The organism is Mesorhizobium robiniae, from assembly GCF_040545535.1.
GTDB lineage: Bacteria > Pseudomonadota > Alphaproteobacteria > Rhizobiales > Rhizobiaceae > Mesorhizobium > Mesorhizobium robiniae.
The window spans coordinates 1-56,494 of record NZ_JBEPMC010000014.1; the positions used below are offsets into that span (position 1 = coordinate 1).

At 59.4% G+C, this 56,494-nt stretch carries 52 protein-coding genes and 3 pseudogenes (1 of these 55 cut by a window edge); 30 read left to right on the top strand and 25 right to left on the bottom strand.

Annotated features, from left to right (window positions below; all coding sequences use genetic code 11):
• Both ABID19_RS29185 and ABID19_RS29190 read right to left on the bottom strand, forming a co-directional pair.
• A pseudogene (locus ABID19_RS29185) lies at nt 1-4,271 on the bottom strand (hypothetical protein); the annotation flags it as partial.
• Nucleotides 4,272-5,099: 828 nt separating this feature from the next.
• Nucleotides 5,100-5,576, bottom strand: a complete 477-nt coding sequence (locus ABID19_RS29190; RefSeq protein ID WP_354494181.1) for a hypothetical protein — start codon at nt 5,574-5,576, stop codon at nt 5,100-5,102.
• Nucleotides 5,577-6,752: 1,176 nt separating this feature from the next.
• Here ABID19_RS29190 and ABID19_RS29195 point away from each other — a divergent pair.
• The 9 genes from ABID19_RS29195 to ABID19_RS29230 all read left to right on the top strand — a co-directional run bounded on the left by ABID19_RS29195 (nt 6,753) and on the right by ABID19_RS29230 (nt 13,502).
• Entirely contained in the window at nt 6,753-7,463 is a 711-nt protein-coding gene (locus tag ABID19_RS29195; protein ID WP_006205126.1) for a response regulator, read from the top strand.
• Nucleotides 7,460-8,929 (top strand): type II and III secretion system protein family protein, encoded by a 1,470-nt coding sequence (locus ABID19_RS29200; protein ID WP_263806541.1) that lies wholly within the window; start codon nt 7,460-7,462, stop codon nt 8,927-8,929. Before ABID19_RS29195 ends, ABID19_RS29200 begins: the two co-directional genes overlap by 4 nt.
• Before the next feature lie 13 nt (nt 8,930-8,942).
• The gene (locus ABID19_RS29205) at nt 8,943-9,533 is read left to right on the top strand and encodes a CpaD family pilus assembly lipoprotein (RefSeq protein WP_354494186.1); all 591 of its coding nucleotides are present in this window, start codon (nt 8,943-8,945) and stop codon (nt 9,531-9,533) included.
• A 365-nt stretch (nt 9,534-9,898) separates the two neighbouring features.
• The gene (locus ABID19_RS34385; RefSeq protein WP_006205123.1) at nt 9,899-10,027 is read left to right on the top strand and encodes a hypothetical protein; all 129 of its coding nucleotides are present in this window, start codon (nt 9,899-9,901) and stop codon (nt 10,025-10,027) included.
• Between the two features lie 695 nt (nt 10,028-10,722).
• Nucleotides 10,723-11,316 carry a DUF6088 family protein gene (locus ABID19_RS29215; RefSeq protein WP_040583658.1) on the top strand — a complete coding sequence of 198 codons (594 nt, stop codon included), beginning with the start codon at nt 10,723-10,725 and terminating at the stop codon, nt 11,314-11,316.
• On the top strand, nt 11,309-11,839 hold the full coding sequence (locus ABID19_RS34390; protein ID WP_412177294.1) for a nucleotidyl transferase AbiEii/AbiGii toxin family protein: 531 nt from the start codon (nt 11,309-11,311) through the stop codon (nt 11,837-11,839). Before ABID19_RS29215 ends, ABID19_RS34390 begins: the two co-directional genes overlap by 8 nt.
• Nucleotides 11,815-12,354 (top strand): nucleotidyl transferase AbiEii/AbiGii toxin family protein, encoded by a 540-nt coding sequence (locus tag ABID19_RS34395; protein ID WP_412177295.1) that lies wholly within the window; start codon nt 11,815-11,817, stop codon nt 12,352-12,354. Before ABID19_RS34390 ends, ABID19_RS34395 begins: the two co-directional genes overlap by 25 nt.
• A gap of 156 nt (nt 12,355-12,510) precedes the next feature.
• Nucleotides 12,511-12,999, top strand: coding sequence for a type II RES/Xre toxin-antitoxin system antitoxin (gene parS, locus ABID19_RS29225; RefSeq protein ID WP_263806542.1), 489 nt, complete (start codon nt 12,511-12,513; stop codon nt 12,997-12,999).
• The gene (locus ABID19_RS29230) at nt 12,996-13,502 is read left to right on the top strand and encodes an RES family NAD+ phosphorylase (RefSeq protein WP_263806543.1); all 507 of its coding nucleotides are present in this window, start codon (nt 12,996-12,998) and stop codon (nt 13,500-13,502) included. Before parS ends, ABID19_RS29230 begins: the two co-directional genes overlap by 4 nt.
• A gap of 650 nt (nt 13,503-14,152) precedes the next feature.
• Here ABID19_RS29230 and ABID19_RS29235 read toward each other — a convergent pair.
• The gene (locus tag ABID19_RS29235) at nt 14,153-15,190 is read right to left on the bottom strand and encodes an EscU/YscU/HrcU family type III secretion system export apparatus switch protein (RefSeq protein WP_263806544.1); all 1,038 of its coding nucleotides are present in this window, start codon (nt 15,188-15,190) and stop codon (nt 14,153-14,155) included.
• A 263-nt stretch (nt 15,191-15,453) separates the two neighbouring features.
• Here ABID19_RS29235 and ABID19_RS29240 point away from each other — a divergent pair, with 263 nt between their 5' ends.
• Nucleotides 15,454-16,386, top strand: a complete 933-nt coding sequence (locus ABID19_RS29240) for an IS110 family transposase (protein ID WP_263806545.1) — start codon at nt 15,454-15,456, stop codon at nt 16,384-16,386.
• A 232-nt stretch (nt 16,387-16,618) separates the two neighbouring features.
• On the opposite strand, the gene sctT is transcribed toward ABID19_RS29240, so the two are convergent.
• The 10 genes from sctT to ABID19_RS29290 are packed head-to-tail and all read right to left on the bottom strand — an operon-like array spanning nt 16,619 to nt 23,970.
• Entirely contained in the window at nt 16,619-17,440 is an 822-nt protein-coding gene (sctT, locus tag ABID19_RS29245; RefSeq protein ID WP_263806546.1) for a type III secretion system export apparatus subunit SctT, read from the bottom strand.
• A gap of 8 nt (nt 17,441-17,448) precedes the next feature.
• On the bottom strand, nt 17,449-17,724 hold the full coding sequence (locus tag ABID19_RS29250; RefSeq protein WP_006205112.1) for an EscS/YscS/HrcS family type III secretion system export apparatus protein: 276 nt from the start codon (nt 17,722-17,724) through the stop codon (nt 17,449-17,451).
• Nucleotides 17,725-17,726: 2 nt separating this feature from the next.
• Nucleotides 17,727-18,392: a type III secretion system export apparatus subunit SctR gene (sctR, locus tag ABID19_RS29255; protein WP_006205111.1), complete on the bottom strand. Its 666-nt coding sequence runs from the start codon at nt 18,390-18,392 to the stop codon at nt 17,727-17,729.
• Nucleotides 18,385-19,500 (bottom strand): type III secretion system cytoplasmic ring protein SctQ, encoded by a 1,116-nt coding sequence (gene sctQ, locus ABID19_RS29260; protein ID WP_412177298.1) that lies wholly within the window; start codon nt 19,498-19,500, stop codon nt 18,385-18,387. The genes sctR and sctQ overlap by 8 nt, the downstream gene beginning before the upstream one ends.
• The gene (locus ABID19_RS29265) at nt 19,500-20,033 is read right to left on the bottom strand and encodes a hypothetical protein (RefSeq protein ID WP_263806548.1); all 534 of its coding nucleotides are present in this window, start codon (nt 20,031-20,033) and stop codon (nt 19,500-19,502) included. Before ABID19_RS29265 ends, sctQ begins: the two co-directional genes overlap by 1 nt.
• On the bottom strand, nt 20,009-21,355 hold the full coding sequence (gene sctN, locus ABID19_RS29270; protein WP_193364574.1) for a type III secretion system ATPase SctN: 1,347 nt from the start codon (nt 21,353-21,355) through the stop codon (nt 20,009-20,011). Before sctN ends, ABID19_RS29265 begins: the two co-directional genes overlap by 25 nt.
• 8 nt (nt 21,356-21,363) lie before the next feature.
• The gene (sctL, locus tag ABID19_RS29275) at nt 21,364-21,987 is read right to left on the bottom strand and encodes a type III secretion system stator protein SctL (protein ID WP_263806549.1); all 624 of its coding nucleotides are present in this window, start codon (nt 21,985-21,987) and stop codon (nt 21,364-21,366) included.
• On the bottom strand, nt 21,984-22,592 hold the full coding sequence (locus ABID19_RS29280) for a nodulation protein NolU (protein WP_263806550.1): 609 nt from the start codon (nt 22,590-22,592) through the stop codon (nt 21,984-21,986). The genes sctL and ABID19_RS29280 overlap by 4 nt, the downstream gene beginning before the upstream one ends.
• Complete coding sequence (sctJ, locus tag ABID19_RS29285) at nt 22,585-23,445, bottom strand: type III secretion system inner membrane ring lipoprotein SctJ (RefSeq protein ID WP_263790871.1); 861 nt, start codon at nt 23,443-23,445, stop codon at nt 22,585-22,587. The genes ABID19_RS29280 and sctJ overlap by 8 nt, the downstream gene beginning before the upstream one ends.
• 9 nt (nt 23,446-23,454) lie before the next feature.
• Nucleotides 23,455-23,970: a nodulation protein NolB gene (locus ABID19_RS29290; RefSeq protein WP_263806551.1), complete on the bottom strand. Its 516-nt coding sequence runs from the start codon at nt 23,968-23,970 to the stop codon at nt 23,455-23,457.
• Between the two features lie 211 nt (nt 23,971-24,181).
• Between ABID19_RS29290 and ABID19_RS29295 the strand changes: the two genes are divergently transcribed.
• Both ABID19_RS29295 and ABID19_RS29300 read left to right on the top strand, forming a co-directional pair.
• Nucleotides 24,182-24,865 carry a secretin N-terminal domain-containing protein gene (locus ABID19_RS29295; protein ID WP_263806552.1) on the top strand — a complete coding sequence of 228 codons (684 nt, stop codon included), beginning with the start codon at nt 24,182-24,184 and terminating at the stop codon, nt 24,863-24,865.
• 629 nt (nt 24,866-25,494) lie between these two features.
• The gene (locus tag ABID19_RS29300; protein ID WP_318528296.1) at nt 25,495-27,351 is read left to right on the top strand and encodes an HrpF/NolX family T3SS translocon protein; all 1,857 of its coding nucleotides are present in this window, start codon (nt 25,495-25,497) and stop codon (nt 27,349-27,351) included.
• Nucleotides 27,352-27,661: 310 nt separating this feature from the next.
• Here the strand turns inward: ABID19_RS29300 and ABID19_RS29305 are convergent, their stop codons facing one another.
• A complete protein-coding gene (locus ABID19_RS29305) occupies nt 27,662-28,720 on the bottom strand; it encodes a hemin-degrading factor (protein ID WP_006205101.1) in 1,059 nt (352 codons plus the stop codon).
• On the opposite strand from ABID19_RS29305, the gene ABID19_RS29310 reads away from it, so the two are divergent.
• From ABID19_RS29310 to nifA, 11 genes are all read left to right on the top strand, one after another.
• Complete coding sequence (locus ABID19_RS29310; RefSeq protein WP_263806553.1) at nt 28,719-28,931, top strand: hypothetical protein; 213 nt, start codon at nt 28,719-28,721, stop codon at nt 28,929-28,931. The two genes, ABID19_RS29305 and ABID19_RS29310, sit on opposite strands and share 2 nt — an antisense overlap.
• 386 nt (nt 28,932-29,317) lie before the next feature.
• Nucleotides 29,318-29,638, top strand: a complete 321-nt coding sequence (locus ABID19_RS29315; RefSeq protein WP_263806554.1) for an iron-sulfur cluster assembly accessory protein — start codon at nt 29,318-29,320, stop codon at nt 29,636-29,638.
• Between the two features lie 27 nt (nt 29,639-29,665).
• A complete protein-coding gene (locus tag ABID19_RS29320; protein ID WP_263806555.1) occupies nt 29,666-30,067 on the top strand; it encodes a hypothetical protein in 402 nt (133 codons plus the stop codon).
• Between the two features lie 339 nt (nt 30,068-30,406).
• Entirely contained in the window at nt 30,407-31,624 is a 1,218-nt protein-coding gene (gene nifS, locus ABID19_RS29325; RefSeq protein ID WP_263806613.1) for a cysteine desulfurase NifS, read from the top strand.
• Nucleotides 31,621-32,829, top strand: coding sequence for a homocitrate synthase (nifV, locus tag ABID19_RS29330; RefSeq protein WP_263806556.1), 1,209 nt, complete (start codon nt 31,621-31,623; stop codon nt 32,827-32,829). The genes nifS and nifV overlap by 4 nt, the downstream gene beginning before the upstream one ends.
• Complete coding sequence (nifW, locus tag ABID19_RS29335) at nt 32,826-33,206, top strand: nitrogenase stabilizing/protective protein NifW (RefSeq protein ID WP_263806557.1); 381 nt, start codon at nt 32,826-32,828, stop codon at nt 33,204-33,206. The genes nifV and nifW overlap by 4 nt, the downstream gene beginning before the upstream one ends.
• Before the next feature lie 176 nt (nt 33,207-33,382).
• The gene (locus tag ABID19_RS29340) at nt 33,383-34,234 is read left to right on the top strand and encodes an electron transfer flavoprotein subunit beta/FixA family protein (RefSeq protein ID WP_263790860.1); all 852 of its coding nucleotides are present in this window, start codon (nt 33,383-33,385) and stop codon (nt 34,232-34,234) included.
• A 16-nt stretch (nt 34,235-34,250) separates the two neighbouring features.
• Nucleotides 34,251-35,360: an electron transfer flavoprotein subunit alpha/FixB family protein gene (locus ABID19_RS29345; RefSeq protein WP_263806614.1), complete on the top strand. Its 1,110-nt coding sequence runs from the start codon at nt 34,251-34,253 to the stop codon at nt 35,358-35,360.
• 10 nt (nt 35,361-35,370) lie between these two features.
• Nucleotides 35,371-36,678: an FAD-dependent oxidoreductase gene (locus tag ABID19_RS29350; protein WP_263806558.1), complete on the top strand. Its 1,308-nt coding sequence runs from the start codon at nt 35,371-35,373 to the stop codon at nt 36,676-36,678.
• A 14-nt stretch (nt 36,679-36,692) separates the two neighbouring features.
• On the top strand, nt 36,693-36,989 hold the full coding sequence (locus ABID19_RS29355; RefSeq protein WP_263790856.1) for a ferredoxin family protein: 297 nt from the start codon (nt 36,693-36,695) through the stop codon (nt 36,987-36,989).
• Between the two features lie 185 nt (nt 36,990-37,174).
• A complete protein-coding gene (gene nifA, locus ABID19_RS29360; RefSeq protein WP_412177296.1) occupies nt 37,175-38,941 on the top strand; it encodes a nif-specific transcriptional activator NifA in 1,767 nt (588 codons plus the stop codon).
• Between the two features lie 20 nt (nt 38,942-38,961).
• Here the strand turns inward: nifA and ABID19_RS29365 are convergent, their stop codons facing one another.
• Nucleotides 38,962-39,300, bottom strand: a complete 339-nt coding sequence (locus tag ABID19_RS29365) for a hypothetical protein (RefSeq protein ID WP_354494187.1) — start codon at nt 39,298-39,300, stop codon at nt 38,962-38,964.
• On the opposite strand from ABID19_RS29365, the gene nifB reads away from it, so the two are divergent.
• From nifB to ABID19_RS29400, 7 genes are all read left to right on the top strand, one after another.
• The gene (nifB, locus tag ABID19_RS29370; RefSeq protein WP_263806615.1) at nt 39,230-40,654 is read left to right on the top strand and encodes a nitrogenase cofactor biosynthesis protein NifB; all 1,425 of its coding nucleotides are present in this window, start codon (nt 39,230-39,232) and stop codon (nt 40,652-40,654) included. The two genes, ABID19_RS29365 and nifB, sit on opposite strands and share 71 nt — an antisense overlap.
• A 34-nt stretch (nt 40,655-40,688) precedes the next feature.
• On the top strand, nt 40,689-40,883 hold the full coding sequence (locus tag ABID19_RS29375; protein WP_006205089.1) for a 4Fe-4S dicluster domain-containing protein: 195 nt from the start codon (nt 40,689-40,691) through the stop codon (nt 40,881-40,883).
• Nucleotides 40,884-40,982: 99 nt separating this feature from the next.
• Nucleotides 40,983-41,309: a nitrogen fixation protein NifZ gene (locus ABID19_RS29380; protein WP_006205088.1), complete on the top strand. Its 327-nt coding sequence runs from the start codon at nt 40,983-40,985 to the stop codon at nt 41,307-41,309.
• Entirely contained in the window at nt 41,306-41,518 is a 213-nt protein-coding gene (nifT, locus tag ABID19_RS29385) for a putative nitrogen fixation protein NifT (RefSeq protein WP_006205087.1), read from the top strand. The genes ABID19_RS29380 and nifT overlap by 4 nt, the downstream gene beginning before the upstream one ends.
• 42 nt (nt 41,519-41,560) lie before the next feature.
• A complete protein-coding gene (locus ABID19_RS29390) occupies nt 41,561-42,445 on the top strand; it encodes an SIR2 family NAD-dependent protein deacylase (RefSeq protein ID WP_263806560.1) in 885 nt (294 codons plus the stop codon).
• Between the two features lie 118 nt (nt 42,446-42,563).
• Entirely contained in the window at nt 42,564-44,405 is a 1,842-nt protein-coding gene (locus ABID19_RS29395; protein ID WP_065518386.1) for an ABC transporter ATP-binding protein, read from the top strand.
• Complete coding sequence (locus ABID19_RS29400; RefSeq protein ID WP_006205084.1) at nt 44,405-46,312, top strand: ABC transporter ATP-binding protein; 1,908 nt, start codon at nt 44,405-44,407, stop codon at nt 46,310-46,312. Before ABID19_RS29395 ends, ABID19_RS29400 begins: the two co-directional genes overlap by 1 nt.
• A gap of 298 nt (nt 46,313-46,610) precedes the next feature.
• Here ABID19_RS29400 and ABID19_RS29405 read toward each other — a convergent pair whose 3' ends face one another.
• The 10 genes and pseudogenes from ABID19_RS29405 to nodB all read right to left on the bottom strand — a co-directional run.
• Nucleotides 46,611-47,915, bottom strand: a complete 1,305-nt coding sequence (locus ABID19_RS29405) for a dicarboxylate/amino acid:cation symporter (protein ID WP_263806561.1) — start codon at nt 47,913-47,915, stop codon at nt 46,611-46,613.
• A 649-nt stretch (nt 47,916-48,564) separates the two neighbouring features.
• Nucleotides 48,565-48,810: pseudogene (locus ABID19_RS29410) on the bottom strand (carbonic anhydrase family protein); the annotation flags it as partial.
• Nucleotides 48,811-48,946: 136 nt separating this feature from the next.
• Nucleotides 48,947-49,647: pseudogene (locus ABID19_RS29415) on the bottom strand (sulfotransferase domain-containing protein); the annotation flags it as partial.
• 259 nt (nt 49,648-49,906) lie between these two features.
• Entirely contained in the window at nt 49,907-50,959 is a 1,053-nt protein-coding gene (locus tag ABID19_RS29420) for an NADP(H)-dependent aldo-keto reductase (protein ID WP_263790843.1), read from the bottom strand.
• A gap of 35 nt (nt 50,960-50,994) precedes the next feature.
• Nucleotides 50,995-51,783, bottom strand: coding sequence for an ABC transporter permease (locus ABID19_RS29425; RefSeq protein ID WP_006201685.1), 789 nt, complete (start codon nt 51,781-51,783; stop codon nt 50,995-50,997).
• A 2-nt stretch (nt 51,784-51,785) separates the two neighbouring features.
• Complete coding sequence (gene nodI / locus ABID19_RS29430) at nt 51,786-52,700, bottom strand: nodulation factor ABC transporter ATP-binding protein NodI (protein WP_006201686.1); 915 nt, start codon at nt 52,698-52,700, stop codon at nt 51,786-51,788.
• A gap of 4 nt (nt 52,701-52,704) precedes the next feature.
• Entirely contained in the window at nt 52,705-54,414 is a 1,710-nt protein-coding gene (nodU, locus tag ABID19_RS29435; protein WP_263790841.1) for a nodulation protein NodU, read from the bottom strand.
• A 31-nt stretch (nt 54,415-54,445) separates the two neighbouring features.
• On the bottom strand, nt 54,446-55,066 hold the full coding sequence (gene nodS, locus ABID19_RS29440) for a nodulation methyltransferase NodS (protein ID WP_354494182.1): 621 nt from the start codon (nt 55,064-55,066) through the stop codon (nt 54,446-54,448).
• Between the two features lie 11 nt (nt 55,067-55,077).
• Nucleotides 55,078-56,430 carry a chitooligosaccharide synthase NodC gene (gene nodC / locus ABID19_RS29445; RefSeq protein ID WP_263790839.1) on the bottom strand — a complete coding sequence of 451 codons (1,353 nt, stop codon included), beginning with the start codon at nt 56,428-56,430 and terminating at the stop codon, nt 55,078-55,080.
• 43 nt (nt 56,431-56,473) lie between these two features.
• A protein-coding gene (gene nodB / locus ABID19_RS29450) for a chitooligosaccharide deacetylase NodB (protein WP_263806563.1) crosses the window boundary here: on the bottom strand, nt 56,474-56,494 show its 3' end. Its footprint extends 630 nt past the window's final position; the window shows 21 of its 651 coding nt (coding positions 631-651); its start codon lies beyond the right edge, outside the window; it ends in the stop codon at nt 56,474-56,476.

Below are 56,494 nucleotides of genomic sequence, written 5' to 3' on the forward strand. Positions count from 1 at the left end.
GCCGTCGGGTCCCCGTCAACCGCCGACCTGACCTGCCCGGCGGCAAACGGGCGCAGGTTCGGCTTGTCATAGGGCGAGCGGCCGATCAGCACGCCATCCCTGCCCGTCAACGTCTCGCTCTTGAGCGTCGGCACATGGACGTGGCCATCACCGGACGGCACGGCGACCGCGCCCGGACCGTCGATGTGTCCGGCCGTCACCGTGCGAAACAGCTCTTCGGACGTCAACGCGCGCCCTTGCTGGCTCTCGAGCCAGGTCCTGGCCTTCTCGCGCGCCTCATCCGCCACCAGTTCGCTGCGCGGATAATGTTGCGCCGCCAAGGCGGGCAGGGACGATCTCCTTCCCTCGCCAAAGGCAGCCACCCGATCGGGATCGCCCGTTTGACCGGCCCGGCGAACCGTTGGCATACGCGCGGCCAGCGAGGCCTTGATGAAGCCGCAGCCGTCATGCGGCCGCAAGGCGATCGGGCCTGCCTTTCCAGTCAGCTTGAAGGGATGCTGCTCATTGGCAGGGCGGTCCGGCAGCAGCGACAGTTTGAAGGCGCCTTCCAGCGCGTAGTCGTGGGGCCCCAGACCTTGAAGGGCAGGAGGCGCGGCAAAGCCCCGGCGCTGCGTGTAATAATAGGCCTCCTTGAAGGGGGCCCAGGCGCGCGATAGCTGCTCGAACGCCGTGCCCGGAGCGGTTTCGGCATAGGGAATGGCCAGCAGCTTTCCCCCGGAGGCCCTTGCTGGCGCCGCGTCCGGGCTGCGGGCTGCGATCTGCGACACCGTCGGTTGCGGTGCTTTCAACTTGCTGCCGCCAAACAGGTCCATGCGGTATGGCACACCCTCGACCGTAACCGTCCGCGCCAGCATGAAGGCGCTCGGCTTGCCCGGCAGTTGCACCGCGACCGCCTTGATGGCTCCCGAGGTCAGGCGATGGAAAGCCGAATAGCGTGTCTCGGGCTCGGTGGCCACGCGCTGCCCCCGTATGTCCACCACCGGCAACTGCATCAGTCCCGCGTCGCCCTGTGGCGGCCTGGGCTCGTGGTCCATGGCTTGCAACACCTGGTGGACATCGAAGACGGACGCTGGATGCTGGGCCTGGACGGTTGCCGCATTGTGCGCCATGAACGTGTCCAGCGCATCGACCGGGCTATCGGCCTCGATCTCCGCGATCACGTTCCAGCTCATGTTGGAAAGGTCGGCTTCGATGAGGTTGCGCGTGCTGGCCAGGATCTGCCTGGTCTCGCGCTGCAGCTGTTGCTGGGTCATCCGCAAGTCGGGCTTCCTGCCCTCGACATACGGTCGCCGGTACAATGACTCCAGGACCGCGCGGGCCTTGAGCACCTGATAGATCGACAAGGCGGGACAACGGCTGGAGCACGGTCCGCGTGTCTGCTCGGCATTGCTTGCCTGCAGATGCGCCTCGATCTTGTGCTTCACGACCGGCTGGATGTCCTTCAGCAGGTTGAGCGCCTGCCTGCGGTGCCAGCGCAGCTGCTTGTGCGGGCTGCGCGCCAGCGGCAGCAGAGCGGCGCAGAGATTGCCCATGCTTTCGAGGTTGTTCTCAGTGGCAAAACCAGGGGCGCGGTGCAGTTCCTGAAGCCGATCCAACCCTGCCCGTGCCAGCGAACCGAGATCGTCAAAAAGCCGGGCCTTGGCCAGCGCCCTGAAGATGTTCGTGATGCCCAGAGCGTCGGCCCGCTCCAGCCGATCAGTGGCATAGTGGAGGTGATGGGCCAGCTGATGCAGCCTATCCCTCAGCAGGGCGGTCTCTGTAATCTCTCCGCTGCCCTCTCCCCTCTTGCATTCCCGCGCCAGATCATTGGCGATCGTGCTGAGCGCAGGTGTGGTGAATGCTGCGAAGCGCAGGCCTGCGGAGCCCAGTCTACGCGCAATGTCCATTATCGCCTGGTGGCACGCCGCTTCTTCCGGCCACCTGCTGAACCCGTTCATCAGGTTCGCCAAGTGCTGGGGAATAAAATCAGCGAGCTCATCGGCACGGCCGAGTACTTCGCCGGCGATCGCGACCGTCGCCTGGCGACACTCCACCGCTTCCGGCCATTTGCCGAAGCCGTTGACCAGGTTCGCCAGGTGCTGGGGAATAAAATCAGACAGCTTGTCGACGCGGCGAAGCACCTCACCGGCGATCGCGACCGTGGCATCGCGACAGTCGGTCCCGTCAGACCATTTGCTGAAACCGTTCGCCAGGTTCGCCAGTCCCTGCGGAGCAAAATCAGACAACCGGTCGGCGCGGTCGGCACGGCCAAGGAGCCCAACGCCGAGCGCGACCGCGGCTTGGCGACACTGCGCCCGTTCCGGCCATTTGCTGAAACCGTTCACCATGTCCACCATGTCCTGCGGCGTAAAATCAGACGGCCCACTGGCACGGCGAAGCACTTCACCGGCGATCGCGACCGTGGCTTGGCGACAGTCGGCCTCTTGCGGCCACTTGCTGAAGGCATTCACCAGGTTCGACAGGTGCTGGCGACTAACATGAGACAACGGGTCGTCACGGCGCGTGACCTCACGGGCGATCGCGAGCGTTGCATCGCGACAGTTCGCCTGTTGTGGCCACTTGCTGAAACCATTCACCAGGTTCGTCAGATTCTGGTAACTAAAACCACGGAGTTGGGCGCGGCGGCGAATGACCTCACGGGCGATCACGACTGTGGCTTGATGATAGTCCGCATCGTCCGGACATTTGCTGAACCCGTTCACCAGGTTCGCCAGCTCCTGCGGAGTAAAATCAGCGAGCCCTTGCTCGCGGGCGCGGCGAGAGAGTTCTGTGGCGATCTTGATTGTGGCTTGGCGATAGACCGCTTCGTCTGGCCATTTGCTGAAACCGTTCACCATGTTCGCCAGGTCCTGGTGATTAAAATCAGAGAGCCCGAACTCGCCGGGGGCGACGCGGCGACCGACCTGACCGGCAATCGCTCCGATGACGTGGCGAGCCCACTCCTCTTGCGGCCACTTGCTGAACCCGTTCACCAGGTTCGCCAGGTGCTGCGGATTAAAACCAGGGAGCCGGGCGGTCTGACGGTCGGCGCGACGGAGGACCTCACCGGCCATCGCGCCTGCGGCTTCGCGAGACGCTGCCTCTTGCGGCCACTTGCTGAACCCGTTCACCAGGTTCGCCATTTCCTGCTGAGTGAATTCAGAGAGCCGGGCACGGCGGTTGCGGCGGAGCACCTCGCCCGCGATTGCTACTGTGGCTTGGCAAAAGACCTCCTCTTCCGGGCATTTGCAGAACCCGTTCACCAGGTTCGCCAATCCCTGCGAAGTAAATGCAGAGAACCGGGCATCGGGGACGCCAGCGCGGTGACTGACCTCACTGGCGATTGCAACTAAAGCGCCGCGGCAGTCCTCCGGCCACTTGGCGAAGCCGTTCACCATGTTGGACAGTTCCTGATGTCCAAAATCAGAAAGCCAGACGTTGCGGCGACGGGAGCGACGAAGGACCTCACCGGCGATTGCTGTTAAGGCCTGGCGAGCGTTCGGCTCCGCCCATTTGCTGAAACCGTTCACCAAGGTAGACAGGTTCTGCGAAGGAAAATCAGAAAGCTGGCGAGCGCGGCGACAGATCTCGGCGGCGATTGCAAGTGTCGCCTGGCGGGGCGTGCTTTCCTGGGGCCACTTGCTGAAGCCGTTCACCAGCAGTCCGAGACTTTGACTGTTGAGTTCTTCAAGTATCCCGCTTTCGTCGCGACAAACTTTGGCGATCCTGATCATTCCATTGCGGCATTCCGCTGCCCGGGAATGCCGACCGAATGATGATGCGAAGAGCGAAAGCGCCTTGCCTTCGACTTCGTTCACTAGCGCATCACTAAGCTGCGACACCCGAGCTGCCATGGCTCTGCAAGCTTCGATACCTGCCTGCCCCCCAGCCTCCCGGCTCACTGCGTTGCATGTCGTGGCGTACCCCCATGATTTCCAGGCGCGGACATCGTTCTCCCAGTTTGGGACAAAGTCACGTGCGAACCGGGCGGCCGCCTTTTGCAGAAACATTGCGTGGTTCGCGTGCCCCGCTCTTTGCAGCACCCTGTCATGCTCCACCACCGCACGTGAGAATCGGCCGATGTCGCGCGCGGCATAGATGTCATGCAAAGCCACATTAAGTTGTGTTTCAGAGATTGCGTGTTGGTCATGCTGGGCCGAGACGTCGTCGATACGCCGCTTTCCTGGCCCTGCATCCAGGTTGGACACGATTTGCCCACGAGGTGGGAGAGCGTCTGCTTGCCAGCTCCCGGCTTCTTGATCGGCGAGCCAGGATTCGCCTTCGTAATGCAAAGAGCTTTCTTCTCGGCCTGGCGCTTCATCCTCCGGCAGTGAGGGAAAACGACGACGCCGCCCCCCTATTGCACGCGGCAAAGCCCCGGGAGCCCGACGGGCGGCAGTGGAGGAGCTGGTAGGCCTGTCTCGAACAGCCTCACTGGTAAGGGGCGGATTGCGAACGGAGGACGTCCCCTCATCTTGAGGCTCGGGACGTATCCCCTGGACAATCGAGCTGAACGATCTACTGCCTGCTCCAGGGGCAATGGCTGGTTCTGGGCGCGAACTGCTCGGCCCCCATGTGCCGTCGGCTCCAGCATCCCCACTGTGCGATTTCCCAGATCGGCCAATGCCTGTCATAATTTATCTCCAATGCAGGCGAAAAGTGCGCGGGCAAGGATTCCGCTGGCTGAATTTAGGCAAGTGGAGGGTCCGCATTCGCGGCATGACAACACTCCGAGCCAGGATGATTCACCGTTGCGGCAAATCAGACGCCCTCCGGCAACCCATGCTGCCGCTCATTCCAATCCATTTGATTATTGCTACCATCCACCGACTGCGACACATGGATCTCGCCAGAGCGCGGCTGGCCATCCTTTCGGCAATGGTCGCGCTTTGACCGTCGTACATAGCCATCGCCGCTGACATAAACCTGACTTGCACCCAGCCGACACGACTTTGGCAAACGCGACAACTACCGCAACAGCAGCTGCAGCACTGACTAAGGCATGGCAAGGTCAAGCGTCGGGTGAACATGCTGGGCGAAGAGGTAGCGTGGCTCTCAGACGGCGTCCAACAATTGGGGCTAATGCAAACTTGATGAAGTCCCGGGGCATGCGGCGCCGATCAGGCCGACCTGCAGGAGATCGAGCTTTCCGCGGCGATATCATCTGGCTTCACCAGCTTGAGCTTTGGGATCAGCCCCTCTGTCTGCCTCGTTTGGCCAGGGTTCAGTGTCGCTGCGCCGTCGCCCGTGATGCCGCTGGCGAACGACGCGATAAGGCTTGCACTAGCGTCCGCGATCCAGATCCGGTTGCGGCCCTTGGTCAACGGCACCGTCGCCTGGCGACGGGAATGGAAGTAAAAATCGGAGCACCAGACGGGCGGCGCAATCCGAAGCAAGCGCTCGATAATTGGGCTGCCCGCCGTAGTAGTAGCCGCAATGTCCACGCAGAACGGCGGCGCATTCGTGCTGCGTGACCAGCGGCGCTTGCATGAGCCCCCCAATCTCCCGGCGTCTGGGCGCGAGGTGACAGAAGTTGCGGACCCGAAATTCGTGTCGAGATCACAGATCAAGCCCTTGAAACGCAACGCTTTATCCATCCACAGTATGGATGAGAAACATCGAAACAATCGATTTTACCAATTTTGCAGAAGCCTGCATAAGAAGGTTGCATACGAGGACTCTTATGAGCAGGCACCCGCGATGGTTGTCGATGTTAGCGTTGCGTCCGAGGAGAATTTTCTAATGTAGCCAGCATCAGTCAAAATTCATCTTTCATCGTGACCAAGGTTCCTCCTGTTCTGCGTAAGCTGCATTCGTTTGGCGCGAAACTTAGGCGTTTAACTCAAGATTAGGCAATCGCCATGGGCGAGAGAAGACTGGATCCTGCCATCCAAGATCGAACACCTAAAACAATCTGTGCAGAGTTCATTTTCTCGATAAAGAATAAGATACCCTTGATATCCGGGACAAGAATTTATGATATCCTGATAATGAATTGGAACAAAATTATTTCTGAATTAGAAATCCATTTTTTACTTTAAAACTAAGCTCTTCTTTGATCGGAGCGAACCGCTCGTCAACATGCCCAAGAAGTCCAGAACCTCCCAAATTTCTCGCGATCGACCGCAAAATGAATCGTTGGGAGGTTCGTCAGCTTCTCGAAAGCTAACCGTCCTACTCATGGAATGTGATTCTCTGGACGGAGCCGCCGGATCTATCGAATGCAAGGGCTGAACTCAGGAGGATCGATGCGTAGAGAAATCGCAGACGTGGCACGCGGAATTTTTTGTTGGGCGGCCGGTGATGTTCGGTCCCGTCAACTGGTCGATCACTTCTTGCATGTTGTTGCTCGTGCCGTAGTCCTATGCGTCCCCTCGATTGCAAGTGGGAAACAGTGTCCGGCGCTTCCGAGATCGCGTGACCGGAGACTGCATGATGATACGCACTTCAGCGAAATTTCGAGTTCCCTGCCTCCGGGGCCGCTATACCCGGGCTATGGCGGCTGTCAGCGGAAGACGGTGCACCGGAAATCGGGCTTCTCGTCGGTTCGAACTGGATTCTCGCTTCAAGGAATCCGCAGAGGGATCGTCGCTATGACTTCGCCTCCTGGCTGAACGTGCTGCGGTTGAGCGGCTTGCCTGCGCCTTAGACGATTATCCATCGGAAAGAATGATGGCGAATACGCGACGAGTTGCGCGACTGATCATGTCGCCGCGGTCTCACAGCCGACGGTGACGTCCCAATGGTTTGTCGTGCCTTGATAGGAGATGAAAATGCGAACGCTGCTCGTTGATCATCATACCGATCTTACGCGCTCGGTGCGAGGAGCGCTCGCGGAGTGCGGTTTCACCGTTGATGTGGCTCGTACCCTGGAAGAAGCGTCGACTGCTATTTGTTTCGCGAGCTATGAAATACTCCTGCTAGAGCTCGCCCTGCCGGATGGAGATAGCTTAGATTGGCTGAGGCAGTTAAGGCGTGACGGGCATTCAATTCCTGCCATCATCATGAGTAACCTCAACGATCTCGACAGGCGAATCGCGATTTTCAACGGTGGCGCAGACGATTTCCTGCCCAAGCCCGTCTCTAGTGATGAGCTCGTTGCCCGAATGCGAGCCGTTCTGCGTCGATCAACACAGGTGACCGACCCCATAATTGAATTTGGCAATCTCACCTTCGATCCGATTAGCCGACAAGTTTGCGTTGGTGGTCGGCCGCTAAAGATCGCGCGCCGCGAACTGTCCATTCTTGAGCATCTGCTCAACCGCGCAGGCCGAACCGTGCCTCGCGAGCAGCTGGAAGACAGCGTCTATGCGTTCAACCACGAGGTCTCGGCCAACGCGCTCGAAGTCGGAATCTATCGCTTACGCGGACATTTGACCAAGTCTGCTGCAACGCTACGCATCAAGACCGCGCGTGGCATCGGCTACATCCTTGAATTGACTGGGACGGCATCGGCCCGAGTTGATCGAACTGGAAAGCAATGACTGCCTTGAACATCGTTCGCAAGAATCACTCTGGTGGCGATCGGCGGTCGATCGTCATTAACACCCTGAAATCGGGTGTTTTTCCTTGCCTTCGCCACTTCCTGTGCGCGGTCATTCTGCTATCTCCACTTTCTGCCGTTGCCCAGGTCAAGCAGGATGACAGTGGGGAGACGTCGCATGCCTCTCCTAATAGCATTAGCGGCACGCTGAACCTTTCCTCCTCGCTCGGCAAGACAGTTCATCTGTCCGCGCCCGCCGCAAGCATTTTTGTTGCCGACCCAACGATCGCAGACTATCAGGCACCCTCGAACAAAACCATCTTCGTCTTTGGCAAGAAATCCGGGCGGACGACCTTGTTCGCCCTCGACGAGAACGGAGAGGCTCTCGCCCAGTTGCAGATTGTCGTGGCGCAGCCGATCGAGGACCTGCGCGCCATGTTGAGGGCCCAAACCGGCGACTACCCGATCCACGTCAGCTACACGCCGCGCGGCGCAGTCCTGAGCGGTACGGCACCCAATGCTGAAGTCGTCGACACCGCAATGAAGATTACTGAGCAATTTCTCGGCGCCGGTGCGCAGATCGTCAATAAAATCCAGGTCACCGGGTCGTTGCAGGTTAATCTAAGTGTGCGCGTAGCGGAGGTCTCGCGTAGCGCCATGAAGAAGCTCGGCGTCAACCTCTCTGCTTTCGGTCAAATCGGCAATTTCAAAGTCGGCTTGTTGAGCAGTGGCAACGAGGCTGGTTTCGACAGCGGCAATAAGGCAGGAATCGGATTCAGCGATGGCAATATCAACGTCAGCGCGGTTCTCGATGCGCTCGCCACGGAGCATCTTGCGTCCGTATTGGCTGAGCCGAATCTCACCGCAATGTCCGGCGAGTCCGCCAGCTTCCTGGCTGGCGGCGAATTTCCCATTCCGGTCGTGCAGAACAATGGGCAAGCCTCCGTCGAATTCCGGCACTTCGGCGTCAGCCTGGAATTCGTACCGACCGTTCTCAGCAACAATCAGATCAATATTCGCGTAAAGCCGGAGGCCAGTGAACTATCGTCACAAGGAGCCGTCCAAATGAATGGTATCTCGGTGCCTGCCATCTCCACGCGGCGTGCCGACACGGTTGTAGAGCTCGCCAGCGGCCAAAGTTTCGCAATCGGCGGGCTGATCAGGCGCAGCGTCAACACTGATATCAGTGCCTTTCCTTGGCTTGGTGACGTGCCGGTCCTCGGCGCGCTGTTCCGTTCGTCCTCATTCCAAAAAGAGGAAACGGAACTGGTTATTATCGTCACGCCTTACATTGTACGGCCTGGATCGAGCCCGAGCCAGATGAGCGCACCCACCGACCGCATCGGGTCGCCCTTGGGTGTGGGGGGCACTCCGACAAATTCGTTGGCAACTCCGCCGCCAAGCCACGGTGCTCCTCGCCCCAGCGTATCAAGTCGCGCCGGCGGTGCCGGCTTTATTATCGAATAGCGATCACCCAATGATGTTGAGGATCATAAGCCTTCTAGTCCTGACCGCCAATATAGCTGGCTGCACAACCAGCGCGCCGCTCTATGTCGACCCATCGGCACAAGCGATCCTTGTGCGGCAGGAGAACAACGTCCTGCTGTTGCAGGGCCTTCACGCGGCCGAGCGCCAGCGTCTGCGTGGTTTCATTGCGAGTGCCAGTCGCGGTCGAGTCGACGCGCTCCAACTCCTTATCAGCGGCCCATCTCGGCCCAGCGCACAGATAGCCAGTCAGGCCAGGAAAATGGGGGTCGACGCTTACAACATCCACCTGCTGGACCCCAGTATTGATCAGAACGACGGCGTCTCGGTAAGAGTAGAGGCGATTGTCTACAGTGCCAGTCCTCCCGTGTGTCCGTCGCTTTCCAGCCCGTTAGGCAAAGACAATTCTTTCGACCAGACGCTTGGCTGCTCGACCCGCCACAATCTGGTGGTCATGGTCAACGATCCGCGCGACTTGCTCGACAACCCGGCTGTCAGGCCAAGCAATGGCGATCGTGCCGCTATCCCCGTTGCCAAATACAGGACCTTCGCCACGGACAAGGACGCACCAGAACCAGGAACTTAACAACCCACGCTGATAAAGCACCCCTGATGACAGCGGTTGCGAAACGGGCGGCAAAGGTTGTTGGCTAGCGCGAAACGGTTTGTGATGCGCAGCAACTAATTGGACCACCTTCAGGCGTAGGCGGCCCGCGAGCTAATCGCATTGCATGTAGGGGCGACCACGGCAGAAATTACAGCGCTGTCCGCCATTGGAGTTTGAGTAGCGGATGTCGGTAACTATGTGCAGGCTCAGTGGAGAGCCGGTGTTGAGCAAAACCGCAAGGGTACTCATTCCAGCAGCTTGCCGGTTCTCCATAAGTCCACCATGAAGGACGGTCTTGCCTTCTTGCCCTGTCCCTTGCGGTGGAGCCTAGCGTTGGGATCGGCATGGGCTGGTTCGACAGCTTCTGGCCATCGCCGCCGCATTCTGCTGGCGAATCGCCCAAGCTGTCCTTCGGCATCACACTCTTCATCGAAGCCCAGGCCTCGATCAGCATGCCGTCGACCAAGACGTGATCCGTAGACAGAAGCCCCTTCCCTGGTCTGGGCCAGCTCGGCAGCCAGGACCTTCGCCGTGATGTCGCCCTCCAGCAGCCGGGCGCAGCTGTTGAAGAGCACCGAGTGATCCCCGGGTACATCATCGACGCCGATGCCGACGAACCGCGAAAGAGAAAGTATACTCCTGCTGCTCCATAAAAAGCTGCTCTGAGCGGATCGAGTAGATGCCTGCAACAGCATCGGCCGAAGCCTTCTCGGGCGGGACCGAAGGTCGCCCGATCGGCGAAACAGCGCGGCAAACCTCGCTCGATTATTCAAACTGACCATAAGTAGCTGATTTCACTCGCAATTTCTCAGTTTAGACGACAATAAGCCGACATGGGCCGTCAAAAAGCTACACTGTTGATTTTAAACATATTTTTCAGCGAAAAGTTTTTCGTGTGGCTTCGGTATCTATCGAGGTCGATTGCCTCTGAGAACCGATTTTTAGCGGCTGGGAGCCGCTCCGCTACCAGCGGAAAAGTACCGTCATGCCTCTTATAGCAGCGTTTTGTCGCCCGAACGAGGCCCGTCCGACCCACGTCCCAGAGCAAGCCTACGCAAGGGCCTGACGTACCGTTGTCGCCCCCATTCCGCGCCCCTTGAGTGTCAGAAAAAGATGTACTATTTTCTGACGCATGAAAGCCACTGTCACATCAGTTCCGGATCGGATCATGCGACGCGCCCGCGCTGGCGGGCGTGGCGGCGTCTTCACGCCTCGTGACTTCCTGGACGTGGCGGCGCGCGCAGCGGTCGACCAAGCCCTTTCCCGTCTGGCGAAGACCGGAAAGCTTCGCCGCCTGGCGCGCGGCCTGTATGATTTCCCCAAGGTCCATCCCAAGCTCGGGCCGCTTTCTCCAACTCCGGACGACGTTGCGCAGGCGCTTGCACGCGAGACCGGCTCGCAGGTGCAGATGGCTGGCGCGCGCGCGGCGAACGCGCTCGGCCTCTCGACTCAGGTTCCGGCGAAGAGCACCTATCTGACCGATGGCCCCTCCCGCCGAGTCGTGCTGGGCAAGCGCGTGGTCGATCTGCGTCACGCCTCGCCCAAGCATCTGATTGCTCCGGGCAGCGCGGCCGGCACCGTCGTCCAGGCCCTGCGTCATGTGGGGCAGGTGCGTGCCGCCGACGTCGCACAGATCGCAGCGCGTCGTCTGTCGGCCAGCGACAAGAAGACGCTCGCCTCCACCGCGGTCCAAGCACCCGCCTGGATGCGGCCGACGCTCGTCTCGATCGCAAACGCAGCGTCGGGCGATCTCGATGGATAAGGTCGCTCTACTTCCAGCCACCGATCGGGCGGCTCTTTTTGGCGAGACCGGCGCAGGTCGAGGGGTCGCCGACACGATCATCGAAAAGGACTTCTGGGTCTGCTGGACCTTGAAGCGGCTTTTCGGCCTGCAAGGGAAGGACGCTGCCACCTTGGTCTTCAAGGGTGGCACGTCCCTTTCCAAGGCGTTCGGCGCGATCCGCCGCTTCTCCGAAGATATCGATCTGTCCTTCGATCGCGCCGACCTCGGCTACGTCGGCGACCGTGATCCCGAGAAGGAGGGAATCAGCCGGAAGAAAGCGGCTCAACTCATCGAAGACCTGGTGGGCGACGTCGAGGCGCATATCGCCGAGAAGCTGCTTCCGGGGCTTCGCGCCGCCATCGCGGAGCAACTCGGCGAACCTACCGATGGCGCCTGGTCGCTGGAGATCGACGCAGGCGACGCGCAGACCGTGAACTTCCACTATCGACCGTGCTGCCCGCCGCCGAATATGAGGGCATGGCCTACATTACGCCGCGGGTGAAGCTCGAACTCGGCGCGCGCGGCGATCCATGGCCGACCGAGGAGAAGGTCATCCGCTCCTATGCGGCGGAGGACTATCCCGACTTCTTCGAAGATCCCGACGCCGTCGTCACCGTGCTCGCGGCGCAACGGACCTTTTGGGAAAAGGCCACGGCGTTGCACGCAGAGGCCCATCGCCCCGCTGAATCCGCGACGCCGCAATATTTCTCACGACACTATTACGACCTCGCCATGCTTCTCGACACGGACGAGGGCAAAGCCGCCGCAGGCGATTTCGGCCTTCTGGCGACAGTGGCGAAGCACAAGGCGACCTTCTTCCGATCGGGCTGGGCCAGCTACGACACTGCGCGGCCAGGGACGCTGCGCCTTATACCGAGCAAGGCGCGGATCAGGGACCTGCGTGCAGACTATCGTGCAATGGCGCCGATGATGTTCGACGACAGCCCGCCCGCCTTCGACGCCATACTTGCAAGAATCGAGAAGCTCCAAGAAAACATCAATAGCTATGCGGCGTGAGATGTGCTGGCGCCGGTCGCACGAGATGACCATTCGCCAGAAATGCAACTCTGGACTCCCCATTGAACTGGAGAGAACAGGGGTCTCAGATTATACAGCACTTGAATTCCCGCGCCACCTGTCGTAAATAATACGACACATGACGGAGCAGCGACCATGACCAATCCCCTGATGGCAATTAGAGCGGCGTCGAGCGTCGGAAGCGAGTTTGAAGAGCTCGTGAACCTATTTGGCGGGCCGAACGTCCTAAAGCATCCCGTATCCAATCAGATCGAAGCTCACGAACTAATCCTCCACGGTATTCCGAGTTTGGCTCTTGAGAAACTCGTGACCCATCTCCTCGTCATCGACCCCACCGATGCCTTCGAGAAGGCTTTCGGTATGAGCGAACGCACATTCCAAAGACACAAATCCGACCGCTCCAGGACGCTCAACACTGAGCAGAGCTCTAGAACATGGAACTTCGCGAGAATTTTGACAAAAGCTACCTCTGTCCTCGGTTCCCAAGATGAGGCCGAGAAGTGGATGATTCAGCCTGCGATGGGGTTGGATAATCGAAGGCCGATTGATCTTTTGGCTACTGCGGCCGGCACCGAGCTCGTACAGGAGTTCCTGGAGCGTTTAGACTACGGTGTCTATGCATGACGCCTTTACCAGGCTTGCTCGGAAATAGAGAGATCATAGGCTGGAGGCTCGACCACAACCGTTTCAGGTCCACCTGGGATAGTGGCGAGGGTTCGTTCAAACTGGGTGCAAGATGGAATAGCAGAGGCGTTAGGGCAATCTACGCTTCAATCGATCCGTCTACTGCGATTCTCGAAGTCGCCGTTCACAAAGGGTTTAGAACACTCGACACCGTTCCCCATGTTCTGACGTCTTTTGAAATTAGAGAACCATCCACTATTCATGTCGTGGACATGGGGGACATTCCAAATGCCAATTGGCTAAGGCCAGGCATTCCCAGCGCAGGGCAGCAGCACTTTGGCGATGCTTTACTCGCAACGCATATGTTTGTTCTGATTCCAAGTACGGTATCGCACCACAGTTGGAATTTGGTGTTTGATCCAGCCAGGGCCAGCGGTCTCTACACGCTTCGATCCCAAGAGGATTTCGCGCTGGACACGAGATTGCATCCACCAACGCCATGAACCCACGACTTTGACCTCATCTCAGTCCATGCCTGAAAAGCCCTGCGCCATTGAGTCATCGGCAAAAAATCAGCTTTTCGATGACATTCCGCGGCTCGTGAAGACGCCATCACGGTAGCTTTTTCTACGAGAATATTTACAACATCACCCCGCTCCCACTGATGACGTACATTCGGCCATGATAGAAACCCCGATCTCGAAGTGAGGACGCCAGCGGGCGGAAAGTCCTTTTTTCTTCAATGCCTTATGGGGCAAAAAGTGCCCTCACTAACCTCATTGACTGTTGACGGTACTCAGAAAAGTTCGGGCGGGCAATATGTATGCGACCCGTCAGGCGGTCCCTCACAGCCAATCTCTGCGTACCGATTGTCGCTGATTGTCTTTGGAGTGAGTTATTTTTGTTTTCAGTACGTTACGTCGCAGATTAGCGTATTTTTTCGGCGGCGTTTGAGTGGGTCCGAATCATTCCCGCTCCAACGCACATCGCCGCACATCGCCAGCCCCTCGTTCATGATCGCCCGAATACGCCGCAACGGATAGTCCCGCTGGCCCCGCGCCTTGAGGTCACCCGTTCATCTGCGAATGTCTCTGGAGCCAATCAATCACGCTCCTCAAGTTACCAAGAGCAAATTATTCAACATCCTTCTAATCTAAACTAGGCCGGCGGCATACAATACCTTCGCGACCGGCTCGAAATACTTCTGTGGGACGGGATCCCCCAGCTTTGTCGTGGGGATGAGCTGGCGCGCCAGGACATCATCATCGACAATGGTGAGACGTAGCGCCCGCGCCTCATCAAATAGCTGAGAAGCAGCCTCCCCCTCGCCTCGGCAAACCAGTACCGGCACCCCGGTCTCGCCACGGACGTAACGCAGACCAACCAGTATCGCGCGCCCTCTCAAGATCAATGTGGCGCGATGCACGCCAAGCGGAAGCTCGCTAGCCATTTCGTTGCGGAGGCGACGTCGTTCACGTTTCAATTCTGGCTCGCCTTGCTGATCCTTCAGCTCGCGCTTCATCTCGGTGTCGGTCATGCGCATGTCGCGCAAAAACAACCCGCGCTGAACCAGGAGATCAATCAATCCGCCGATCAGAAAGAAGCCGGCAGCAATCCCAATCAGCAGTTTCACCTCTGCAAACACAAAGCCGACACAGCCCATGCCGCAGATCGGCAGATAGACCATCGTCTTCCACATGCCGAGAACGACGAGGAGAAAGACTGCGCTGAGGACGAAAACCTTCACCAACGTCTTCACAAGCTCGGTTAGAGAGCGCATCGACGCGATGCGCTTCAGCCCTTTGAAGGGGTCAATTTTCTCATATTTCGGCATCATCGGCTCGAAAGAGAAGACCAATCCACGATTAGCGAGAAGTCCCGATAAAACTGCTGCGACGACAATAATCCCGAGGAATGGGCCAACGATTGACACTGCAAGTTCGGTAAAAAGGACCAGCGCCTGCTGAACCGCGCTGTTGAAGGGCATATCTTGCAGCTTGTCTGTTAGTAAAAGCGCTTCCTGGCATTTATCCTCGATGGTGCTCGCTTTTAACCATAGATATCCCAGCCCGGCGCACGTGCTGGCAGCGCGGACGAAATCGGCGCTGCTTGGAATCTGCCCTTTCTTGCGCGCTTGGTTCAGCTTCCTGGGTGTGGGTGGATGTTTCTTTTCTTCGCTCGTGTCGCTCATCAGGCAGCCTCGCGATTGCGCTGAATCCGTTCAAGGGCGGACTGGGCGTTGGTCCCGCGCCGCCGCGAGGACGGCCTTTGCTTGCCCCACGAGGGCCCAAATGAGGCTTGAGGCTTTGCAGTGGCCGGGAGCTCCAGACGGGCTACAGGAAGATGCGCCACGGACACCTCCACCAAGATGTGCCCAGAGCGTCGATTGATCAGCACCTCGTGAGGGCAGCTTCCGGCACCGGGCACCCGACCCCAGTTTGCAAAGGTGCATCCATGACCATTTGGGTTGGTGTCGATTGGGGCGGATCGAACCATGCCGTTTGTATCGTCGACCCTGCCGGCTGGGGCCTGGATCACTTTGCCGTCGCCCACGAGCGGGACGGGCTTGCTGATCTCGCTGCCTGCCTGCGCCGGTATCGCACGCCCGGCGAGACGCCGATCCCCATCGAGCGGCCCAGTGGGCTCGTCGACGTGCTGGTCGAGGCCGGGTTCGTCGACACCCTGCCCTACCCCAATGTCGTCAAGGCGTGCCGGCGCCGCTATCGCGCGGACGCTACCAGCAGCGACCCCGGCGACGCCTGCATCCCCGCCGACATTCTGCGGATCGAGGGCCACCGGCTGGCGCCGTTTCGGCCACAATCTGACGCCATCAAGGCCTTGTGCGCGCTGGTTCGCGGCCGTGACAATCTCATTGCCAGAAAGGTCGTGCTCGCCACTCAGCTCCGCGCCCTGCTCGAAAGCTATTGGCCAGGTCCGTTCGACCTGTTCGCCGACATCGCAAGCCCCATCGCGCGGGCTTTCATTCAGTGCTACCCGCCGGAAGGCGCCGGCCGCCTGGCTGAGAAGCGAATGGCCGCATTCCTCGCCCAGAACCAGTATTGTGGCCGGCTCTGCTCCACTCCCAACCCAACCGCCACGGAGGCTGACGCTAAGGGCGAACTCTCGCGCGTCAGTGCCAGCACACTCGAAGGCCTCGTCGCCCAGATCGCCAAGCTCTCCAGCCGCATCGAGCCCCCCGTTGCTCGACTGCCGGAAGGACGCATCGTCATATCCTTCCCCGGGGCCGGAAAAATCTGCGCCGCCCAAATCACCGGCGAACTGGGCGACGGGCGTGTCCGCCGCCAAAGCGAGGATCATCTCGCTGCGGAGGCGAGCGTCGCTTCCGTCACATACCAGAGCGGCAAATCCCGCAGTGTCGGCTGGTGATGGGCCTGCAACAAACGCTTGCGCGCCGTCATGACCTGCTTCGCCGACAACTCCAGACAGGCAAGCCCATGTGTCGCGAAGGTCCATCAAGACGCCAGAAGACGCGGATACCAGCATCCGCTCACGCATGGATGTGCATTTTCTGGAGAGCATGGCAAGACGACATGCCCTACGATCCAAAAACACCCCCCTGCCTGGCCTCTGCTTGTCGCTGGTTGGCAAAGGACCTCTCTCATTTCAGCAGCTTCTCAAACCACTCCAGCGCGCCGTTCGACCAGACGATTTCCGATTTCATGCCTTCGACGAGATAGACAGTGTAGGTGACCATGATGATCGGAAAGCCGATATTCTTGATCGTCGGGGAGAGATCGCTCGGCTTGAATTGCGGCGCATAGCGCCCGACTATCATCACAGATATATCGACCAGGAGTAGGAAGGCCACCACAGGTCCAGAGACCAACAGAGTCGTGCGCATGATGTGGTCCAGGAGCCCCATCAATTCCGTTGCTCCTTGCGCAGTCAGGGTGGGTTGAAACCGATACACGGGCCAGATCAGATAGCTGCCATAAAGGCTGTTGATCATAACCTCCAGACCTCCCGACGCGACAAAGATCGTTGCCGCAGTGATGCCGAGAAAAACTCCCGTCGCCGAAGCCTGACTGCGCGTAGCGGGATCGTCCGAAGCGACCTGGCTGGTGATGCCGCGCTGGGTGTCAATAATCTCACCGGCCGCCTGCAGGCTCCATAGCGGGATGCCGAGCAGCGTGCCAAGCAGCAGGCCGACAAAAACCTCCTTCAAACCGAGCAGCGTTACCTGAATAAGACGTGTTTCCGGATCAATCGCCTGCAGGTCGACGCTGATCTGCGCCAAGCATGGTAGTGCGAACGCAACAGCCAAGCAGCCGCGGATCAGCCCGCTAATCTGAGATCGCGTAAATATCGGGAGGACCAGCATAATACCGACGGCGCGGGACGCGCCAAGTCCAGCCGCAACGATGAATTCGATGGCGGCCTGGATCAGACTTTGAGAATCAGAAAGTGACAAGCCATACATGGGAATGGCTAGTAGCTGGATGTGATTGCGGGAAACTCAGCAAAGATCTGGTTGGTGTATTCTATAAGCGGGGCGCTCAGCACAGGGGAAAACAGACCAATGACGGCAACAACGACCAGAAGTTTCACGGCGAGTGGCAAGGAATCATTCTGGATCTGCGTCGCCGCCTGGAAGATGCCAATGCCCAGCCCAACAACCACCGCCGCAATGAGTGGTGGCAGAACCCAGATCATGAAAACCACGAACGATTGGCTCATGTGAGTTACAATGCTGGCCTCGTCCATACTCAACCTCCCGGTGTTGTGTAACTCAACACAAGCCCGTGCGTTAGTTGCGACCAACCGTCGATAGTGACAAATAGAAACAGTTTGAAAGGCACAGATATCACCGCCGGGGACACCATTGACATGCCCATGGCCATCAGAATTGTCGTTACGATAAGATCGATGGTGATAAAGGGAAGATAGAGAAGAAAGCCAATTTCGAAGGCACGCTTGAGTTCTGAGATTAGAAAAGATGGTATCAGAATGACGAGGTCATCAGGTGCAGCGCTGGCGCGCATATCCTGTGGCCAGACTTGTTGGGTCGAGGATAGGAAAAACCGGCGTTGTTCTTCATTGGTGAACCTCTTGAGATAATCACGCAAGGGTTCCCGCCCCTCTTTAGCGGCGGTCACCCAGTCATCGAACGTTTGATAATGCAGTTTCGGATCCGTGACGCGAGCATAGGTTTGCTCAATAACAGGCGCGCTAACGAAAACGGTGAGAATCAATGCAGCGGCGTATAGCACGATGTTTGGTGGTATTGTCTGGGTCCCGAGCGCGTTGCGGACGAGGAAGAGGACGACCGATATCTTTACAAACGCCGTGGTCGTGACGACCGCCAACACCAGCAGACCGAGTCCGGCTGTAACCGCAAGTAATGCCAGGATTCCTGGTTGAACGTCAGTCATTGCATGCCAGTCTGCCACGGAGTCTGATGCCCAGCCCGTCGCCGATGCGCACGATGTCGCCGCAGCCGATACGCTGGCCGTTGGCAAGAATATCGACCGGGCCGTCGATCGGCCTACCAAGTTCGAACACATGCCCTTCGCCGGCACTTCTCAATTCTCTTAGCGGCATCGACCAGCGGCCGCATTCAAAGACCAATGTGATCTCGACATCGTCGAGATCGGCTTCCGTCGGCGCTTGCTGTGATTCGGGTTGTGTCGTCATATGTGCATTCTCCAAGCGGCATGGTCGCGGGCGAAAAGGGCGCCGCAGAATTAGGCGGTCCCCGGCAATATCTGCCGCGGCCCATAACCGGCCCGCAGATAGGATGATCTGGCCGCGCCCAAACGGTAATACATCCGGCAACAGCGCATCACCGGCACGTGCGTTGCGAAGAAGCGCGGCCGAAGCGCTGAGCGAGCCGATCTCTGCTGCAACTGTGATGGGGAGCTCTGAAAGCAGGTTGCACGGCTGTCGCTGCAACTGGCCAAGCAATTCGCCCAACGCGCAGAATGCAGATGGGACACGACCGTCGAGAGGCGAGAACAGGAACAGACGAACTTTGCCGTTGACTGGACCGCAGACGATGTCGAATTCCAGATAAGGAGCTGGCGTCATGGGGTCGCCTGTACGAAGGAATTGCACGTTCCGCTGTGTCTGACTCTCCAGTCGAGCGATAAGCGGCTCGAGTGCAAGTTCGAGAACAAGCGAACCAGTTGGTTCGCAAGGTAATGCAAGACCATTCTGCACTGTTGAGATGAGCGCCTCTGCAAGTCGACGGCACAACGACAAGACGATCGTTTCGTCTCCGACGCGCCAAATGCAGTCAAACATTGGAGCCGTAGAAGGTTCCTGCTGCCAGACAATCCGTTCCATCCGCACAGATAGCGGCATATCGCCAAGCCGGCTTTGAAAGGCCATGCGGGGGGTCGCGATTTCGTTGATCCACGAGACGACGGCGCGGGACAGAGTTAGCGATGGTTTGAGCGTAGCGTGTCTGCCCACAGGAGTTACCGGGGGCGGCTCTACAAAACGGCACGACCGCGCCGCGGTAAGAGGATGAGCCGTCATCATATCGGGTCGCCCGACATTTGGGGACGCGAAACCCTCCCATACCGAGGCATGCTTTCGTCATCGGCCTCTATCTCGGCTGCGGACTCCGAATGGGTGTCGACCGCGCGCCGAACGTCGCCCTCGATCTGTTCCCATTTGTGCCTGGCCGCCGAACATTTGACCCAGTGGGCCCTTGTCTCAGACGCCGCCGTCTCGGCCTCTTCTTGAGCGACGTGCGCGTCATCAAGCCTCTGACGTCTCAGGGTGATCTCGGTCTCAAGCCGCTCAATCAGGAGCTTGCCACGATCGAGTGCTGCGACGGACAAGGTATCGAGCGATATTAGCTGTTGATAAAGCTGCACTTCGGCCGCTGCACGGCGGTCCTCTGCGATCGCAAGCTCCTTGGAAGCTTGCTGTGTAGCCAAGGCCGCGATCTGGCGCTTGGCTTCCATATTGGACAGGTTGCTAAGGGCACTGCGCTCTCGCATATCCTTCAGAAGCCTTAGCCTCGAAGCGTGAACACGATTCACGCGGTCAGACGTGACATCCATTCGACGGTTTCCTCAAAACTGGACGTCTCGACTTCGCCCTGGCGCAAAAACTCCTGCAGATCATCGATCGAGGCGATAGCCCGGTCAGTCAGCGGATCGCTGCCATGCTTGTATTCACCGACCTTGACCAAAAACTCGGACTCGGCACTGCGCGAGAGGAGGTCACGGAAGAAGGACGCCGACCTACGATGTGCAACAGATACGACTGCATCCATTACACGGCTGCGGCTCTGCAGCACATCGATAGCGGGGAAATGCTCTCGCGCCGCGATCGTGCGTGAAAGGACGACATGGCCATCGAGAATGCCGCGCGACTCCTCGGCGATTGGATCTCCCACACCGTCACCCTCGACAAGCACGGTATAGAAGGCTGTGATTGAGCCACGCTCCCCCATGCCGGCACGCTCCAACAGGCCTGGCAGCGTGGCAAAGACGGAAGGAGGAAAGCCCCGCCGGGTCGGCGGCTCACCCGCAGCAAGGCCGATTTCGCGCATGGCGCGGCAAAGGCGCGTCAATGAATCCATCATCAGAACGACGCGTCGCCCTTGTTCGCGAAAATACTCGGCGAGTGTGGTTGCCATATGCGCACATTGCGCCCGCTCTATTGCCGAGCGGTCGGAGGTTTCGACGACAACGATCGTACGACGAAGGGCTGCCTCCCCAAGATGCCGCTCAATGAATTCACGAACCTCGCGCCCACGCTCGCCTATGAGCGCGACGATGGTAACGTCGGCTGCCGCGCCTTTTACGATCTGTGACAGTAAGGTTGACTTGCCGCAGCCCGCCTCTCCATAGATTCCGATCCGCTGGCCTTCGCCACATGTCAGTAGACCGTCCAGGGCACGGACGCCGAGTGGGAAGGGCCGCTCGATTATGCGCCTTGTCATTGGGTTGGGGGCTCTGCCGCGCAGCGGACGGGTTTCAGCGGTTTTGACAGCGCCTTTGCCATCGAGCGGACGTCCGAAGCTGTCGATCACGCGGCCGAGCAAATTGGCCCCGACTGGCACTTCATGCATTCGTCCCGTAGCCACCACTTCTGCACGGCTGGACAGGCCGACCAAGTCACCGACCGGCGTGAGCAAAACGCCATTCTGAAACAGACCGACCACCTCGGCTTCCAACGACCACCCGGTCCGCGGATCCTGCAACAGACAGAGTTCGCCGATACGGGCGTCTGGCAAGACGGCATAGAGGAGCGTTCCGATGGCCCGCGTGATCCGTCCGCGTACGACACGCGTGTCGATATGCTTGGCTTTAGACCTCAGACCAGACAGCTCTGTATCCAGAGTTCTCTCTGCAGCGGGATTGCTGTGCTCGGGCATCCGCATGGTCACAGTTCGTTTTCTTCAGAACGCAACCCAAACCCGAGGCGCAGCGCGCGTAGCTGCGCAGTCAGCCCGAGATCGACATTGCCATATTCGCTCCACAGCACGCATTGCTGCGGCGACAGCGCCGGATCGGGGTCAATCCGGACCTTCGGCCGCCCTTCCCTTCCATCGCATTCAGCGAACTCGCGCGCGAGCGCATCGACTTGCGTGGGAGACACATGAAGACAAACTTCGGCGCCACCATATTCCCGCTCGATCGCACGACGAACGGTCTTCACCAGCAGATCGCCTGGATCAAAGGCACCCAGAAGATCGCCTACGATCTCCATCACGAGCTGTGGCAATTCTTGCTCCAGAACGGTCTTTCGCCGTGCCACTTCAGAGACTGTCCGCCCAATCAGTTGGGCCATCTCCTCGGCGCCGTCGTTGAATCCCTCGGTATGACCGCGCGCCCGTTCGCGCCGATAAGCCGCGCGCGCCCAGCCGCGAACCCGCTGCAGATACCGTTCGGCCGCCGAACGCGCCTCCGCGGCATTGTCCCAGATTTCGAGCTCACTTGCCGGTATCAGTGGCCCGACTGGGCGCATCTGCGGAGCAACCGGCGCTGCTGGATCATCGAACGTCATATCGTCGGGGTCTCCGCAACCAAATAGGCTACCACTAAAGAAAACAACTGGCCTGCAGCATTGCGGTGCTCAATCGCGGGCTCATCGGCGGCGGTCCCAACAGGCAGGCGCAGCAGCACGCGGTTCCGGTCAAGGGCTGAATTTTCATCGAGCCAGGCGCCAAGACAGGCATGCCCATCGTGTTCAATCTGTTGGGCGAGTTGCTCTGGATCGTCAATCGGTCCGGTTGCGATGGCATGCGCCAGATGTCGGATGCCAAACGCGTGCGCTTCAGCGCCGATAGATTGGATCAGAACGGTGAGATCAGGCTTTGAAATCAGCTTCAGCAGCGAGCGGGCATGCCAGAGGCTTCCGGCAAGCAGGGCCGCTCGACGCGGATCATGTCCACGCAGAAGGTCCTGACCCCAGCGGCCTTCATTCAAATTCATTTCATCGTCGAGCAACAGTCCTGCCAATCTCACTTGAAGCCTCCGACTCTTCTGCAACCGCACCAAGGTCGCGGCCGACAACGCCGGGTCAAGACGTGCGGCAAGTCGAGTCGGATGAATCGCAGCAGCAAGCTGGCTCAAGCCCACGGAAGCCGATTCGGGCGATCGATCACGCATCGCCGACCATCTTTTTAGCAACAGACTCGATCGCAGGCACACCCGCGCGCCCTTCAAGCTTGGTGGGTTCGCGCGATTGCCTGCGCTGGCGCATACGAGCGCGGCCCAAGACATAGCTTAGAACGCCGATCACGGCCGCGGCGAAACCCACAGCAATCGCCAGCAAAGGCGCCGGAATCGATTTAGATGCCTGGGTCAAAACAGCCGCTGGCTCAGCCCGTTGCTCAAATGCGGGCCGTTCCACTGGCACGAAAACCACCTCCACCTTATCGTAGGATAGGCCCTCGATGCTGTTGGCAATGAGCATCTTGATTTGCGGTAGCAGAATTGAGAGGTTTGCCTTAGCGTCATGTCGGATAAACGCCGACGCCGAGGATGGCGTGGCGCCCTCTCGTAAAAGGTCGTTATGCGGCAGAACGACATGGACGCGCACCGAGATGACGCCGTCGATGTCGCTGATCGTACGCGACAACTCTTCGTTCAGCGCATAGACATAACGCGCGCGCTCTTCGGTCGGCGACGCGATCAGACCCGATCCTTTAAATATTTCGCCGAGGTTCTTGAAAGACTGGTGCGGCAGCCCCTTGGCATTCAGCAGGTTGATCGAGAAGGCAAGCTGCTTTTCTTCGACCTGAATCGTGCTGGTCCCATCCTTTACGGCGACACGGACCGCATCGACGCCACTGTTAAGCAGGAGCGCGAGCATGTCGTTCGCCTCGCGCTCCTGCAATTTCGTGTAGAGATCGGCCTTGCAGCCACTTAGAGCAAACAGAAGCGGCAGCACAGCACAACAAGGCCATAGCCGACCAGGCGGCCGGCTATGGGTGATCTCGCCATGCGTTGCGCCAACCATGGGCGACATTCAACCCGCTGATACCAGTTTATTCACAGATGAGCTGGCGGAGCCGATACCCTTGCAGACAAGGGAAACCTGAGTGACGTCATTGTAGACATCGCGCAGGCCAGCAACCATCGCTTCGAAATCCTTCCCCCCTTGCGGAGCACTTGGCGTCTGTACTCCTGCTGCTCGGGCCTGCAGAGGGAGCTGCGCCGCCGGCCCAGGCAGGGCGCCCGTCACAAGGGTCACCTGGCTGCCGAGCACGGGAGGCGCGACTGCATTATGCTGATGCATCGAAGAAAGCGTTTGAAGCACGCGATCGCCCAGCGGGTTCGCCTGCGTTACAGCCCGCTGAACCTCCAAGGCCGGACGAACTGGCGCCACCCTAGCCGTCGCGGAGGAGGCATCGTTTTTGACCGAGCTCGCCGCCTGCACAAGACTGCGCTGAAACTGCGCCTGGTCGCCGAGCGCTGCCGCCGACCCGACCTTGGACAGACCGTCGGTTAGATTGGTGGAGATCGATGTGACGCCCAACATCATGCAAGGACTCATTTGTTCTCTTTGAGATGTGATGAGTCTAACCCGCCCATCACCCGTTATCGGATCAACAGCATAGAGAGTCGAACTGACGACAAGCTGACGAATTGACCATGGGCAGCGTCTTTTAATCGCCACGTTCGGCGCCTAAGTTAGAATGCGAATTTCAACCTTATGTTCTTCGGGACGAGATGCCGGGAATGCTTGTGAATCCATGATCCTGCACATTTTTAAGAAAGTCCTCTGTGTCGTTTTTGTTGTCTCCACCGGAAACCATTTGGCGCACAGTGCTACTCTGTCACTGCCCTCGACACCCTACAGGTATGCGGTTCTGGATCAGGAACTCGCTGCCGCGTTGCAGGAATTCGGCAACAACCTCAAAATCAAAATCAGCATCAGCGGCGAGGTGAAGGGGCGGATTCGCGGACGCATGCCGGATTTGCCACCGCGCGCGTTCCTCGACCGCTTGACCGATCTCTACAATCTCCAATGGTACTTCGATGGGGTCGAACTTTACGTATCATCTGCAAATGAAGCGCAAACTCGCCTGCTTGTGCTGACCCCGATCCGCTTCGATGCGCTCAAGGCAGCTCTAGATGCGCTCAACATCTCCGATGAACGCTATGTCGTGAGACCGGCGCCGGGAAATGCTCTCGTCATGGTTTCCGGTCCACCACGCTTCGTCGCGCTTGTGGAGCAGACGTTCAACGCTCTTGTGGCGCAGGCGCAGGCGCAGCCACAGGCCGCCGCCGTCGAGAAGCCGCCGCAGGAATCGGTACTGCTGTTGTTTCGCGGCTCCTCCGCCACGGTCATTCGCGATGGACGGCAGGAAGGCCCCTATTCTTCCCTGCCGCGTCAGGACGACATCGTGCGCGAGCCTGAGCCAGCCCAGAAATAACATTGAGAATACGGGCGCTGCGCCCCGCCTCTGCCCAGGAACACAAGTGGGTGTGCGGCGCCCGCGCCCTCAGCATGGATTGACGTTCTTTCTATCTTGTTTGCGCAAGAGATCGGCTTGTGCACAAAACGACATTCGCTCGCTGATTGGTTTGGCGACCTTCCGCTCCGGGTTTTGCAGCAGTGTCCGGTCGGCATCAATCAAGCGGACCCAAGGTCCCCATTCCGGGCCGATCGACACTCCTGAGAGAGAGGAGGTCTCCAGCATTGCCTGGTTGTTCGACCGCCTCTCGCTGACGCGCTGTCGATAGCGGATGGGCGAGGCGATGGCATCACAGAATACACCACGGCCTCCGGGGGCAATATCGCCGGCGATGCTGATTGTGACTCCTTTTGAAAGTCGTCAGCTTGTCGAAAGCTAACCCGCCTAACATGAGTCTCCAGACGGCACTGCCGCCTTTGGCTGTAGTGGGAACAACCGTCGTGCAAGTGACGAGCGGAGCAGTCAAGACCGTGGCTGGTGGCATTTAGGTGGCCGACCGGCGCTGGGACTTGTCACCGTTCGCCGTGAACAGTGGCCCCACATGATGCACATGTGGCGGTTTTCAATCCTGCATCTGGGGATACGCAATGTCGCTCAGCAATCTTTCGCTATACGCTAACTCGAATCTGCCTCAGTCCGCGCAGGGCTTGTCGTTCCGGGGACCTTCTGCGCCAACGCCCGACCAGACCCAACAAAGCGCAACTTCGACCTTTGAGGCGATGTTGTCGACTTGCTTGCAGGAAGACAAAAATGCCCCCCTCGCGCAGCGAGATCTGGTGCCGCCGGATCTGAACACGGTGATGGAACAATTGCAGAAGCACCCTTTGGATCTGCTGTCACCGCAGATGAGGGAGTCAATCAAAGCACTGGATGAGGCCTCGCAGCCCTCCGCAATCGCAGCGCCAGCGCCAGCGCCCGTGCCGACCTCGCCAGTGCCAAGCTCGAGGATCACGTGGAACGGCGGCACGCTGACCGAGACCGAGTTGCAGATCGTAGCAGTGCTGAACCGTCACAAGGACCAATGCCCGCTCAGTTGGCAGTCGCTGGCGGATAAAGCCAACGATCCCACTACGCCGCCTGATTTGAAGGCAGCGATCGAAGGACTGCAGCAGGACCCAGAGCTCTTTTATGCGATCGGCTCCCAGGGCGATGGTCGCTGCGGCGGTAAGATCGCGGCGAAGGATTTGTCGGGCTTCTCGGAGCATCACTCACAAGTTGGCGAATTCCAGGGCCGGCAGGCACAAAGCTATGAGCAAAACTACATCCCATCCGACGGCACTGGAAATGGGCAGCCGCAGGTCATGACCGCGAGCGACGCCATGCGCGAGCTTTACCGATATTCCGACTATCTGCCCAAGAACCTGAGCCTGGCGGATTTCAAGCAGATCGTCGAGGGCGACGCCAAAACCGGCAAATGTCCGCCCCAGGTCATCGCGGCGGCGCAGTACTTCGTCAATCACCCGGATGCGTGGAGGCAGTTGTACGGCGGCGCGATAGATAAGGTTCACAAAGAGGACTTCCTACAAGTCGCTTCAGCTGCGATGAGCCTCACGAAACCCGAGTTGGATGCGCTTGACACAGTTAACAAGAATCAGAGTGCCTTCTTTGGCAGCGGCGACTTGACTCGCGAAAAGCTTGCCAGCATGGCCGACGACAAGAGCCTGAACGCGAGTGTACGGAAAGCAGCTTCGCAGCTGCTTTCAGATCCGCTATTGTTCAGTTTGCTAAACAATTCGATCACGGGCTACAAGACCCACCATGGGTTCTTCGACTTCGGCGGCGGACATACGGTCGATTCCGGGAATATAAGCAACAACGACTTCAGGCATTTCTACAACAACATGTCGGCAGCCAACAGCACCGTTCAGAACGCGAAGACCCATGTTCCCAAAACCGCTGCGGAGCAGGATGCCGTCGCGGACATGATGATGGGCGTGGCGGACCAGCCCAATATCAAGTCTGCCAAGAAGAACGGCGGGGCCTTCATGCACGCAGCCGATAGTGTGCTCAAGGTGGGCTCGGAAGTGCTTGACTGGGGTGCGACAGCGGTGGGGCTGCTGAGCTTCGTTCCAGTCTTGGGTGAGTTGGCAGATGTCGTGTCAATGGGGCTTGAGACGGAGTCGCAAGCCGCAAATCTTCTGCATACGGCCATTAGTGGAGGCAATATGAAGCTGGCGCTGGCAGAAGCCGGCATCAGTCTCGGGGGGCAGGCGCTAAGCTTTGTCGCCGGCCCCGAGGTGAAACTCGCTATTCGCAATGGGCTCGTGAAGAAGGCCCTGGAAGAGGCGTTCACGGCTGGCGTCAATATGCCGATTTCGGTGGCGCAATCCTATGCAGAGGGCTATTTGAGCAACATAAAGGCACGCCTTGAGGCCGGTCCCGTGCAAGGCGTAGGCGCTCCAACCCAATACGACACAACGGCGCGGTCTCAAAACGTCGCTTGACAGGAGACTTGCCCCGACCCAGCGGCCGTGTAAGCCTTGCAGTCACAGCACCCGTTGACCTGATAGAGCGCGTTGCGGCGCAACACCAGAAACGCCGCACGCACGCTGGGAATGCGTGCTGAGAGCGAATGGCGGCAATAGCCGCTGGCGAACTCCACGGCAAGCCCGGCTATGGCTGTCGGTCGTATACTGACGGCCTCAATGCGCCGTCATACGATCTTGCCGGGAACAAGTTGCCGAAAGACTGATGAGGTTTGACTGGCGACCCAAGCCTTTCTCCATAGAACGGAAGACAACATGCATTGGGGTCTTAAGCGGTCGGACTGGGAATGCGCGGCAGTGTCTCGGCCAGGCCCCGCCAGTCGCCGCGCTCGCATTCGCCTTCCTTACGCGTCCCGAAGAACTGGATGATCATTTTGCCATCGGCGCCATAGGCTTCGAGCGACGTGACGTGACCGTCCCTGGTCGGCTTGCGCACGGCCCAGACCTCACGGATGTGGTGGGTGCCGAGATGCAGGCGGAAGGTCTCGTCGAGCACATTGATCCACGGCCCGATCGGTTTGACCGACTTGATCGGGCCGGAATGGATCTGGATGCAGCCACGATTGCCCACAAAGCACATGATCGGAAGCTCGTCTTCGACCGCGTGTTGAAACATGGTGCCGACGGCATCCTTATCGAGCAGCCAAGCGTAATCCTCGCCGACCATACGCATTGCCTGGCAGCGGCGGAGCTTCAGTGTCTTCAACATGTCGTAGAACTGATGCACGTCGGTCAGCTGGCTCCAGTGGTCGCGTAAATCCTCGATCGTGGCGGATTGGTCGCGAACCTCTGCGTCATCGTCGGCACCGGTCGCCTTGACTGAGACGATCGGCGCCTGGCTCGAGGATTCCAGCTTGGCCACCAGCTTCTGATAAGCATAGAGGTTTGAGGCGGGCCTGAGATGCACCTTGTGCACCGCTTGGCCTGTGGCATCAAAGAATTGCAGGCTGCGGCAGATGTCGTCGCCATCGCGCTTCTCGACGGCAAAGCCATAGGCCCACACTTTCGGAAAGATGCGCAGGTCGATGTCGTCGCCGAGTACCATGGCATGCTGGTTGCCGGTGACCACCTTGTCGTAGACGCCTACCTTTTCGTGCACGACACTTTCGTTGCGGGTCAGCGCCATCACCTCGCCGACCGTTTCGAGGCCGGTCAGCAGATCATTGACGCGCGGCTCGATGCGCACCGCGCTGGAACCGCAATGCGCCGCGACCAATTCGGCTTCCGAAATGCCCAATTTGGTGGCGAGATCGTGCTCGCGTATTTTCGGATTGTCTTCTCGCGCCCGCCGGATTTCGTCCGGTGACGGTTTCTCGCGCTGGTCCATGTATTACCTCTGCTTCCACCTACTTGTTGAGGATCAGCTGCGCTGCCAGGCGATCAGCCGAGCGCGCGCCGTGATGCTCGATGCGGCTCTCGTGCTCGCCCATGACAGTGTGTTCCTGGACAGCGTGCGCATCGCCGTCAGGACCGGCTCGAAACCGGGCGTTGCGCCTGAGTGGTGTGCCGCGGATCCCGCGAGCGGAGAGCGGATCTGACCCAGACCTGACACGTTGGTTTCCTCCTTCGTTCCATCGATCGCGGGCACGCGCGACTGATGATCGGTCTCCAGTTCTTGTCGTCTCCGCCAATTGGACGCCTCAAAAGTCGTGCCAATGTCGCCGAAGCAAGTTCAGAAGGGTTCTTCTGCACACCAGTCAATGGTTTACGCGAGAGTTCAGCAGGAACTCAGACCGAACACCCTTGTGGCGGGCTCGACAAACCGGACAGTTACGTGTCGGTTGCCGGACATCTTCCCAGCAATGGCGCACAAGAGGATAGCAGTTTTAGAGAGATTACGTCTGAGTTGAAACGGTTTTTGCCTTTGGCACGGTCCATGCAACGTGAGCCGCAAACACGTCACGGACCGAGGAGAAATCGAGCCATGATAACGCTCACGGACAACGCTGTTGCCGCCGTCAAGACCGCTCTTTCCAGCGCCAGCGAGCCGGCGGAAGGCTTTCGCATCATGGTCCAGACCGGCGGCTGCGCCGGCTTCAAGTACCTGATGGGCCTGGAGAGCGTCCCGCGCGAGGGCGACGCGATCACCGAGACAGATGGGGTCAAGGTGTTCGTGGACGCAGGCTCCCAACCCCATGTCGCCGGCATGACCGTCGACTTCATCACCGGTCTCGAAACTTCCGGCTTTGTCTTCGACAACCCCAACGCGCGGGAGACGTGCGGCTGCGGCAAGTCCTTCGGTTGATCGCCAATGAGAAGGAGTAGCGCCACGTTGACGTTGGACTATCGCAATAGGGTCCAGGAACACTTCTTCAGCCCGAAGAATGCCGGCCTGGAAACAGTCAATGCCGACAGTGAGGTCGGCGCCATCGCCTGCGGCGCCGCGATCGCCTCCTCGTCGGCGCTTACCCAGCCCATCATCGGCAAAGGCAAAACTATCGACGTAGGGATGATAGGGCGGGCCGTCCGTATCAATGGCCTCGCCACAATCGATCAGGTCACTCATCACACCAAGGCTGCCCGCGGCAGGCGCTCATGCTGCGAAGCCATCGAGCACGTGCTTGTGGGGGTCCATGAAGCGATAGCCGCAGACGGACACTCGGCGGCAGACGAGGCTTATATGGCCAGTGCAAGAGATGTCCCCGTCATCAAGGACAAGACATGTCGAAGCTGATTTCGGGACCGCCAATCGCTTCCGGCAGAATGCAGAGAACGTCGGCGCCCGGAACGATTCAGTTCGTGGCGGGACGCGAACTGCTGGCCACCAAACCGCGCCCCTGGAGCAAATTCGGCTTATCGAAATCGCTGTCGTGGGCGGCTCCTTGCCCGCGGGTGGACGGCGGCGGCCTACGAACTTGGCCATGTCGACGGCAACCAGGTCTACGTCAAACTGTGGGGCGCCTGAGCCGGTTGCCAGTTTGGGCCCATCACCATCAACGGCATGCGCCAGAGGCTCAATGAGGCGACCGGCCTCGCGCTTGGCGTCATTGCGGGTCAACTGAGGATCGCACCTATGAGGCCTATTTATCTCGATAACAACGCAACGACCCGGGTCGATCCTGAGGTCGTGCAAGCGATGCTGCCGTTTTTTACGGATCAATTCGGCAACCCTTCGTCGGCGCACGCTTTTGGCGCCTCAGTCGGCGCGGCGGTGAAAAAGGCGCGGCGGCAGTTGCAGGCGCTGATCGGCGCGGCGTTCGACGATGAGATCACCTTCACCTCGGGTGGGACAGAAAGCGACAATACCGCGATTCTTTCGGCGCTCGAGGCGATGCCCAACTCAACCGAGATCGTGACTTCCGCGGTCGAGCATCCCGCCGTGCTGAAGCTGTGCGCGCATCTTGAGAAGACCCGCCGCGTCAAGGTGCACAGGATCCCGGTGGATCGCCTTGGCCGGCTCGACCTCGACGCCTATATAGCCGCCCTCACCCCCCACGTGGCGATCGTCTCGATAATGTGGGCGAACAACGAGACTGGTGTGATCTTCCCCGTGGCCAAGCTTGCTGAGTTGGCCAAGGAAGTCGGCGCCCTTTTCCATACCGATGCCGTGCAGGCGGTCGGCAAGCTCCCGATGGATATCAAGTCGACCGCAATCGACATGCTGTCGTTCTCCGGCCACAAGCTGCACGGCCCGAAAGGGATCGGCGCACTTTACGTAAAACGTGGTGTGCCCTTCCGCTCGCTGATCAAGGGTGGTCACCAAGAGCACGGCCGGCGTGCTGGCACCGAGAACACGCCCGGCATAGTCGGGCTCGGCAAGGCGACCGAACTCGCCATGAAATTCATGGACGACATGACCACACGGGTCAAGTCGCTCCGCGACCGCCTGGAAGGCGGGATTCTCCAGCGCATCCCAGATACCTGTGTCACTGGCGACCCGCTGGAGCGGCTGCCAAACACCGCAAACATCTCCTTCGAACATGTCGAAGGTGATGGAATCCCGCTTCTTCTCAGCCGCGTGGGCATCGCCTGTTCCTCCGGATCCGCCTGCAGCTCCGGCTCGCTGGAACCGAGCCATGTGCTGAGTGCAATGAAAACGCCACACCAGGCGGTCCGCTTCTCCTTCGCACGCGACAACGGTGAAGCGGACGTCGACCGGGTGCTCGAGGTCATGCCGGCAATCTTGGCGAAACTGCGTAGCGCTCCCGGTAGCGCGCCCGGCAGGCGAAGTGCTGAAGACGTTCAATCCGATTCATGCCTGAGCCGCAGCAGAACAGGCTGCCATTCATGAACCGTCATGTCTTTCTCAACGATACCACCTTGCGCGACGGCGAGCAGGCGCCCGGCGTCGCCTTTACGAAGGCGGAAAAGCTGGAGCTCGCCGAGGCTCTTGCAGCTGCGGGCGTCCCAGAGATCGAGATCGGAACGCCGGTCATGGGCGCCGACGAGATCGACACAATTCGCGCCGCGGTCGCGCGGCGTCTCCCGGTTCGGCTCACGGCCTGGTGCCGGATGACGTCGCAGGATCTCGACGCAGCGGTCGAGAGCGGCATCGGTGCCGTCAATCTGTCGCTGCCGGCATCGGACATCCAACTTGCCGCCAGGCTCGGCCTCGACCAAGCAAGAGCGCTGCAGATCATCGATCATATGGTTAAGCGTGCCGCCGCTGCCGGCTTCTTCGTCGCGGTGGGATGCGAGGATGCCTCGCGGGCCGATCGGGATCATCTGGCCCGCGTCATCGAGGCGGCTGCGCACGCCGGCGCAAGCCGTGTCAGACTGGCCGACACGGTCGGCGTTCTCGACCCCTTTTCGACCTTCGAACTTGTCGCCCAGCTGGTGGCGCGCTCTCCAATCGACCTCGAGTTTCATGCGCACAACGATCTCGGTCTCGCTGCCGCCAACACGCTGGCCGCGATCCGCGCAGGCGCACGCCACGCCTCCGTCACCATCCTCGGGCTCGGCGAGCGTGCGGGCAATGCCGCGCTGGAAGAAGTGGCTGCCGCGATGGCCGTCCTCGACGGCGCGGATACCGGCATTGAGCTGACCGCATTGCCCGACCTCGCCGCCCAGGTGGCCTGGGCCGCCGGCCGGCAGACCGCAGCCACTAAGCCAGTCGTCGGCGCCGATGTTTTCTCTCACGAATCCGGCATTCATGTCGCAGGGCTGCTGAAGGACTCGCGTACCTATCAAGGGCTCGATCCGGCTCTCGTCGGCCGCTGCCGTCGTATCGTCATCGGCAAGCATTCCGGCGCCACCGCGATTGCCCATGTGCTGAGCGAAAGCGGTCGTGATCTCGACCCGGATCTGGCAGCCGCGATGGTGGCCCGCGTCCGCCGCAAGGCGGCCGAGATCAAATCGACCGTCAGTGCAACTCAACTGGTCGAGCTCTACGATACGATGTGCAGCGAGCCATGCTTCGCCGATCTCGCGGGTCCAGGCCAGCCGTGCGGCGAACGCACCGACACCACAGTTTTCCGACCAGGGGAAATGCAATGAATTGTTCCGCTGACAGCTCTCCCATCGATGTCACCGACATCCTCGCGCGACTGAGAGGCCTGTCGGCTGCGGAGGAATTCTTCGCCATCCTTGGCGTCTCCTATGACCCGAAGGTGCTGGATGTCTCTCGCCTCCATATCATGAAGCGCGTGGGCCAATATCTTGCCGAACAAGATCTGTCCGGCTTGTGCGATCAGGTGATCGCCGCGCGGGTGCGCGCCACACTCGAACGTGCCTACGAAGACTTCGCGATTTCCTCGCCGCTCTCACACCGGGTCTTCAAGGTGCTCAAAGACCACGACCCGAACAAACCTGCCACGCCGGGCCGAACCTTCGTCCCGTTCGACGCCGTGCTGAAGCGGTTCGAAGAAGAATGAACACGACATGTTTGCGACGCGACAATGTCGAGAAGCCGACAAATCACGAATGCGCCCCTCGACAGGCCATCCGAATTTCCAGGGTTGGGAGCGCGCAAAGCAGTTGGCACGGATGATGCTTTCAAGGAGGTGAACTGCCAGGCCCGCATCGGGACAGAAGCCCAGAGAGACCGCCAATGCACATCGTGATCTGCATCAAGCAGGTGCCGGACTCGGCACAGATACGGGTCCATCCGGTGACGAACACGATTATGCGCCAGGGTGTCCCAACCATCATTAACCCTTACGACCTGTTCGCGCTCGAAGAGGCACTGCGACTGCGCGACGCTTATGATGGCGAGGTCACTGTGCTCACCATGGGCCCGCCCATGGCAGAGGACGCGCTGCGCAAGGCGCTCGGCTACGGCGCCGACCGCGCGGTACTCTTGACCGACCGCTATTTTGCAGGCTCCGACACGCTGGCGACGTCCTACGCGCTCTCCCAGGCAATCGCGAAGGTTGGCGAGACGTTCGGCACGCCAGACATCGTCTTCACTGGCAAGCAGACGATCGATGGCGATACCGCCCAGGTCGGGCCCGGCATCGCCAAGCGCCTCGATCTCCTGCAACTTACCTATGTCGCGAAGATCGCCTCCCTTGATCTTGATCAGCGCGAGATCAAGGTCGAGCGCCGCTCTGAAGGCGGCACGCAGATGCTGAAGAGCAGGCTACCTTGCCTCATCACCATGCTGGAAGGCACCAACGAGATCCGCCGGGGTTCGCTCGTGGACGCCCTGTGCGCCGCGCGCAGCCAGGTCTTGAAATGGAGCGCGGCCGACGCCGGCATTGATGACCTCACCAGATGCGGCCTGCGCGGCTCGCCCACGGTCGTCAAGCGCGTTTTCGCCCCTGCTACACGAGCGGAAAAGGCGGCGCAAATCGACACCACCGAAAAGGCGCTACGCGATATCGCTGACGAACTCATTGCCGCAATCTTCACCCGCCAGCCGGCGCTGGAACATGAGCTCGCCTTCAACGGCGGCGCGTGACGGCAAGGAGCAGACGATGTCGACCGTAAACCGAGAAACCCCTCGCCCTGCCGCCGGCCGTGCCGGCATAAAGAAGGAGCTGCCTGCTCATTTCAAGGACTACCGCCACGTTTGGGTCTTCATCGAACTCGAACGTGGCCAGGTCCATCCCGTATCATTCGAATTGCTCGGCGAAGGCCGAAAGCTCGCCGACAAGCTTGGCGTCGAGCTTGCCGGAGTCGTGATAGGACCGCCGGGAGAAGCCACCCGGCCTGCCGTAGCCGATGCCTTCGCTTATGGCGCCGACCTTGTCTACATCGTCGAGGCGCCGCTGCTTGCCGACTATCGCAACGAGCCGTTCACCAAGGCGATGACGGATCTGGTCGTTACCCACAAACCCGAGATCCTTCTTCTCGGCGCGACCACACTCGGCAGGGATCTCGCCGGCTCCGTGGCCACGACCTTGCTCACAGGGCTCACGGCCGATTGCACCGAACTCGATGTGGATACCGATGGATCGCTCGCCGCGACCCGTCCGACTTTCGGCGGCTCCTTGTTGTGCACGATCTATACGCTCAACTACCGGCCGCAGATGGCGACTGTGCGACCGAGGGTCATGCCCATGCCGCAGCGGACGGACAGGCCGGCCGGGCGTGTCATCCGGCACAAGCTGTCGGTCCCCGAGGACGAGATCGTGACCAAAGTCCTCGGCTTCCTGCCGGATAGCCAGTCGGCAAACGCAAACCTTGCCTATGCCGACGTCGTGGTTGCGGGAGGTCTTGGTCTAGGCTCGGCGGAGAACCTGCAGCTTGTGAAGAACCTCGCGCGAGCAATCGGGGCCGAGCACGGCTGTTCGCGCCCGTTGGTCCAGAAGGGCTGGATGTCGGCGGATCGGCAGATCGGCCAAACTGGCAAGACCATCCGGCCGAAACTTTATATAGCGGCCGGGATTTCCGGCGCCATCCAGCACCGGGTTGGCGTCGAGGGGGCGGATCTCATCGTGGCCATCAACACCGACCCCAACGCGCCGATTTTCGATTTCGCCCACCTCGGGATCGTCACCGACGCGATCCGCTTCCTGCCCGCACTAACTGAAGCCTTCACCCGGCGGCTGTCGCCCCACAATCGCGATAAGCTTGCGAGCTAGCGAGATGGACATGATCGCGGAAAAATTCGACGCCATTGTTATTGGAGCCGGCATGTCCGGAAATGCAGCTGCGTACACCATGGCAAGCCACGGCCTGAAGGTGCTGCAGTTTGAGCGGGGTGAATATCCGGGCTCCAAGAATGTCCAGGGTGCCATCATGTACGCGAACATGCTGGAGAAGATCATCCCGGATTTCCGGGACGATGCGCCTCTCGAGCGGCATTTGGTTGAACAGCGGCTTTGGGTGATGGACGACACGTCCCACACCGGGATGCACTATCGGTCGGAGGACTTCAACGAGGCAAAGCCCAACCGCTATACGATCATTCGTGCTCAGTTCGACAAATGGTTTTCGCGTAAGGTGCGCGCGGCCGGCGCGACAGTCCTATGCGAGACGACTGTGACGGAACTTGTCCGTGATGCCAAGGACAAGGTGGTCGGCGTCCGCACGGACCGGGCCGGCGGCGCGATCTTCGCGGACGTTGTCATTCTCGCAGAAGGTGTCTCGGGGCTGCTTGGCACGCGGGCCGGGCTTCGCGAGATGCCGAAGCCACAAAGCGTAGCGCTCGCCGTCAAGGAAATGCATTTCCTGCCCGAAGATGTCATTGAGCAGCGGTTTGGCCTCAAGGGCGGAGAAGGTTGCGTAATCGAGGCTGTCGGCACGATCTCCCGCGGCATGGCCGGGCTTGGCTTCCTTTACACCAACAAGGAGTCGATCTCACTGGGCATCGGCTGCCTCGTTTCGGATTTCGCCGCGACGATGCAGAGCCCATACGCCCTCCTCGATGCGCTGAAAGACCATCCTTCGATCCGGCCGCTGATCGCCGGCTCGGAGGTGAAAGAATATGCCGCGCATCTCATTCCCGAAGGTGGCTACAAGGCGATTCCGCAGCTCTTTGGCGACGGTTGGGTCGTGATCGGCGATGCCGCGCAATTGAATAACGCCGTTCACCGCGAGGGTTCAAACCTCGCCATGACCTCCGGCCGCATCGCGGCTGAAGCAATCGTCCAGGTCAAGCGCCGCAATGGTCCAATGACCAAGCAGAACCTTGTCCTTTATAAGACCATGCTGAACAAGTCCTTCGTGGTCAAGGACCTGAAGAAATACAAGGATATGCCGGCCCTGCTCCACACCAATTCCCGAAATTTCTTCACGACCTACCCGCAGTTGATGTCGCAGGCGGCCCAGAACTTCATGCGGGTCGACGGCACCCCGAAAATCGAGAAGGAAAAGGCGACCGCTGCTGCCATGATCAAGGCGCGTTCGCGCTGGGGGTTGGTGAGCGACGCGGTCCGCCTGGCGCTCGCCTGGCGTTAAAGGAGGGACGAGAGATGACGGTCGCGGTGACGTTGCGCGTCGAGGAGAAGCTCTACCAGAACCGCTACCTGGTCGATTCGGGGCGCCCGCATATCAAAGTGCGACCGCACGAGCGGCCAAGCGCTAACCTGCTCGGGTTGACCCGCGTCTGCCCGGCCCAATGTTATGAGTTGAACGACCAGGGCCAAGTGGAGATCACCGCCGACGGCTGCATGGAGTGCGGCACCTGCCGGGTCCTGTGCGAGGCCAGTGGTGAGATCGAGTGGAATTATCCGCGCGGTGGCTTCGGTATCCTCTTCAAGTTCGGATGACCCGCGCACGCACGCGCCATTTCGGGCGCGTGCCGATAGCCACCTGCGATTGCCGCGGCTCCAGCCTAACAAGCTTCTCGCAACCAGTTTGCAATTGCAATTCAACTGGGGGTCGTCAATACTGAATCGAAACACAAAAAGCCGCTTCGGGGAGAAGCACGCTGCACAACCCCTGAGGTGTCTCCATGACTCAAATATTGCGCGATCGGGTGGATGAAATAGGCCTTCGGACGAACCGGTCGCCTGGCAAAACCATGCACGAGGCGGATATCTCGCTCAAGGGAATCTACGCGATATCCAAGAGCCTGACCGCCCCTACCCGGCTGGAGATCACGCTCTCCAATGTGGTGAATATTCTCTCCTCGTTTGTGCAGATGCGTCATGGTGCAATAGTCGTCCTGGGCGCTGAAGGAGAGGCGGAGATTACCGCAACTGCCGGCAACGACCACACACGTCAATCAGGCCTGTGCCGCGTCATACCTCAGGGCGTCGTAGACCAAATCGTCGCTGCGGGGACGCCGCTTGTCATCCAGGATGTCAGCAAGTCCGAACTCTTTCAGGCTGACCTTAAAACGTTTTCGAGCGGCGGCACCGTCCCGGTTAGCTTTATCGGAGTCCCGATTAAGGCTGAGGATAAAATCCTTGGGACATTGTCGATCGACCGTGTCGGGGACGGCACCACCAGCGTGCGCTGCGACGAAGACTTACGCTTCCTGATCATGGTCGCCAACCTTGTCGGCCGGACCATCCGCCTGCACCGCATCCTGAACCCAGATGGTCAGCGGCTTAAAGAGGAGCAACGCAGACCGGAAAAATCGCTCGGCGAGCAGAGGACCAACCCCGCCCGGCATTCGCATGTCAAAATCGGCGGGATCATCGGGGAAAGTCCAGCACTCAAGCAGGTGCTCGAAACCGTCTCGGTCGTCGCGAGGACTAATTCCACCGTGCTTCTTCGAGGTGAAAGTGGCACCGGCAAGGAATTCTTTGCACAGGCCATCCATGAGCTTTCACCTCGCAGCAAGAAGGCTTTCGTCAAACTGAACTGCGCCGCACTGCCTGAAAGCGTTCTGGAATCGGAGTTGTTTGGGCATGAAAAGGGCGCCTTCACCGGGGCTATCTCGCAGCGCGCCGGTCGTTTCGAATTGGCGAATGGCGGAACCCTGCTGCTTGACGAAATCGGCGAGATTTCGCCTGCCTTTCAAGCCAAGCTGTTGCGCGTCTTGCAGGAAGGCGAACTGGAGCGAGTCGGCGGCACCAGGACGCTAACGGTCGATGTCCGGCTCATATGCGCCACCAATAAGGACCTCGAGGCGGCAGTCGTGAAGGGAGAGTTCAGGGCCGACCTTTACTACCGCATCAATGTGGTGCCAATCATGCTGCCTCCGCTGCGAGAGCGACCCGGCGATATTCGACGCCTTGCGAAAGCCTTCCTCCAACGCTTCAACAGGGAGAACCACCGCGACCTCGACTTCGCACCCTCGGCGCTCGACCTGATCTCGCAATGCTACTTCCCAGGTAACGTGCGTGAGTTGGAAAACTGTGTGCGAAGGACGGCCACGCTTGCGCGTTCAACGACGGTCGCCACGTCGGATTTCGCCTGCCAGAATAGCCAGTGCCTTTCTTCACGCCTCTGGAAAGGGGCAGACCTTCCGCCCGGCAGCAATGCCCGCGAAGAGCTCGCTCGGGGCAACCGCATGCCGGTCGCATTGCCGCCGTTGCCGTCCACGCGCATCGGCGGCCCCGAAGGCGAGGTACTGCCCGTCCAGGCCTGCGATCCGAACGATCCTGCTTACCCCGCAGCCGGCCCGCGTCTGGCGGACCGCGACCGGCTGATCGATGCGATGGAGAAGTCCGGCTGGGTTCAGGCCAAGGCGGCTCGTATCCTTGGCCTCACGCCGCGGCAGGTTGGCTATGCTCTGCGCCGGTACCGTATCGAGGTGAAGAAGTTCTAACGTGCCGATGACGTCAAACGTCAAGCTGGCGTTGTTGCCCCCTCTTCCGTGCGTGGGATGCGGTGCCGCGATCCAATTTGCCTGTCCATGTCGGAAGCCTGACAAAAATGTGTCGGAACAAACGGCCAGAATCGGAAACGAATACCTAACACATTGAACGAATCGCGCTTTTCAAGTTGGCGCAGCTCTTGCAGTTGAATGGGGACGTTCGCCCTGGCATGGAGCCGTTTGATGTCCGCACCGACGATTTCGCTTGAGGGCCTGGCCAGCACGAAATCCTTCGACCAATTGCTGGCGACTGCGAAATCCGGTGGCTGCGCATCTTCATCTTGCGGCTTGTCCGCAAAGACGGACGACATGGACCCGGCTATCTGGGAGAAGATCAAGGACCATCCGTGCTATTCAGAAGAAGCCCACCATTATTTCGCGCGCATGCATGTGGCGGTCGCGCCGGCCTGCAATATCCAGTGCAACTACTGCAATCGCAAATATGACTGCGCCAATGAAAGCCGGCCTGGGGTCGTCTCGGAAAGGCTGACCCCAGACCAGGCGCTACGTAAGGTGATCGCGGTCGCCAGCGAAGTGCCGCAGCTTTCCGTGCTCGGCATCGCCGGACCGGGCGATGCCTGCTACGACTGGAAGAAAACAAAAGCAACGTTCGAGCGAGTTGCCAGGGAAATCCCCGACATCAAACTATGTATCTCCACCAATGGGCTCGCGCTGCCGGACCATGTTGGCGAGCTTGCCGACATGAATGTCGATCATGTGACAATCACCATCAACATGATCGACCCAGAGGTCGGCGCAAAGATCTATCCCTGGATCTTTTACGACCACCGCCGGTACACCGGCGTCGAAGCTGCCCGGATCCTGCACCAGCGGCAGATGTTAGGCCTGGAGATGCTGACCGCGCGCGGCATCCTTACCAAGATCAATTCGGTGATGATTCCCACCGTCAACGACGAGCACCTGATCGAGGTCAATAGATGGGTCAAGGAGCGCGGCGCGTTCCTGCACAACGTCATGCCGCTGATTTCCGACCCGGCGCATGGCACGCACTTCGGTCTGACCGGGCAGCGCGGTCCAGAGGCGGTGGAATTGAAAGCGCTTCAGGATAGTCTAGGAGGTGGCGCCAAGCTGATGCGCCATTGCCGGCAGTGCCGGGCCGATGCGGTCGGCCTGCTTGGCGAGGATCGTGGCCAGGAGTTCACGCTCGACAAGCTTCCCGACGAAGTTATCTACGACGCCGGCAAGCGCGAGGCCTATCGAGAGGTGGTCGCGTGCGAGCGCGGCGATCATGTGGCAGCCAAGAGTCAAGCGGTCGCGATCGTCAAGGCAGCGGACTCCGGCAAATCGCTCCTTGTCGCCGTGGCGACCAAGGGCGGCGGGCGCGTCAACGAACACTTCGGCCACTCGAAGGAATTCCAGGTTTATGAGGCCTCGCCGAGAGGGATCAGTTTCATCGGGCATCGCAAGGTCGAGCAATATTGCCTCGGCGGCCGGGGCGCGGACGCCACCCTCGATGGCGTTATCGCTGCGCTGGAACGCATCGACATCGTGCTGTGCGCCAAGATCGGAGATTGCCCCAAGGATCGGCTCGCGGAAGCTGGAATCCGGGCAACGGACGTTTATGGCTATGACTACATCGAGACCGCGATCAGCGCGCTTTACGCTGCCGAATTTGGGGTCGAACCAATGGCGGCGACGGCCTGAGCCGTCTCGTTCCAACCGAACCAGGAGTTGAGAAATGGCCTTCAAGATCCTCGCATCACAATGCACGCAATGCGGTGCCTGCGAGTTCGAATGTCCCTCGGGCGCGATCAAGTTCAAGGGCGAGGCCTACGTGATCGATCCTAAGGAATGCACCGAATGCAAGGAGGCCTTCGATACCCAGCAATGCGCCTCGGTATGCCCGGTACCGAAGACCTGCGTTCCCGCCTGACCTCCAATCGGGCTAGCGACACGGGTCGCGGTCACCTCCCGAGGAGGCCTCTACCTCTTTATTGACAACCTGCAGCCGTGACGAAGGAAAGGAACAGGCATGGGCCTTGGACGCGAACAGGAGGTCGAGATCCGCAAACCTCCGCGATTGATGCCGGGGGAGCGGGTCCGTGCCACACGCCACATAAGGAATGACGGCACCTATCCTGGTCGCCAGATCGGCGAAAACCTCGTGCGGAAGGGCGACGAAGGCTATGTGCGCGACATCGGCACCTTTCTCCAGCAGTTCTACATCTATGCGGTCGAATGGGTCGATCGCGGCACCGTCGTTGGCATGCGCGCCCACGAATTGATGAGCCTCGACCAATCCGGGAATCCTTGCGGTGCCGAATTCACTGCTGGCCCTAATAAAGGAACTGCCCGATGAAGGTAATGATCCGCAGGACCGGCGCCGGGCTGTCGGCGTATGTTCCCAAGAAGGATCTCGAAGAGCCCATCGTCAAGGTCGAGAATGAAGACTTGTGGGGCGGGTGCGTAACGCTCAGGAACGGCTGGCGGCTCGTCCTGCCCGAACTTCCGCGGGATACACGTCTGCCGATCACCGTCGAGGCAAGGAAGATCTCCGACAAGGACTGATGCTGCAGGCTGGCAACATGACAACGCCAACCGGAGACGAGCATGAACATGATCTCGGCCTTGAACCATCTCTTCATCATTCGCGACAGTCATGCCTCAAAGCAGCTTGATCTGCTGAAGAAGGCGCTATACGCCGATCAGATCATCCCCTATCTTGGTCCGGGTCTACTCCGGCTCAAGACCGTGGAACCATCCGTACCGCATACGCCGGAAACCGTCGCCGCAGCCCTCAACGCGCGAGCGCCAGCGCCTTCCAAGATCCGCACCAATATGTGGTCGGTCGCCCAATTCATCGAACAGCGCCGGCATCGCCGGACGCTTCAGGCTTGGATGGCTGAGATATTCGCAGGGCCGGTTGCGCCGACTGTTTTCCACGCCTGGCTTGCAACGCTGCCGCTCTCCCTCATCGTCGACAGCTGGTACGACGGCGCCATGCGCGCAGCCCTCGCAGAGACCGGCCGAACGGATGTCATCGAGATTCAAGGCGTCACGCGGGCGGACGCAATCACCGACATTTGGACAAGAACCTACGACTTGGGCGGGAGGGAACTCCAACCCGGATCAGCGGCAACGACGGTTCTCTATACGCCACACGGCAGCATCAGGCCCGCCGCGAATTTCCTCGTCGCAGATTCCGACTATGTCGAGACCCTAACCGAAATCGATATCCAGACGCCTATCCCACAAGTCATGAAGGAACGGCGCACCAACAGAGGTTTCCTCTTCTTCGGCTGTCGCTTCGACGATCAGATGCTGCGCACTTACGCCCGGCAAATCATGAAGCGCTCCCAAGGCCCGCACTTTGCGGTAATCGATTCGGCAACGCTGACCAAAAACGAACGCCGTTTCCTTGCAGCAAATGCAATCACGGTCATAGACATGCCGGCAGGCGAAGCCGCGGCTCGGCTTGCCGCAGCACGCGTCTAGAAGATGATGGCGGGCCATGTATCGCAACGGCCTTTGATCGTGGTCCGGCTCACCGCCCACCCCCGGCCGGACCTGAGTCCGAAATATACGCTTGAGCAGTGAGGCTAGTGGCGGCGTGATGAAGGGCCGGAATTCGCCCGGGCATGTAGAGGCGGCGGGTTGGGGCCGGGGCTTGAACACGATACTGCGCATTACGCGCATGAATTTGCGGCACCCGTGGCAGGTCGCCGTTGCAATTGGCTCGACACTCGTGGCGGTAACCCTCCAATTGCTCATCCCCCAGCTTATCGGCTGGGCCGTCGACCACACCCAGACAGCCATCGGTGGGGGTATTGCCGGCGCGGCAGCGGATGAGGCGCTCCGAACCTCAGCTCTCCTGCTGCTTGCCGTCAGTGTGCTGCGAGGCCTTTTCACACTGGCTCAGAACTATTTTGCCGAGGCGGTAGGACATCACATCGCGTACGAACTGCGGCTTGCCTACTACGAAAAGATCCAGCGCCTTAGCTTTTCCTTTCACGACCAGGCGCATTCAGGCGATCTGATTACCATCGGCATGCTCGATCTCGAAGGCGTGCGAATGTATTTTTCCACCGCTCTGGTTCGCGCCGTCCTGCTCATCATGCTGATCGGGATCGGCGCCTGCATGCTGATATCCACCGACCTGGCGCTTGGTCTCCTCACGCTGAGCTTCGTGCCGTTCGTCGGATGGCGCTCATCGGTCACTCAGCTCAAGCTGCGCCACACCTGGCTCGACCTGCAGGATCGGCTTTCGGTTCTGGGCCGCGTAATGGAAGAAAATCTTGGCGGCATTCGCGTCGTGCGCGCCTTTGCGGCGCAGCCTTACGAGATGCTGAAGTTCGACCACGCCTCGAAGAAAGCGCTTGGTCTCGCCCATGACCGTGTCGATATCCGCGTACGCAACACCTCGGCGATGACTTTCTCCTTCCTTTTTGCCATGGCTCTGGTCCTCTGGATTGGCGGCAACAAAGTTATCGCTGGCGAGACTAGCGTCGGGACGCTTACGATGTTCCTGACCTTCATGATGATCCTGCAAATGCCGGTCCGCCAGATCGGCTTCATGGTCAACGCCTTCGCCCACGCTTCGACTTGCGGTTCCCGCCTATTCGGGCTCCTCGACCTAGATATCGCGATCAAGGACGCACCGGGCGCGAGACCGCTTGAGGTCAGCCAAGGGACCTTACGCTTCGACAATGTTTCATTCGCGTATAACGGCATCGAGAACCGCCCAATTCTGAAGAATATAAGTTTCGAGGCCCGCAAGGGCCAGACGATCGCGATCGTTGGCCCCCCGGGCTCCGGCAAGTCGACGATGGCTCATTTGATCCCCCGTTTTTACGATGTCACTGGCGGCACCATCACGCTCGACAGCCAGGACGTCCGCGAGGTCACCCTTGCCACGCTTCGCAGGGCGGTCGCGGTCGTGCAGCAGGATGCCTTCCTGTTCAGCACGACGATCGAGAACAATGTTGCCTATGGCGATCCCTGGGCCGAGGAACAGCGGATCGAGCGCGCGAGCGAGTCTGCTCAGCTTCACAATTACATTCTCGGCCTGCCGACCAGCTACAAAACAGTCGTGGGCGAGCGCGGCGTCTCCCTTTCGGGCGGCCAGCGCCAGCGCCTGACGATCGCCCGCACGATGATGCTGCGCCCGTCCGTCATCGTTTTTGACGACTCGACGGCGGCAATCGATGCAGCCACCGAACAGCGCATTCGCAGCGCCATGCGACGCTTTGCCAAGGATCGCGTGACCATCATCATCGCCCACCGCCTGAGTTCGCTCATGCATGCCGACAACATCCTGTTTATCGAGAATGGAGAGATCGTCGAGCGTGGCACTCACCAAGAGCTTCTGGCGAAGGACGGACGCTACAAGGCCCTTTACGATCTTCAAGTGCCCCCGGGCGATGACATGCTGCCCAAACAAGAGGGAGGGAGTTGATGGCCCACGCCGGCGAAGTCGAGACGGAACGCAACGATATCCGCGACGACGGCCGGCGCCCTCCGCGTGCGGTCGTCGGGTCCCATCGCGTCGAAGAGGAGTTGTTCGGACGGGCCTTTGACAAAAACGTTGTCCGACGCATTTGGGCATTCGTCCGGCCCTACCGCACCAAGATGATGATCTCGCTAGCCGCAATGTTTGTCTTCACCGGGACGCAGCTTCTCATCCCGCTGATCATCCGCTATGCGATCGACAATGGGATGTCCCCGGGAAGTGGCGATCGCTCAGCCCTGCTTGCAGCCGCCTGCTTCTTCCTTCTTGCCATTTGGGTCAATTCCACGGCCAGCTACACGCAAGAGACGGTGATCGGCAAGATGGCCGAGAATGTTCTCTTCGATATACGCCGCGCCATGTTCGGCCATCTGCAGAAGGTCTCACTTTCCTTCATGGACAAGACGGAGGTCGGACGCCTGATGTCTCGTCTGCAGGGCGACATCAATTCCATGCAGGAATTCCTCGAAACGTCCTTGTTCTCGCTGGGCGACGTTGCCCTTCTCTTCGGCATCGTCTTGGTCATGCTGTGGCTCGACCTTCGGTTAGGCCTCCTTACGCTTTCGGTCCTGCCGGTTCTCTTCATAGTGCGCATCTTCTGGCTGCCGCGCGCCCGCGATGCCTTCATGGCCGCGCACGAGACCAACTCTGTCGCCAATGGCGCGCTGGCAGAGGCCATTCAGGGCGTGCGCGCAGTGCAGTCCATGGACCGCCAGCAGGTCAACTTCAGCCTCTACGATGATAAGGCCGATGCGAATCTCAAGACGCATCTGACGGCTGCCAAATATGCGCAGGTCATGGTGCCGATCGTCGATAGCCTGACGGGCGTTGCCATGGCCGTCGTCGTGATGGTCGGCGGTGCGATGGTCATGAGTGGCGGCATCGACGCGGGTGTGATGGTTGCCTTCCTCTTCTACATCCAGCGCTTCTTCGATCCGATCCGCTCGCTCACTCTGCAATATTCGATCATGCAGCGCGCGATGGCCTCCGGAAAGCGTCTGACCGACGTGCTCGACGTCAAGATTGACATCCAGGACAAGCGGAATGCCAAGGTGCTTTCGCCCGACATGGACGGCTCGGTGGAGTTCAGGAACGTTACTTTCGGCTACGACCGCAAGCATCCGGTATTGAAGAACGTGTCCTTTCGGGTCAATCCCGGCGAGACCGTCGCCCTCGTCGGCCCGACCGGTTCGGGCAAATCCAGCGCGATGGCGCTTGTCCACCGCTTCTATGAGGTCCAGCAGGGTCAAGTGCTGATCGGTGGACACGACGTGCGCGATCTCACCCAGGAATCGCTCGGCCGTCATATCGCCATGGTGCTTCAGGAGCCGTTCCTTTTCACCGGCACGGTCTTCGAGAACATCCGCTACCACAAGACCGACGCCAGGCGCGAAGAGGTGATCGAGGCCGCCAAAGCGGTCGGCGCGCACGACTTCATCGTGAACCTTCCTGGTGGATACGAGGCCGATGTAAGCGAACGCGGCGGCAATCTTTCGCTCGGCCAGCGCCAGCTTATCAGCTTTGCCCGCGCGCTCGTTGCAAACGCCAAGATCCTTATACTTGACGAGGCAACCGCTAATATCGACAGCTATACGGAGAAGCTCATCCAGAAGGCACTGATCAGGCTTCTCAAAGGCCGCACGGGCCTGGTCATCGCCCATCGGCTTGCCACAGTCCGAGGCGCCGACCGCCTCATCGTTCTCCAAAATGGCCAAGTCGTCGAGACCGGCAAGCACGACCGGTTGATCGCCATGGGCGGGCTCTATTCCAAACTCTACAACCTCAACCACGCCTCGTTCGACGACATCCCCGATGAGGAACTCGATACCTCAGCCCAAACCGGCGCAAAGACCTGATTTCTGACCAGCAATCGTCTGCGGCTTGCCGCTGCGAAATGGTTGGCTTGGCGGCTGGTTTGCGAGCTCAACGAGGTTTGTGCGATTGTTGGTAGCAAAATGGATCTCATTCGTGTTTTGGTTTGATGCAAATCAGCATCCGGCGCTGCCCTGGGACGGCATAGCATCTAACTGCCTGCTACCTGCAGACGAAAGCACACCTTTGTGCGGCCAATTTTCATTTCCAGGCCAATCAGCGATTTAACAGGCCGCGCTACTGCGACCTTCCCGGCGGGCGTCTGTATCGTTAGTTGGCCAGCTATGTCTCGGCAAGCTGATGGCCAGACAAGGCGGCTTCCAACTTTACGCGGTCCAATTCGCCCTCCCAGCGAGCGACGACGAGGGATGCCACCGCGTTGCCGACGATATTCGTGAGGGCCCGGCACTCGGACATGAAACGGTCGATGCCGAGGATCAGGGCCATACCGGCCACCGGCACGGAAGGTACGACGGAGAGCGTCGCGGCCAACGTGACGAAGCCGGCGCCTGTGACCCCTGCAGCGCCCTTCGAAGAGAGCATCGCCACAAGGAGCAGCAGGATCTGGTCGCCGATCGACAGATCCGTATTCGTCGCCTGCGCGATGAAGAGGGCTGCCAGCGTCATGTAGATATTGGTGCCGTCCAGATTGAAGGAGTATCCGGTCGGAATGACGAGGCCCACGACCGAACGCGTGGCGCCGGCCTTCTCCATCTTCTCCATGAGCGAGGGTAGCGCGGCCTCTGAAGAGGACGTTGCGAGGACAAGCAGCAGCTCTTCCTTGATGTAGCCGATGAGAGCAACGATCGAGAAGCCGTTGTAACGGCAGACCGCGCCGAGGATGACGAACACGAAGAGGAAGGCGGTGAAATAGAACGTCCCGACCAGCATCGCCAGGTTCACGACCGAGCCGATGCCATATTTGCCGATGGTGAAGGCCATCGCGCCGAAAGCGCCGATCGGGGCAGCCTTCATCAGAATGCCGACGAGCTTGAAGATGGGCGCGATGAGCGCCTGAAGGAAGGAAACGACAGGCTTGCCCGCCTCACCGGCCATCGCCAGCGCGATGCCGAAGAGAACCGAGAAGAACAGCACCTGCAGGATGTCGCCTTGCGCAAACGCGCCGACGATCGTCGACGGAATGATGTTCATCAGGAAGTCCGTCACGGACTGCTCGTGGGCCTTTGCGGCGTAACTGTTCACGGACTGCAGGTCGAGCGAGGCAGGATCGATATTGAGGCCGGCGCCGGGCTGAACGACATTGGCCACGATGAGGCCGACGATCAGTGCGAGCGTCGAGAAACTCAGGAAGTAGACCATGGTCTTGCCGGCGACCCGGCCGACCTTGTGAAGATCGTTCATGCCGGCAATGCCGGTTGCAATTGTCAGGAAGATGACAGGCGCGATGATCATCTTGACGAGCTTGATGAAGGCATCGCCCAGCGGCTTCAGGCTCTCGCCGATCCCCGGACAGAAATAGCCAGTAGCGACGCCGAGGGCGATGGCGACAAGCACCTGCACATAAAGCTGGGCGTAGAGAGGCTTGCGAGGCGCGCGAGGCGCGCTGCGGACTGGTGGAGCTAGCATTTTTCTCTCCCTGACCGGATCTGGGCGGGTTTCGGACCGTCCCGGGCTTCTCCCAAGCAGCGCTCCGGCCGAACGCGGCTGCCACCTTGGGCGCAAGAGCCATGCCAGACCAAATGTTGCGGTTCTCAGGTGTCCAGTGCAGGCCGAACTAACGGCTTTCCTGGCGGAATCTCGCACCAGGCTTCGTCAACGGCCGGCCTGGAGAATACGGTGGCAGAAGATGGCATCGACGAGATCCAGCACGCCCCATGATGCTTCTCGCCAAATCGTCCGTCGGTCGATCTCTCTGGATTGCGATGCTCGGCCCTTAAGGCTTGTCTTCTTGCGACAGGTTGCATGCGCGCGCCAGAAGCAAAGCAGGTCCTATGCGACCGTGTCGTTGCCGCGTCGCCGCCGATACTTTGAAAAGGTACGTCAAGAGACTGATTCCGCCGGTCGCAGCAAGCGACGTGCGGTTCAACAGGTATTTCGGAGTTCGGCCACTGCCAAGGAAGCCGCACTTGATGACACGCTTCGTGCCATCGGGAGCGACGCCCCGCTCTTCTGTTATCAAGCTAGAGAGCGCTGAGTGATCGAGATCGCGAAGCATCTCAACCTGACCCGGCGTCGCAACCCACCGCGGTTGGCTGCACGCCCAAAGGCCTCAGCCTCAGTCACGGCCCAGGGTGAAGCGCCGATTGGGTGCACGAAGCGGCCGCGCGTTCAGGGGGAAGAGCGAGGTAAATCGCTTGATGTCTACAGCGTCGACCTCGACCGGATCCATTGCCAACATCCACTCGACGTTCTCGGTGCAGGGCGTCGTCGTCAATGATCCCTCACAGGTCCAGTAGCCGAGCGAGGCCGGCAAAAGCCCATTGGGATCGACCTCGTCGAGCGCCATCTCATCGCCTGGCCGCGCAGTTCAAGTGAATAGATGCCAAGATCCCCTAGCTTGGTGTCGGCTGTAACATCGTGCCGGTGTCCGAGTAAGCTTTCAGCTTTGGGATGATCTCGGTTGCCGTCCGATCGCTCGCTGCCCTTGCCCGAAAGACGTCATCAACCTCAAAGAACCTCGCGTAAGGTCTGTTCGCGAAGTGAAGCCGCAGCTCATCAAAATTCTCTATCGTTTGATCCAGCGGTCGCGTCTCCTGACGCTGAAGGATGGCGCTGCCAGAAAGCTGAAGCGTTGGGACCCCCAGGAAATCCCAAATCGTTGCCAAGCATGCGGCAGGTTCGCGAAGACGGCTCTCATATTCGATCTCAAGCATGCTGGTCGGTGCAAAGGCGTGCGCCACCCGAGCGTGGAAACCGTCGGCAGTCTTGAAATAGGCCTGGCACTTGGCGATTGACAATCTGATGCGCGGCGGGGAAGCCGCTTGACTGTCCGAGCCGAACTTCAGCCACTGGCCGGATTGCCTCGCCTGCACCAGCGACCACAGCGATTCCAAGGTATTTGTGCGAACCACAAGGATGACCTTGAGGCCGGGCCAACGGACCAGTTCGGAAAAAAGCCCGGGTGATCGTGAAACTGAGGTTCGTTGATCTTGCAACCAACATGCGTCACCTTCTTGTCGCTCCCTGCGGGAAAGCGCAGATAGGCGAGCTTGAGGAGTTCGCGATCGCTGCGTAGCATGCGAGCTTTGTCGAGCCAATTCGTATCACAAGTGTTGAGCAACTCACCGTTGCTCAACACGTTCGGATGCTCGTTCAGCAACGCTTCCAGATAGTGCGTGCCAGTCCTTGGCATCGCCATGCGTCATTGCGTGTTTCCAACTTGCGTGAATTGCAGGCGGTCCGGGTGGCGTCCCAGTACAAGATCCGCTGTCATCTGTGCGCCGGTCCGTTCAACAGTGTTAGGAACCGAAGCGCGGAAACAAACAAGACAGAACTATCAGCGTCTGATCACGCAGACCCGCGTGAGTACCTGTCTCTTCCCGCGTTGCTTTTGATTTTGGGTCTCGAATACGCGACACCAGATCGACGACACGATTTGACAAGAAAGCCAAAACCAATCATGGCACCGGCGTGCCATAGCGCTGGTAGATTGACTGAATGCCGTCGAGCATCTCGCGTGACAGGGTGACTTCCAAACTGGCGATGCTGTGCTGCAATTGCGGCACGGAGGTAGCGCCAACAAGAGTGCTTGCAACAAAAGGCCGGCTTCTAACGAATGACAACGCGCCGTGCACTGGATCGATGCCGTGTTCACGAAAGAGCGTTGTATATGCGAGTGCCGCATGCTGCGCCCATTCGCTGCTGTAGCGGAAGAACCGTCCGAACAAGTTCAGCCGCGAACCGGTTGGCCGCTGCCCCCCCAGGTACTTTCCAGTCAGCGTGCCCATCGCCAGCGGCGAATACGCGAGAAGCCCCACCTGTTCACGCAGAGCCATCTCCGCCAGGCCGTTCTCGAAGTCGAGGTTGAGTAGATTGTATGGATTCTGAATGCTTATCACACGGGCGAGCCCTAGTGTTTCCGCGTGATGCAGGAAGCGCGCCAAGCCCCAAGGTGTTTCATTGCAGAGCCCAATGTGGCGTACGCGACCGCTTTTAACGAGCGCGTCCAACGCCTCCAACGTTTCCAGGATTGGTACCGCATCGTCGTCGAGTTCATACTGGTAGTCGACCAATTCGAATATATTGGTGCTACGGTCGGGCCAGTGCAATTGGAATAGGTCGATATAGTCCGTCTGGAGCCTTTGGAGACTGGTTTCGACGGCCTCGAACAGGTTGGCGCGTGTGTAGCTGACACGGCCGTCGCGCGCATGCGGTAAGTTCGCGTTGCCTGGTCGAGCAGGACCGACGGCTTTGGTCGCAAGCACGATGTCTTGCCTGCGGCCGGTCTGCCGTAGCCAACTCCCGATATAACGCTCCGTAAGTCCATGTGTCTCGGCGCGGGGAGGCACAGGGTACATCTCCGCAGTATCGACGAAGTTTATGCCGGCATCCAGGGCTGCGTCTAACTGCGCATGCGCCTCGGCCTCCGTGTTCTGCTCTCCCCAACTCATAGTGCCCAGGCCGAGCACGCTCACCTTCAGGGCGCTGCGTCCCAGTTCATGATACTGCATTGTCTATCTCCTTCTCGAATTGTTCGTAAATAGCGTCATGGCATCAGGCGCCGACGGAACAGGGCCGTCGACACGAAAAAGGGCAATACTGCGTAGATGGAAAGCGCGCCGATATGCAGGCCAATGCTGTCGGCCGGACGGCCAAGCATCGCCGGGCGAATGAGGTCGATCGCTTGTGCCAGCGGCAAGAAGTGCGCGGCCTGTTGAAAACCCTCGGGCAATTGGGCGACTGGAAAGACCGCGCCGCACAGGAACAGCATGGGGGTGACAACAAGTGTCTGGTAAAACACGAAATAGTCGTAGCTGGGTGCAAGCGCCGTCACCACCATCGCCAGGCTTGCGAAGGCTAGCCCAGTGAGGGCGATGACTGGCAGCGCATAGAGGATGGAAGGCCACGCCGCATAGCCTAGCGTGCCGGCAACAATCGTAATCCCCGTACCGGCGAGAAAGGCCTTGGTGGCTGCCCACGCCAATTCACCGAGAACGATGTCACCGAGCGTAAGCTGGGTGTAGAGGATTGCTTCCCATGTGCGCTGAGCGTGCATGCGAGCGAAAGCCGCATAAATCGTCTCAAATGTCGCAGAGGTCATCGCGCTTGTCGCGACCATGCCGCCTGCCAGAAACGCGACATACGAAGTACCGTCAACGCGACCTACAACAATTCCCAGGCCGAAGCCAAGACCGAACAGGTAGATCAGAGGATCGGCCAGGTTCCCGAGAAGCGACGCAAGCGCGACCTTCTTCCATGCCATATAGTTGCGGCGCCATACCGCGATCCAGTTCCAAGCGTTGGTGGGCAGAGCCGTGGCACAACCTTCACCCATGTTCATTTCTCCATCTCGCGCCCGGTCAATCGCAAAAAGACATCCTCCATGTTCGGCGGACGCTCCAGAAGGCGTAAACCCGCACGCCCGCGCAACTGCAGGCGCACTTGCTCCGGATCGGGCGCGTAGCAAAAGAGTGTCTCGCCGCTCACCTCGATGCGCTGCGCATACGGCCTAATCAACGCATCCAGCTCATGCGGATTGCCGCCATAGATTTCGATCACCTGACATCCGATCTGTTCGTCAATCAGCGTGTGAGGACGGCCTTCGGCAATGTTGCGACCTCTTTCAAGCACGCACAGCCGATCGCACAACCGCTCAGCCTCTTCCATGAAGTGGGTTGTCAAAAGAATAGTCTTGCCCCGCGCGAGCAGCGACCGCAGGCGTTCCCATATCAGGTGTCGCGCGTGCGGATCTAAACCGGTGGTCGGCTCGTCCATTACAATCAGTTGCGGGTCGTTGATCAACGCACGCGCCAGCGTCAGGCGCCGCTTCATGCCGCCGGACAGTTCGGAAACGCGAGCATGCGCCTTGCTTTCGAGGCGGGCGAATTCCAGAAGCGACGGTATGACTGCTTCGATCTCGCGTGTGCTCATGCCGAAATAGCGCCCGAATACCAGCAGGTTCTCGCGCACCGTGAACTCAAGGTCCAGGTTGTCGAACTGCGGGACCACTCCGATGCGCCGGCGTGCCAAGCGAGCGCGTGCCGGAACTGGCACGCCGAGCACGGTGATCTTGCCCGCATCAGGCGAGGTCATGCCGAGGATCATACGCGCAATCGTGCTTTTGCCCGCGCCGTTAGGTCCCAAGAGCCCGAAGCATTCCCCCGCTGCTACGCGGAATGACAGCCTGTCGACAACGACCTTGTCATCATATGTCTTGCTTACGTCAGTAAGATCGATTGCTAGCATGGACATACGTTCATGTTACCGTGCAGGTCGTCTCAACTGGCGATTGCTCCGTTGCCTGCGTTTTCGTCAACAGCAGGCCGTCGCACCATACGCGTTCGATGCGTCCCCACTCGCAGGCTGCAGCAGCGTCCGGGAAGAAGCCACGTCCGTGGTGATTGGCACTCGTGTTGCAAAGCAGCGGAATGCCGGTGAGTTTTTCATATGCGACAAGTAGCTCGGCGACTTCGTGTTGCGATCTTCTCGAGATGGTTTGCAGTCGCGCAGATCCGTCGAGATGTACAACTGCGGGGATTTTGTCCCGCCACTCCGCCCGCGTCTGGTGATCGAACAACATGTAAGGGTCCGGCGTTCCAGGGCTGAAAATATCCGGCGCACGGTCCTCAAGGCATATCGGCGCAACTGGCCGAAAGTGCTCGCGAAGTTTAACGTCGTTGAGATAATCCTTCGTCCTCGGCGAAGTAGCGGCCGCGAGAATGCTTCTGCCTCCCAACGCTCGAGGTCCAAGTTCGGCACGCCCGGAAAGGAAAACCACGGGTTCGTTTCTGGCGAGAATGGTCGCAAGTTCCGGCATGCTGCACGGCGTGGCCTCCCATCCTGGCGGCACATCGCCACTTTGTAGGACCGGACCGCTGTAGACTGACCATTCCAGCGGGACGAATCCTTGCTGCGCCACCATTGCAGAGCAAGCGGCTCCGATTGCCGAGCCGCTGTCATTGGGAAAGGGCGGTACCCAGACATCGTCGAAAAGGCCGGTCTCGCGTAGTGCACTGTTCCATTTGATATTGAGCCCGCAGCCGCCGGCTATACACAAATATTGCGGTCCCGCAAACGAATGGCGCTGCAAGGCAATTGTCATTTCCTTGACGAGGAGACGCTCGAGGAACATATGAAAAGACGCAAGTACATCTTCGGGTGCCTCAGCTTCCAATCGGAGCGCGGCGGCGTCGAAGAACTCATGTACAGCCGCAAGCGTGGACTCTGCACTGACGATGTTCGCGCGGTAATGATGGGCGAGCTCCGCGTCGCCCGCAAAGCGCTCCTCGTATAGCTCCTGAAACACCGCCACGATGTCTTCATGCACCGACCCGAGCGCGATGTAGGCCATCAGCTTGCCGGCAACACCTAGATCCCAGCCGGCGCGGCCCGCTTGCTTATAAGGTCCGAAATGATGGCCCGCGGCAGCGTAGACATGACCTATCACCGGGAACAGACATTCCAGGAAGCGGGCACCTCGCTGTTCCACATGGTAGAGACGCGGAAAGATGCAGCCGTCCCACACCAAGCAGAACGCGGGTTGTCCGGCCCTGGCAAAGGGGCTGGTGCAGTAAGCGGAGGCCACATGGCCCGTCACGTGCGGGTAGCTTTTATACGGGAAAACCCGGCCGTCGAGCATCAGGCCGGAGCTGTTGAGCGAAGTTAGAAGGCCCTCGGCATCGCGTTCGATATAAGGCGCCCCTTTAAGGATGACAGGAGTTTCCCCACTGAGGACCTGAAACTGCGACTCCACCTCCCCGTCCCAGCCGTCGATAACAAACTGTTCAACGTCCCGCGCATCCATACCGTGCTCAGCCAATGCGGTTACAACAGTGTCGAGATTGTCGATGGCTTTGTATCGTCGGTTGTTGTCTCGCTTCTCCTGCTCAACGCAAAAGACGAGCCGTCCGTCTTCTATGAGGGCAACCGCCCCGTCATGCGTCAGATTGATGCCGCAGATGCGCATAGTATCTCCATATCTAAGGTCGGCAATTCGCTTAATTTGGAAGCCGAACCGGGTTCCTAAAGCGGGCGAGCAAGCAGTCTTCGTTGTCGGACTCACCGCGGCACTGCAGACGCTCGACCTCGACCAACGATTCATTCAGAATGGCCAAGACCGTCTCGGCCCCGGCAGCGTGACCCCAGCGCCGGCAAAGGGCATCGCGCGCCGATCCGAAAACCAGATGCCCGCCTGGCGCAAGCAGCCGCACCAGATTGCCGATGGCCGCGCGCATCTCGGCTATGCCCTCGACGTAGTAGAGAACTTCCGCCACGACGATCAGATCGAACAGCTCGTCAGTCGAAAACTGTTGAACGTCGGATACTATCCAGCTGATGTGCGGTAGCTTGTTCACCCGTTGGCGCGCTAGATCAATCGCTCGCGGCACGACATCGACCACGGTGAGCCGTTGGCAGTAGGGCGCGAGTTTTTCCGTGAATGCGCCTGCCGCGCACCCGACTTCGAGCGCATTCATGACAGGACCTTGGGAGAACGATAGCTGAAGCATTTGCATGTAACGCTCTTGCTCGAACGGATTGCCGTCGAGCCGCCACGGGTCGTCCGCGGCCAGATCCTGCTTCAACAATTGATAGTTCTTGTCCTGCTTCAATTCATCCACCTCGATAACCATCATTCGTCACAGCAAACGCTGTCAGATGTCACCAACATCGCTGAATCCCGCGCTAACCTGCGAAGCGACGCCGCATTTCCCGTAAATTCTGTAGTGTTTGATCCAGTGATCGGGTTTCGGATGTGGACCTGTTTTTCGCCCATATCTGGTACGGCGGTAGCAGAACTGCGCGAAAGCCAATCACTATTGCTCAATGTGCACAACGCATAGGCTTTCAAGGGAAGTAAGAGCAAGATGTTGATGAATGTATGCAGAGAAAAGCCAAGAAATCGAAGCTGACGAGTACGAATCGCTACAACGCTGCAGCGAATGATGGTCATGGATGCAATCATCAGGACTGTCCACCAAGGCACTGTGGCTGTCAGTGCGAACTGCGCGAGCCCGGTTAGCACCGATAGCGCGAGGAGTAGCGGACCGAGATTCTGTCCGATCACGTCCAATGTGAGAAAGCGATCGAGGCCGGGCAGCAGGCGCAACGCAAGCAACGTGTCCCGAAAAGTGCTACGTGCCCAGCGCAGTTGTTGGCGCAAATATGGCCCTAGCCTGTCAGGAACAACTGTCGACGCGATGGCGTCCGGGACGTACTCGGTTTGAAGGCCTGCTTTGAGCATGAGGATCGTGAGATGGCGATCCTCGCCGAAGTCGCTTGGCTTTCCCCGAAAGAATTGCGATTCGTACTTATCCAGCAGCAAAAGAAGCGCGGATCGGCGATACATGGCACATGGGCCGCAGCAGCACATCACGGCACCGAAGCGAGCCTGTGCCGCACGCTCCTCGTTGCAAGCCAGCCAGTACTCCATATCGATCATCCGAGTCAGCCAGGTGTCGCTCCGGTTGCTAGCCGTCAACTGGCCCATGGCCGCGCCGATCGTTGGATTGCGCATCTTCAACGCAAGCTTTGCGATGACGTCGGACGCGAGTATCGTGTCAGAGTCAACGTTAAGCACCAAATCTCCAAATGAGCGGCGTATCGCCGCGATCTGCGCCTTGCGCTTCCCGACATTCTCGGGAAGCAGAATGATATTGAACATAGGGTTGCGGGCGTAGGCTTCGTGAACAGGTCCTACTGCAACGCGATTTCCAGAACCGTCATCAACCACATAGACCCGGAGTTTTCCGGCATATTCTTGGTTTGCAATGGAAGCCAGGCATTCCGAAAGCGTGCGCGGGTCCTCGTTAAAGCAGGGGACAATGACATCCACGCTCGGCATTTGGCCAGAGTCGGCCAGACCCTCCAATGCCGATGAAGTGTTATTCGGCCGAGCGTAAGCGATCTGCATGCTTCTATAAGCAGTCGAAAGTATCGCATATGTCGAAATGGCGACGGTGCTGACTGTATCAAGAAGGTACATAGGGTATTGCCTTCAGCTTCATAGCAAATTTCTCTCAGTGATATTAAGGGAGCAAGCGGAGTAC

Excerpts from the sequence above, each read along its gene's own strand:
- ABID19_RS29190 (WP_354494181.1), bottom strand. The coding sequence starts at position 5,576 with ATGGATAAAGCGTTGCGTTTCAAGGGCTTGATCTGTGATCTCGACACG.
- ABID19_RS29195 (WP_006205126.1), top strand. The coding sequence starts at position 6,753 with ATGCGAACGCTGCTCGTTGATCATCATACCGATCTTACGCGCTCGGTG.
- ABID19_RS29200 (WP_263806541.1), top strand. The coding sequence starts at position 7,460 with ATGACTGCCTTGAACATCGTTCGCAAGAATCACTCTGGTGGCGATCGG.
- ABID19_RS29205 (WP_354494186.1), top strand. The coding sequence starts at position 8,943 with ATGTTGAGGATCATAAGCCTTCTAGTCCTGACCGCCAATATAGCTGGC.
- ABID19_RS34385 (WP_006205123.1), top strand. The coding sequence starts at position 9,899 with ATGGGCTGGTTCGACAGCTTCTGGCCATCGCCGCCGCATTCTGCTGGC.
- ABID19_RS29215 (WP_040583658.1), top strand. The coding sequence starts at position 10,723 with ATGCGACGCGCCCGCGCTGGCGGGCGTGGCGGCGTCTTCACGCCTCGT.
- ABID19_RS34390 (WP_412177294.1), top strand. The coding sequence starts at position 11,309 with ATGGATAAGGTCGCTCTACTTCCAGCCACCGATCGGGCGGCTCTTTTT.
- ABID19_RS34395 (WP_412177295.1), top strand. The coding sequence starts at position 11,815 with ATGGCCTACATTACGCCGCGGGTGAAGCTCGAACTCGGCGCGCGCGGC.
- parS (WP_263806542.1), top strand. The coding sequence starts at position 12,511 with ATGACCAATCCCCTGATGGCAATTAGAGCGGCGTCGAGCGTCGGAAGC.
- ABID19_RS29230 (WP_263806543.1), top strand. The coding sequence starts at position 12,996 with ATGACGCCTTTACCAGGCTTGCTCGGAAATAGAGAGATCATAGGCTGG.
- ABID19_RS29235 (WP_263806544.1), bottom strand. The coding sequence starts at position 15,190 with ATGAGCGACACGAGCGAAGAAAAGAAACATCCACCCACACCCAGGAAG.
- ABID19_RS29240 (WP_263806545.1), top strand. The coding sequence starts at position 15,454 with ATGACCATTTGGGTTGGTGTCGATTGGGGCGGATCGAACCATGCCGTT.
- sctT (WP_263806546.1), bottom strand. The coding sequence starts at position 17,440 with ATGTATGGCTTGTCACTTTCTGATTCTCAAAGTCTGATCCAGGCCGCC.
- ABID19_RS29250 (WP_006205112.1), bottom strand. The coding sequence starts at position 17,724 with ATGGACGAGGCCAGCATTGTAACTCACATGAGCCAATCGTTCGTGGTT.
- sctR (WP_006205111.1), bottom strand. The coding sequence starts at position 18,392 with ATGACTGACGTTCAACCAGGAATCCTGGCATTACTTGCGGTTACAGCC.
- sctQ (WP_412177298.1), bottom strand. The coding sequence starts at position 19,500 with ATGACGGCTCATCCTCTTACCGCGGCGCGGTCGTGCCGTTTTGTAGAG.
- ABID19_RS29265 (WP_263806548.1), bottom strand. The coding sequence starts at position 20,033 with ATGGATGTCACGTCTGACCGCGTGAATCGTGTTCACGCTTCGAGGCTA.
- sctN (WP_193364574.1), bottom strand. The coding sequence starts at position 21,355 with ATGCCCGAGCACAGCAATCCCGCTGCAGAGAGAACTCTGGATACAGAG.
- sctL (WP_263806549.1), bottom strand. The coding sequence starts at position 21,987 with ATGACGTTCGATGATCCAGCAGCGCCGGTTGCTCCGCAGATGCGCCCA.
- ABID19_RS29280 (WP_263806550.1), bottom strand. The coding sequence starts at position 22,592 with ATGCGTGATCGATCGCCCGAATCGGCTTCCGTGGGCTTGAGCCAGCTT.
- sctJ (WP_263790871.1), bottom strand. The coding sequence starts at position 23,445 with ATGGTTGGCGCAACGCATGGCGAGATCACCCATAGCCGGCCGCCTGGT.
- ABID19_RS29290 (WP_263806551.1), bottom strand. The coding sequence starts at position 23,970 with ATGATGTTGGGCGTCACATCGATCTCCACCAATCTAACCGACGGTCTG.
- ABID19_RS29295 (WP_263806552.1), top strand. The coding sequence starts at position 24,182 with ATGATCCTGCACATTTTTAAGAAAGTCCTCTGTGTCGTTTTTGTTGTC.
- ABID19_RS29300 (WP_318528296.1), top strand. The coding sequence starts at position 25,495 with ATGTCGCTCAGCAATCTTTCGCTATACGCTAACTCGAATCTGCCTCAG.
- ABID19_RS29310 (WP_263806553.1), top strand. The coding sequence starts at position 28,719 with ATGTATTACCTCTGCTTCCACCTACTTGTTGAGGATCAGCTGCGCTGC.
- ABID19_RS29305 (WP_006205101.1), bottom strand. The coding sequence starts at position 28,720 with ATGGACCAGCGCGAGAAACCGTCACCGGACGAAATCCGGCGGGCGCGA.
- ABID19_RS29315 (WP_263806554.1), top strand. The coding sequence starts at position 29,318 with ATGATAACGCTCACGGACAACGCTGTTGCCGCCGTCAAGACCGCTCTT.
- nifS (WP_263806613.1), top strand. The coding sequence starts at position 30,407 with ATGAGGCCTATTTATCTCGATAACAACGCAACGACCCGGGTCGATCCT.
- nifV (WP_263806556.1), top strand. The coding sequence starts at position 31,621 with ATGAACCGTCATGTCTTTCTCAACGATACCACCTTGCGCGACGGCGAG.
- nifW (WP_263806557.1), top strand. The coding sequence starts at position 32,826 with ATGAATTGTTCCGCTGACAGCTCTCCCATCGATGTCACCGACATCCTC.
- ABID19_RS29340 (WP_263790860.1), top strand. The coding sequence starts at position 33,383 with ATGCACATCGTGATCTGCATCAAGCAGGTGCCGGACTCGGCACAGATA.
- ABID19_RS29345 (WP_263806614.1), top strand. The coding sequence starts at position 34,251 with ATGTCGACCGTAAACCGAGAAACCCCTCGCCCTGCCGCCGGCCGTGCC.
- ABID19_RS29350 (WP_263806558.1), top strand. The coding sequence starts at position 35,371 with ATGATCGCGGAAAAATTCGACGCCATTGTTATTGGAGCCGGCATGTCC.
- ABID19_RS29355 (WP_263790856.1), top strand. The coding sequence starts at position 36,693 with ATGACGGTCGCGGTGACGTTGCGCGTCGAGGAGAAGCTCTACCAGAAC.
- nifA (WP_412177296.1), top strand. The coding sequence starts at position 37,175 with ATGACTCAAATATTGCGCGATCGGGTGGATGAAATAGGCCTTCGGACG.
- ABID19_RS29365 (WP_354494187.1), bottom strand. The coding sequence starts at position 39,300 with ATGTCGTCCGTCTTTGCGGACAAGCCGCAAGATGAAGATGCGCAGCCA.
- ABID19_RS29375 (WP_006205089.1), top strand. The coding sequence starts at position 40,689 with ATGGCCTTCAAGATCCTCGCATCACAATGCACGCAATGCGGTGCCTGC.
- ABID19_RS29380 (WP_006205088.1), top strand. The coding sequence starts at position 40,983 with ATGGGCCTTGGACGCGAACAGGAGGTCGAGATCCGCAAACCTCCGCGA.
- nifT (WP_006205087.1), top strand. The coding sequence starts at position 41,306 with ATGAAGGTAATGATCCGCAGGACCGGCGCCGGGCTGTCGGCGTATGTT.
- ABID19_RS29390 (WP_263806560.1), top strand. The coding sequence starts at position 41,561 with ATGAACATGATCTCGGCCTTGAACCATCTCTTCATCATTCGCGACAGT.
- ABID19_RS29395 (WP_065518386.1), top strand. The coding sequence starts at position 42,564 with ATGAAGGGCCGGAATTCGCCCGGGCATGTAGAGGCGGCGGGTTGGGGC.
- ABID19_RS29400 (WP_006205084.1), top strand. The coding sequence starts at position 44,405 with ATGGCCCACGCCGGCGAAGTCGAGACGGAACGCAACGATATCCGCGAC.
- ABID19_RS29405 (WP_263806561.1), bottom strand. The coding sequence starts at position 47,915 with ATGCTAGCTCCACCAGTCCGCAGCGCGCCTCGCGCGCCTCGCAAGCCT.
- ABID19_RS29420 (WP_263790843.1), bottom strand. The coding sequence starts at position 50,959 with ATGCAGTATCATGAACTGGGACGCAGCGCCCTGAAGGTGAGCGTGCTC.
- ABID19_RS29425 (WP_006201685.1), bottom strand. The coding sequence starts at position 51,783 with ATGGGTGAAGGTTGTGCCACGGCTCTGCCCACCAACGCTTGGAACTGG.
- nodI (WP_006201686.1), bottom strand. The coding sequence starts at position 52,700 with ATGTCCATGCTAGCAATCGATCTTACTGACGTAAGCAAGACATATGAT.
- nodU (WP_263790841.1), bottom strand. The coding sequence starts at position 54,414 with ATGCGCATCTGCGGCATCAATCTGACGCATGACGGGGCGGTTGCCCTC.
- nodC (WP_263790839.1), bottom strand. The coding sequence starts at position 56,430 with ATGTACCTTCTTGATACAGTCAGCACCGTCGCCATTTCGACATATGCG.